Origin of the sequence: Dermatophilus congolensis (assembly GCF_900447215.1) — a bacterium.
Lineage (GTDB): Bacteria > Actinomycetota > Actinomycetes > Actinomycetales > Dermatophilaceae > Dermatophilus > Dermatophilus congolensis_A.
Genome location: NZ_UFYA01000001.1, coordinates 114,927 through 172,597 on the forward strand (window position 1 = coordinate 114,927; position 57,671 = coordinate 172,597).

Here is a 57,671-nt window from a genome sequence, read left to right on the forward strand (position 1 = left end):
AGGAATCCTCGTCCGGGGTCTTCGCCGTTGATTCGGAATTCGATGCTGTGTCCGCGGGTGCGTGTGGAGATGTCTTCTTGGGTGTAGGTGAGTTTTTTGCCTTCGGCGATGCGGAACATTTCGCGTACGAGGTCGATGCCGGTGATTTCTTCGGTGACGGGGTGTTCGACTTGGAGTCGGGTGTTGACTTCGAGGAAGGAGATGGTTCCGTCTTGGCCGATGAGGTATTCGCATGTGCCTGCACCGATGTAGCCAGCTTCGTGGAGGATGGCTTTGCTGGCTCGGATGAGTTCTGTGTTTTGTTCTTCGGTGAGAAAGGGTGCTGGGGCTTCTTCGATGAGTTTTTGGTGGCGTCGTTGGAGTGAGCAGTCGCGAGTGGAGACGACAACGATGTTTCCGTGAGTGTCAGCGAGGCATTGGGTTTCGACGTGGCGAGGTTTGTCTAGGTATCGCTCGACGAAGCATTCGCCGCGTCCAAAGGCTGTGGTGGCCTCGCGTACTGCTGATTCGAAGAGTTCTGGGATTTCGTCGATGTTGCGGGCGACTTTGAGTCCGCGGCCGCCGCCTCCGTATGCGGCTTTGATTGCGACGGGCAGGCCGTGTTGTTTGGCGAAGTTAATGATTTCGTTGGCGTCGGCAACGGGGTTTGTGGTGCCGGGGACGAGTGGGGCGTTAGCGCGGGTGGCGATGTGGCGGGCTTTGACTTTGTCGCCGAGTGAGTCGATTGCTGCGGGGGGTGGTCCGATCCAAATGAGGCCTGCGTCGGTGACTGCTTGGGCGAATTCGGCGTTTTCGGAGAGGAATCCGTATCCAGGGTGGATGGCGTCTGCGTTGGTTTTCGCGGCGATGTCGAGCAGTTTTTTGTGGTTTAGGTAGCTGTCTGCGGCGGTGTTGCTACCGAGTGCGTGGGCTTCGTTGGCGATTTTGACGTGGAGGGCGTCGCGGTCTGCTTCTGCGTAGACGGCGATGGAGTGGATACCTGTGTCTTTGCATGCTTGGGCGATTCGGACTGCGATTTCGCCTCGGTTTGCGATGAGAACTTTGGAGATGGGGGCCATGTCGGGACTCTACTGCCGTGCTTGGAGGTTGATTTGAATGTTCGCGTTGGGGGTAGGTGGAGGGGTGAACAAGAGATAGTGCGTGGCGCACTTTTTGGGAGAGGCATAGATGTCGCGATGTGGGTGGCAGGTTGATTTGGTTTCTCGTGCTGGCTCTGTCTAAGCTTGGCGAGCTGCTTCGGGGGCTAAAGATCCGTTCGCTGGTTGTAAAAGCTGGCGAAAAGGTGATTTGACTCCTGAACGGCAGACCTAATAAATTAGGTCGAGGTTCTCCGGAGTTTAAAACTTCACGGAAAATTTAAACGGCTTAAGGTTAATAGCCAAAAGCTTTTTAAAACTTTCAAACTCGAAAGAGTGAAGTTGACAAAACGAAAGAGAATAAAGTAACTTAGAGGAGTTGCCTCTCGAAGTTAAAAAGAAAAACTTCGATTGTGCGTCCGATGCTTGAGAACTCAACAGCGTGCCATGAATAATCGATGCCAATTGTTTGTTGGTTGAAGTCAATTCGGACAATAGTCGCTATAAAGAATGTAGTGACATTAATTGTCAGTGTTGTTTCGGCCAGGATTTTCCTGCGTTCGTGGTAACTAGTTCTCTAGTTACGTGTACGTGGGCGTGATTTCTTTTTGGAGAGTTTGATCCTGGCTCAGGACGAACGCTGGCGGCGTGCTTAACACATGCAAGTCGAACGATGAAGCCCAGCTTGCTGGGTGGATTAGTGGCGAACGGGTGAGTAACACGTGAGTAATCTGCCCCTCACTTTGGGATAAGCCCCGGAAACGGGGTCTAATACTGAATATGACCTTTCCTCGCATGAGGTTTGGTGGAAAGTTTTTTCGGTGGGGGATGTGCTCGCGGCCTATCAGCTTGTTGGTGAGGTAACGGCTCACCAAGGCGACGACGGGTAGCCGGCCTGAGAGGGTGAACGGCCACACTGGGACTGAGACACGGCCCAGACTCCTACGGGAGGCAGCAGTGGGGAATATTGCACAATGGGCGAAAGCCTGATGCAGCGACGCCGCGTGAGGGATGAAGGCCTTCGGGTTGTAAACCTCTTTCAGCAGGGGAGAAGCGAAAGTGACGGTACCTGCAGAAGAAGCACCGGCTAACTACGTGCCAGCAGCCGCGGTAATACGTAGGGTGCGAGCGTTGTCCGGAATTATTGGGCGTAAAGAGCTTGTAGGCGGTTTGTCGCGTCTGCTGTGAAAATCCAGGGCTTAACCCTGGACGTGCAGTGGGTACGGGCAGGCTAGAGTGTGGTAGGGGAGACTGGAATTCCTGGTGTAGCGGTGAAATGCGCAGATATCAGGAGGAACACCGATGGCGAAGGCAGGTCTCTGGGCCATTACTGACGCTGAGAAGCGAAAGCATGGGTAGCGAACAGGATTAGATACCCTGGTAGTCCATGCCGTAAACGTTGGGCGCTGGGTGTGGGGTCCATTCCACGGATTCTGCGCCGTAGCTAACGCATTAAGCGCCCCGCCTGGGGAGTACGGCCGCAAGGCTAAAACTCAAAGGAATTGACGGGGGCCCGCACAAGCGGCGGAGCATGCGGATTAATTCGATGCAACGCGAAGAACCTTACCAAGGCTTGACATACACCGGAAAAGTGCAGAGACGTACTCCCCTTTTTGGTCGGTGTACAGGTGGTGCATGGTTGTCGTCAGCTCGTGTCGTGAGATGTTGGGTTAAGTCCCGCAACGAGCGCAACCCTCGTCGCATGTTGCCAGCACGTAATGGTGGGGACTCATGTGAGACTGCCGGGGTCAACTCGGAGGAAGGTGGGGATGACGTCAAATCATCATGCCCCTTATGTCTTGGGCTTCACGCATGCTACAATGGCCGGTACAGAGTGCTGCGATACCGTGAGGTGGAGCGAATCACTTAAAGCCGGTCTCAGTTCGGATTGGGGTCTGCAACTCGACCCCATGAAGTCGGAGTCGCTAGTAATCGCAGATCAGCAACGCTGCGGTGAATACGTTCCCGGGCCTTGTACACACCGCCCGTCAAGTCACGAAAGTTGGTAACACCCGAAGCCGGTGGCCTAACCCTTGTGGGGGGAGCCGTCGAAGGTGGGACTGGCGATTGGGACTAAGTCGTAACAAGGTAGCCGTACCGGAAGGTGCGGCTGGATCACCTCCTTTCTAAGGAGCCCCTCTTAATAGAGGCACCCTTTATGTTCGTCGAGTGTACGAACTGGGGTGTTGCTCATGGGTGGAACATCGATTATGTGGCTTACCTGTTTTTGGTTTTGGAGTACTGCTTCTGTTTCTTTATTGAGACGTATGAGCGTGGAAACAAAGACAGTTTCGGTTAGGTCACGTTTGGCGCGTTGTTGGGTTTTGAGGTATCGGCCGTATAGCTGGTAACTCTACGAATGTGCCTCTCTCGAAAACGGGTAGGTTTTCTACTTGGATTCGGGTGTGGGCTGGTGTTTTGAGAACTGCACAGTGGACGCGAGCATCTGATTCTTTGTGTGTCAAGTTTTTAAGGGCGCACGGTGGATGCCTTGGTACCAGGAACCGATGAAGGACGTAGTAATCTGCGATAAGCCTCGGGTAGTCGATAAACAGGCTGTGATCCGAGGATTTCCGAATGGGGAAACCCGGCTGGAGTCATGTCCAGTCACCTACACCTGAACACATAGGGTGTGTGGAGGGAACGCGGGGAAGTGAAACATCTCAGTACCTGCAGGAAGAGAAAACAATAGTGATTCCGTGAGTAGTGGCGAGCGAAAGCGGATGAGGCTAAACCGATTGCATGTGATAGCTGTCAGGCGTTGTGTGATCGGGGTTGTGGGATCGTGCGTGCACCACTGACATGGTGCGGCGGAGTGATAAATACGTGTCATAGTCGAAACGTCTTGAATGGCGTGGCGTAGAGGGTGCGACCCCCGTAGACGAAATGGCGTGTACTCCGTGTGCGTTTCCCGAGTAGCACGGGGCCCGTGAAATCCTGTGTGAATCTGTCGGGACCACCCGATAAGCCTAAATATTACCTGGTGACCGATAGCGGACTAGTACCGTGAGGGAAAGGTGAAAAGTACCCCGGGAGGGGAGTGAAATAGTACCTGAAACCGTGTGCCTACAATCCGTTGGAGCCTCTTTGTGGGGTGACAGCGTGCCTTTTGAAGAATGAGCCTGCGAGTTAGTGCTTCGTGGCGAGGTTAACCCGTGTGGGGTAGCCGTAGCGAAAGCGAGTCTGAATAGGGCGTTTGAGTCGCGGGGTCTAGACCCGAAGCGGAGTGATCTACCCATGGCCAGGTTGAAGCGACGGTAAGACGTCGTGGAGGACCGAACCCACTTAGGTTGAAAACTGAGGGGATGAGCTGTGGGTAGGGGTGAAAGGCCAATCAAACTCCGTGATAGCTGGTTCTCCCCGAAATGCATTTAGGTGCAGCGTCACGTGTTTCTTGCCGGAGGTAGAGCTACTGGATAGCTGATGGGCCTTACCAGGTTACTGACGTTAGCCAAACTCCGAATGCCGGTAAGTGAAGCGTGGCAGTGAGACTGCGGGGGATAAGCTTCGTAGTCGAGAGGGAAACAGCCCAGATCATCAGCTAAGGTCCCTAAGCGTGTGCTAAGTGGAAAAGGATGTGGAGTTGCAGTGACAACCAGGAGGTTGGCTTAGAAGCAGCCATCCTTGAAAGAGTGCGTAATAGCTCACTGGTCAAGTGATTCCGCGCCGACAATGTAGCGGGGCTCAAGTACACCACCGAAGCTGTGGCAACGAAAGTTGGGTAGGGGAGCGTCGTGTAGCGTGTGAAGCTGCGGAGTGATCCAGTGGTGGATGCTACACGAGTGAGAATGCAGGCATGAGTAGCGAATGACGGGTGAGAAACCCGTCCGCCGAATAACCAAGGGTTCCAGGGTCAAGCTAATCTGCCCTGGGTAAGTCGGGGCCTAAGGCGAGGCCGACAGGCGTAGTCGATGGATAACGGGTTGATATTCCCGTACCGGCGAAACACCGCCAATACTGAGGCCTTTGATGCTAAGCGTGTGATGCTTGCTTATGGCCCTTCGGGGTTGTTTGCGGGTTGAGTGCGTGATCCAATTTGGTAGTAGGTAAGCGATGGAGTGACGCAGGAAGGTAGCCTCCGCGTGGCGATGGTTGTCCACGTTCAAGCATGTGAGGTGCCGGGTAGGTAAATCCGCCCGGTGTGTCCTGAGGTGTGATGATGACCCCTTTTGGGGGAAGTAGGGTGATCCTATGCTGCCTAGAAAAACTTCTAGCGAGGTGTGAGCCGCCCGTACCCTAAACCGACTCAGGTGGTTTGGTAGAGTATACCGAGGCGATCGAGTGAATCATGGTTAAGGAATTCGGCAAAATGCCCCCGTAACTTTGGGAGAAGGGGGGCCGGAGCCCTGAAGACTTTTCTGTCTAGGGGTGATGGCCGCAGAGACCAGGGAGAAGCGACTGTTTACTAAAAACACAGGTCCGTGCGAACATGTAAGTGGATGTATACGGACTGACGCCTGCCCGGTGCTGGAACGTTAAGGGGACCGGTTAGCCTTTCGGGGTGAAGCTGAGAACTTAAGCGCCAGTAAACGGCGGTGGTAACTATAACCATCCTAAGGTAGCGAAATTCCTTGTCGGGTAAGTTCCGACCTGCACGAATGGCGTAACGACTTCTCTACTGTCTCGACCATGAGCTCGGCGAAATTGCAATACGAGTAAAGATGCTCGTTTCGCGCAGAAGGACGGAAAGACCCCGGGACCTTTACTATAGCTTGGTATTGGTGTTCGGTGCGGCTTGTGTAGGATAGGTGGGAGACTGTGAAGCATGCACGCTAGTGTGTGTGGAGTCGTTGTTGAAATACCACTCTGGTCGTATTGGATGTCTAACTTCGAACCATGATCTGGTTCAGGGACAGTGCCTGGTGGGTAGTTTAACTGGGGCGGTTGCCTCCTAAAAGGTAACGGAGGCGCCCAAAGGTTCCCTCAGCCTGGTTGGTAATCAGGTGTTGAGTGTAAGTGCACAAGGGAGCTTGACTGTGAGACGGACGTGTCGAGCAGGGACGAAAGTCGGGACTAGTGATCCGGCCGTGGTTAGTGGATACGCGGTCGCTCAACGGATAAAAGGTACCCCGGGGATAACAGGCTGATCTTGCCCAAGAGTCCATATCGACGGCATGGTTTGGCACCTCGATGTCGGCTCGTCGCATCCTGGGGCTGGAGTTGGTCCCAAGGGTTGGGCTGTTCGCCCATTAAAGCGGTACGCGAGCTGGGTTTAGAACGTCGTGAGACAGTTCGGTCCCTATCCTCTGCGCGCGTGTGAGATTTGAGAAGGGCTGTCCCTAGTACGAGAGGACCGGGATGGACGAACCTCTGGTGTGTCAGTTGTCCTGCCAAGGGCATGGCTGATTGGCTACGTTCGGGAGCGATAACCGCTGAAAGCATCTAAGCGGGAAGCGTGCTTCAAGATGAGATCTCGATGCCTCCTTGCGAGGTGTGAGGCTCCCACTAGACGAGTGGGTTGATAGGCCAGGTGTGGAAGCGCAGTGATGTGTGGAGCTGACTGGTACTAATTGGCCGATGGCTTGATACACACTTTTAAGAGTTTTGTTCGCGTCGACTGTGCGGTTCTTGGGGCATCAGCCCTACGGGATCATGAAGGATGTTTTTCTGATTGGTTCTGTTGGTTTTTCGGTGGTTATAGCGTTGGGGAAACGCCCGGTTACATTCCGAACCCGGTAGCTAAGCCCTTCAGCGCCGATGGTACTGCACTGGGGACGGTGTGGGAGAGTAGGTCACCGCCGGAATATATGTAATGGAAAGGGCCTGGAACATTGTTCCAGGCCCTTTCCTCATACCCAAAAACACCACAAACGCAAAATTCTAAAAATAAAATTGTGAACCCTGTGTGTCGGAAGCTAAAAGCTTTCGACACACAGGGTTCACGTCACTAAAGCCTCAAAAAAGAATGAGGTTACTTCATGCGCAGAGACATCCACGGAACCTGGATTTCACCCAACAAACTCCGCATCAAAGGCAAACTGATACCCACCACATTATGGAAATCACCCTCAATTGACTCCACATACGGGCCACCAATCCCATCGACAGTGAAGGCTCCTGCCACATGTAGTGGCTCACCCGTAGCCACGTAATCCTTAATTTCTTCCTCCGAAAGGACAGCAAAAGAAACTGTCGTGCTTGCAGTAGCCCCTAATGTCGCCCCAGCGCCTCCCTCGTCAATACCACGTACATCAATCAACCAGTGCCCCGTATGCAAAACTCCCGAACGTCCCCCCATGCGACGCCACCGCTCTACCGCGTCAGAAGCATCAACAGGCTTCCCCAATACCTGCCCCTCAAACTCCAAAACCGAATCACACCCCACCAAAAAACTCGCCTCAAACGCGTCGCACTCCACAACAGAACCAGAAGAAATATCTTCCAAGAAGCCACCGTTCACCTGGGCATCTTCCACCACGCGGGCGACAGCCTCTGCCTTCGCCCGCGCTAAAACCAAAGCGACCTGATCAGGCTCTAGCTCCCCAAACCTTTCCCGCGCCTCAGCTAAAGCAACATCTTCATCAACACCAGAAACAATCACCAACGGATCAACACCACAACGACGCAACGTTGACAAACGAGCAGGAGAGGCAGAAGCCAAAACCAAACGATTCATGCCACCGATTCTGCTACGCCACCACTCCTACTGCAGACCACGCCTCTAACTCGAAATAGCACCCCAGCCAGAACGGCCAACCCACCCCGACAGCATCCGACGACGGTTCGCCCACCCGCTACTGCGCTGCCCTAGCTCCTCCGCACCACTGCACTCATTCCTCGAAAGAGCCAACATCACTACCAACAGTGCAGCCAACTCCTCCTGCGAAGGGTTACCTCGTACAACACGAAACCACGGCTCTCCCACATCACCACCACCGGCAGACATAGCCACCTCAAACCTCCTCTCGCCAAAACCGCTCACGACCACGCACACTCAGCCGCATCACAACGGAATATTGCCGTGCTTCTTCGCAGGTAACTTCTCATGCTTACTACGCAAGGTGCGCAACGCACGAACAACCTGTACCCGCGTCTCCGACGGACGAATCACTGCATCCACGTACCCACGCTCCGCAGCAATATACGGATTCGCCAAAGTCTTCTCGTAATACTCAATAAACCTCGCACGCGCGGCATCCACATCCTCACCAGCATCCAAAGCAGCCTGCAACTGCTTCCGATAAAGAATGTTCACCGCTCCCTGCGCACCCATCACCGCAATCTGCGCAGTCGGCCACGCCAAATTAATATCCGCACCTAAATGCTTTGACCCCATCACATCGTAAGCGCCACCGTAAGCCTTACGAGTAATAACAGTAACCAGCGGAACCGTCGCCTCCGCATACGCATAAATCAACTTCGCGCCACGCCGAATAATCCCATTCCATTCCTGATCGGTTCCCGGCAAAAAACCAGGGACATCCACTAGAGTTAACACTGGAATATGGAAAGAGTCACACGTTCGCACGAAACGTGCAGCCTTCTCTGAAGCATTAATATCCAATGTCCCGGCAAACTGCATTGGCTGATTCGCCACAACGCCGACGCTGCGACCCTCAATACGACCAAAACCAACCAAGATATTCGGCGCAAACAAAGCTTGCACCTCAACAAACTCACCATCATCAACAATCCCAGAAATCACCTCACGCATGTCATAAGGCATGTTCGGAGAATCTGGAATAATCGAATCCAAAAACGCATCAGCCTCAGTTGCCTCTGGTTCAGTCTCGAACTCATACACCGTAGGCTCTTCTAAATTATTTTGCGGCAAAAAACTCAACAACTCGCGCACATACTCAATTGCATCATCTTCATCATGAGCCATATAGTGCGCCACCCCCGAGCGTGAATTCTGCGCAGCTGCGCCACCCAGCTCTTCCATTGCCACATCCTCGCCCGTCACCGTCTTAATGACATTCGGGCCAGTAATAAACATATGGCTAGTTTTATTAACCATGACAATAAAATCAGTCAACGCCGGTGAATACACCGCGCCACCCGCACACGGACCCATTACCAAACTGATCTGCGGAATAACGCCACTGGCATGCACATTACGGCGGAAAATCTCCCCGTACATGCCCAGTGCAGCCACACCCTCCTGAATCCGAGCTCCACCCGAATCATTAATACCCACCACCGGACAGCCAATCTTCATCGCCAAATCCATCACCTTGACGATCTTCTCTCCAAAAACCTCACCCAAAGAACCACCAAAAACAGTGAAATCCTGAGCAAAAACACACACCGGTCGATGATCAACCGTCCCATAACCCGTCACCACCCCATCCCCATAAGGGCGATTCTTCTCCTGGCCAAAATCACGAGAACGATGACGCGCAAAACCATCTAACTCAACAAAAGAACCCTCATCCAACAACTGCTCAATACGCTCACGCGCAGTCTGCTTCCCCTTCGCATGCTGCTTCTCCACCGCACGCTCAGACCCTGCATGCACCGTCTCCACAACCCGACGCTCAAAATCAGCGAGCTTTCCCGCCGTCGTCCTCACATCAGACTGCTCACTCTGCGCATCATTCATGGCCGCATCGCTCATGCGACGCAGCCTAACCCCCTACCCACCAGTAAAAGATTCGCCAACACAACCCCCCCCAACCCACCCCCAGACATGCCCCCTAACCTGACACCGTGAACACCGGCGACCACCCCCACCTCAACGCACAACACATCACCACCGGCACCCTCGCCCCCGCAGGCCCCTGGAACCGCGTCGACATCCACGAAACCACCGGATCAACCAACGACGACGCCCTCGCCGACCCCACCCCCTACCGACTCATCATCGCCGCCCACCAAAACGCAGGTCGCGGTCGACGCTCACGAACCTGGATCACACCACCAGGAACCAGCATCGCTATGAGCATGACACTGCCCCTACCCCGCACAACCCCGCACAGCCCCGCACATCATGACCCCGGCTGGCTCCCCCTCCTCATCGGTCTGGCCACACGCGACGCCCTCACCGAACTCATCACCAACCACACCCCCCAAACCACCCCAAACCCACCTCACCCCATCATCCACGCCATGCTCAAATGGCCCAACGACATCCTCATCCGCACCACCAGCGAAAACGATGCCAAAGTCGGTGGAATCCTCTGCCAACTCGCCCCCAACACCAACACTGCCATCGCCGGAATCGGCATCAACGTCGCCGTACCTACAACCCTCCTGCCCACCACCACCGACACCGCACCCCCAGCCACCTCCCTCCACCACGCCCTCACCACTATCGGCGGAACAACCCCCACCCGAGAAGAAGTCGCCATCAACATCGCCAACCACGTAGCCCACAGACATCACCAATGGATCACCAGCCCCCACATCAATCCACTCCACAACGACTACACCGCAGCCTGCGCCACCATCAACACCCCCATCACCGCCCACCTACCCAACAACACCACCCTCACCGGAACAGCTACCGCCATCACCCCACACGGTGAACTTCTCATCGCCACATCCCACGGCCCCACCACCGTCCGAGCGGGTGACGTAGTTCACATTCGACCCACAAACCGTCAGAATTAACCCATGCAATACGGCGATCGGGAGGAAAAAAACATCCCCACCGACCCGAAAACACCCTCGGCCACCACCACCGAGGTCACGCCCCCACGCCCGTACGTCGTACTCCACGAAACCCTGCGACGCATTGAAGACCGCTACAACAAACCCACCCCACTACGCACTAGCGATGCAGCCACCCGCCGCGCCGATATCATCGGACAACTCCTGGGAACCGAATCCCCCCTACGCCGCCGCGAAGTAGCCCGCACCGCCCGCCTTCCCTTCATCACAGCCCGCCGCGTCTGGCACGCACTCGGATTCCCCGAACTCGGGGCCCGCAGTATGCCATTCACCCAAGCCGACCTCAACGCAATCCCCGACATCGCCGAACTACGCCGCCTCACCGGCATGAACGACGACCTCGTACTAGACATCGCCCGAGCCATCGCGCGCAGTACCGACCGCCTCGCCACCTGGCAAACCAGCCTCATGATGGAACTCGTCGCCTCCCGGCGCCACCACGACGAACAAGCACGCTGGACAGAACAACTCACACCCCAAGAACGCGAAACAGTAATCAACCGCATCCTCGAAGCCTCAAGCAGCATCGAACCCATCCTCATCTACGCCTGGCGACGCCACCTCGCCGCAGCCCTCGCCCAACTCGTCGACGACGACGAAGCCACCACCAAAGACGGACTACCCGCCAACGCCCGCACCATCGGCTTCGCCGACCTCGTCGGATTCACCTCCACTGTTGCAAACATGAATGAACGCGAAATCTCTACCCTCGTAGGAGAATTCGAAACACTCGCCTCCGATATCGTCACCATCCACGGCGGAAAAATCGTCAAAACCATCGGCGACGAAATCCTCTTCGCCTGCGACCGGCCCGCCGCAGCCGGTGCCATCGGCCTCGACCTCATCGACGCCCTCCACGACATGCCAGGCATGCCCCAACTCCGCGTCGGCATATCCACCGGCGCCGTCGTCTCCCAGTTCGGCGACGTCTTCGGCACCACCGTCAACCGAGCCAGTCGCCTCACCGCCGCTGCCGAACCCGGGACCGTCGTTATCGACACAGCAACCCAAACCCGACTCACCACCGTCTCCGGATTCGAACTCATGCAACTCGAACCCACCCCCCTGCGCGGACTCGGACTCACTCAAATGTGGGCCCTGCGCCGCAGTACCACCCCCAAACGACGCGGCCCCACAGACGCCCGCACCGTCACCGAATAACCACCCCACCCGCGACACGCGCAACCCCGCCCACAGGACGCCCCCTGAACAGCACAAACACGACCGTCTCAGTCGGATGATCCAGAAGAGCCCAACAGCACGTCTAGCATGACCGCATGACCAGTGTTCTACTCGCTGAAGACGACTCGGCCATCAGCGAGCCCTTGGCGCGAGCCCTCCGCAGAGAAGGATACGAAGTCACCATCTGCGCCGACGGACAAGAAGCCTACGAAGAAGGCCGAACCGACCCAGACCTGGTAATCCTCGACATCGGCCTACCCAGCATGGATGGACTCGAAGTCTGCTGGCGCCTACGCGCCGAAGGACGCACCGCCCCCATCCTCATGCTCACCGCACGAGCAGAAGAAGTCGACGCAGTCGTCGGACTCGACGCCGGCGCAGACGACTACGTCACCAAACCCTTCCGCCTCGCCGAATTCCTCGCCCGCGTTCGCGCCGTCCTACGCCGCACCACCACTAAAACCACCACCGACGGCGACGACGACGGCGTCAGCATCGATGCCCAAGCCCGACGCGCCTTCCTCGGCAACAAAGAACTCCAACTCACCGTCAAAGAATTTGACCTCCTACGCGTACTCGTCCGCGAACAAGGCAAAGTCGTCTCCCGCGAACAACTCATGCGCGAAGTCTGGGACACCCAATGGTTCGGCTCCACTAAAACCCTCGACATGCACGTATCCGTACTCCGCAAAAAACTCGGTGACGACGTCACCCGCCCCCGCTACATCACCACCGTCCGAGGAGTCGGGTTCCGCTTCGAACGACCCGCAAACGCCGCCTGACCCCCCATGACACCCGGCCTCCTCCCGGACAACACCACCAAAACTCACCGATCCGTCTCCGTACGCGAATCCCTCCTACGCTCCACCAGCCTCGCAGTAGTGCTCTCACTACTCATCGTCACCGTCCCCGCAATCACCTTCACCATCATCACCACCCAATTCCTCAACGACACCCAAGACACCCCCGGATACCCCACCCCACACACCATCACCATCACCATCACCACCCTCGCACTCTTCCTCATCGCCACTGCAGCCGCAGCCGTCTACGCTGTTGTCCGCTGGCAAGCAGGAAAAGTATCCGACCCCCTCGTCGAACTGGCCAACGACGCCAAACGCCTCGGCGAAGGCAACCCGCGCATTCACCAAACCGCCTCCGGCATCACCGAAATAGACCTCGTTACCAGCGAACTCGACAGATCCGCCCGACGCCTCATCACCTCACTCGCCGCCGAACGCGACTTTTCCGCCGACGCCTCCCACCAACTACGCACACCCCTGACCGCACTCCTCATGCGCCTCGAAGAAATCGCCGCCACCGACGACCTTGACGTCGCGCACGAAGAAGCAGGCATCGCCATCCAACAAGTCGAAAGACTCACCGACACCGTCGAAGCACTCCTACGCAAAAACCGCCGCTCCGTCGAAACCCCACGCATGGTCCGCGTCGACCGCACCCTCGCCGAACTCCAACGCCTCTGGCAACCCAAATTCGAACGCGAAAGCCGCGCCATCCACGTCACCGGAATCCGTGGCGTCTCCGTATGGGCAACCTCAGTCAACCTCACCCAAATCCTCGGCGTCATCATCGAAAACTCCCTCGCCCACGGATCCGGCACCACCGTCGTCGACGTCCGACTCTCCGGCCCCTCCGTCATCATCACCATCACCGACGAAGGCCCCGGTGTTGACCCCGACCTCGCCCCCTACGTCTTCGACAAAGAAGTCTCCACAAGCGGATCCGGACTCGGCCTATCCATAGCCCGATCCCTCGCCGAAGGATACGGCGGCAGACTCGAACTCCTCCGCACCAAACCCGCCACCTTCGCCCTCTTCCTCCAAGCAGTCGCCACCGACTAACCCAGCACAACCCAAAGCACACACGCCCGCACCCCCACCCCACGCGCCACTGCAACTAGGCTCAGCCTCGTGAACGAGCCAACAACCAGGGACCTCAAACCGGACCACGCCCCCGGAGGATTCCCCATCGTCGGAATCATCGGCGGCGGACAACTCGCACGCATGTGCCAACCCCCGGCTATCAACCTCGGAATCACACTCAGCGACCTCGCCGAAAACACCACCAGCGCTGCCGCCCAAGTCATCCCCTCCGCACCCGTCGGATCCGCTGATGACCTCGACACAGTCCTAGAATTCGCACGCCACTGCGACGTCATCACCTTCGACCACGAACACATCCCCCCACACGTACTCCACGCCCTCGAAAACGAAAACATCCCCCTCCACCCCCGCCCAACCGCCCTGCGCTACGCCCAAGACAAACTCGCCATGCGCGAACTCATGACCCACCTCAACATCCCCTCCCCACAATGGGCCCAAGTCCGTACCCCCGACGAACTCGCGCACTTCGCCGACCGCGTCGGCTGGCCCATCATCCTCAAAACCCCTCGCGGTGGATACGACGGCAAAGGCGTACTCCTCGTCAACGAAGGCGAACACACCACCGGCGAAGCCGCCACCTGGTTCAACGCCGTCACCGACACCACCCCCACCAACGACCCCACCAACGAACTCGCCCGCGCCACCACCTTCCCCGACGGCCTCCTCGCCGAACAAGCCATCACCTTCACCCGCGAACTAGCCATCATGGTCGCCCGCAGCCCCACGGGCCAAGCCTCAACCTGGCAAGTAGTCGAAACCGTCCAAACCGACGGCATCTGCACCGAAGTCATCGCCCCAGCACCCGACCTACCCCCCGCCGCAGCCACCCACATCACCGCCGCAGCCCTACGCATCGCCGAAGCCATCGACCTCACCGGAGTCATGGCCGTAGAACTCTTCGAAACCACCGACGAAGACAGTAACCCCCAATTCCTCGTCAACGAACTGGCCCTACGGCCCCACAACTCTGGCCACTGGACCATCGACGGCTCCACCACAAGTCAATTCGAACAACACCTCCGCGCCATCCTCGACCTCCCCCTAGGCGACACCAGCCCACGCAACACCTGGACCGTCATGGGCAACGTTCTGGGCGGACAAATCCCCGAATTCGAAAACCTCTACTCCACCTACAAACACCTCATGGCCCACGACCCAGCCCTCAAAATCCACCTCTACAACAAAGCAGTAAAACCCGGCCGAAAAATTGGCCACGTCAACGTCTGCGGCGACAACCTCCCCAACCTGCGCGAACGCGCCAACCACGCCACCGGATACCTCCGCGGCACCATCCGCCAGTAACACCCCCCACCCACCCAGGAGCAACACAATGAACGACACCACCCTCAACGAAACCACCCCCCTCGTCGGCCTCGTCATGGGCAGCGACAGCGACTGGCCCACCATGGAAGCCGCAGCCCACGCCCTCGAAGAATTCGGCATCCCCTACGAAGCCGATGTCGTCTCCGCACACCGCATGCCCACCGAAATGATCGAATACGGCCGCAGCGCCGCCGGCCGCGGCCTACGCGTCATCATCGCTGGCGCTGGCGGCGCCGCCCACCTACCCGGCATGCTCGCCGCCGTCACAGAACTACCCGTCATCGGTGTACCAGTACCTCTCAAGCACCTCGACGGCATGGACTCCCTCCTATCCATCGTCCAAATGCCCGCAGGCGTCCCCGTAGCCACCGTCTCCATCGGCGGCGCACGAAACGCCGGACTCCTAGCCACCCGCATCATCAGCACCGCCGACACAGAACACGGCGCCCACCTACGCGAAAAAATGCGCACCTTCCAAAGCGAACTACGCGACCACGCCCACGCAAAAGGAGAAACCCTCCGCAACCGCCTCACTCACTAAAAACACGTAAAACGCCCGGCCGGAGGAACAGTCGAACCACGCACGCCCTGATGAGCGGCACCCCGCTCCGCACGTGATCGACTGCCCATCCGACCGGGCGTCACCGTTCTCCAAACACAAAACTCACAGAGAACGAACACACAATCAGGGCTCAAACCAAGAGCCCCGACAACCTCAATAATGCTGTCTGCCCACCCCATAAAAACGTACTCAAACCGCGTCTTAGCCCAATCGTTACCCAGCCGAATCCACCACGCGACCAACAAGACACACTAGAGACCTCACGCATCACCAGCAGCGAACACCAGGGCAAATAAAAACCACACAAAAAGAAAAAACACACCCAAAAGTGGCCCCCCAAAACAGCGCCTCACCAACGGCAAGATAAACACATGCGTATCATCTGCGCCCCCGACTCATTCAAAGAATCCATCACCGCCACAAACGCAGCCCAAGCACTACGCCGCGGAATACTCTCCGCAGCACCCTCCACCGAAGTGACATGCCTCCCCATGGCCGACGGCGGCGAAGGCACCATGCGTACACTCGTAAACGCCCTAGACGGAGACATCCGCTCCACACCCTGCACCGACGCCCTCGGACGCCCCACCAACGCCACCTTCGGCCTCATACACACCGAATCAACAACCACCGCCATCATAGAAATGGCAGCTGCCGCAGGCATAGAACACATACCCCCATACGAACGCAACATCCGCGCAGCAACCACATACGGCGTAGGACAACTCATCACCGCAGCACTCGACGCCAGCGCGCACACACTCCTGATAGGCATCGGCGGCAGCGCAACCAACGACGCAGGCACAGGAATGATGAGCGCACTCGGCGCACGATTCCTCGACGCCGAAGGCAACCAACTACCCCCAGGCGGATCAGCCCTACGCAACTGCGCACACATCGACACCACACAACTCGACAGGCGGCTCGCAAAAACAAAAATCATGGTCGCCTGCGACGTGAACAACCCCCTCCTCGGCAAACACGGAGCAAGCGCCGTATTCGGCCCCCAAAAAGGCGCAACCCCAGAGGACATCATCGAACTAGAACACGCACTAACCCGCTGGGCAGACATCGTCGAAACCACACTCAACAAGCCAATACGAAACACCCCAGGAGCAGGAGCCGCAGGCGGAGTCGGTGCAGCCTTCCTCGCATTCACCTCCGCCGAACTACGCCCCGGCGCCCAACTAGTGATGGACACCATCAACATCGACCACCACCTGCACGGCGCCGACTACGTATTCACGGGAGAAGGATCCGTAGACACACAATCCATGGCCGGCAAAGCACCCATGCAAGTAGCCCAACGAGCAGCCCAAGCAGGAGTACCCACAGTAGTTTTCGCAGGACGAATAGAAGAAAAAATAGCCAGAACCCCACCCGCAGGCGTGATCGCAACAGTGCCAATCGTGCGGGAAGCAACAGACCTACCCACTGCCTTAGCAGCCGGAGAACAAAATTTAGAAGCAGCCGCAGCCATGGTCACGCGCCTACTACACGCCGACCTCACGCGAAAAGCGATACACCGCAACTAATCTGCCGAAAAATCAGCTCGCCGCTGCTCTCAAACACCACAAAAAACACCAACAAAAAGAAACACCCAGGTGCCTCACATCACCTTGACGTGAACCGCGAACGTACCCCATGCTCATGAAATCGATTCAAACTGGAATCGATTCCACACACGAGTGCACAAGGTGGTGCAGCGGTGACAGTGACGCTCCGCGACGTCGCACAACGAGCAGGCGTCGCCCCATCAACCGCATCACGCGCACTCGACCCACAACGCCCAGCCTCCGCCGAAGTACGCAAACGCGTACACGCCGCAGCAAAAGAACTCGGCTACCGAGGCAACGGATTCGCCCGAAGCCTACGCACCAACAAATCCGGAATCATCGGACTGCTCATCCCCGACGTCCGCAACCCCTTCTTCACCGCCCTCGCCTACGAAGCCGAACAAGCCGCCGCAGCAGCAGGCCTAGCCGTCATGATCGGCAACGCCGACGAAGACACCACAGCCCAAGAGCGCTACCTCACCGCACTCGACCGCGCACACGTCGACGGACTCCTCCTCGTTCCCCAAGGACAAGCAACCCCAGCACTACACGAAGCCGTAACACTCCGCCCCACAGTCTGCCTCGACCGTGACGCCAAACTCGGCGCACCCCTGATCACCTCCGACTCCACCGGCGGAATGGCAAACCTCATCGACCACATCGTCAGCCTCGGACACCAACACATCGCCATCATCTCCGGCCCACTACAAACATCCACCGGCATCGAACGCCTCACCGCAGCCAAAAACCGCCTCAACCACCACGGCCTGACAATCCACAACAAAGACATCATCGAAGGCAACTTCCAATTCGCCAGCGGCGTCCACGCAGCCGAACAACTCCTCACCCGCCCCAACCGACCCGACGTCATCATCGCAGCAGACGTACTCATGGCAACAGGACTCATCACCGTCACAAACCGCCACGGACTACGCGCAGGAACCGACATCGGCATCGCAGCATTCGACGACGACCCTTGGTTCGAACTACTCGAAGTACCCATCACCGCCATCGCCCAAGACATCCCCACACTCGCCCAAAAAGCCGTCACCACACTCATCAACGCCATGAACAACCACCACACCACAACCACCCCCATCCCCACCCACCTGGTCAAACGCTCCTCCCTCGGAGAAAGACCCTCCACACCCACCCACCTCCCCAAACGAGGAGAACAACCCCAGGAGAACCACCATGGATGACGTCATCCTCCGGCTGAAGGGCGTCTCCAAGTCCTTCGGCGGCATCACCGCAGTCAACGACGTAACACTGGACATACACCGCAGCGAAGTACACGTACTCCTCGGCGAAAACGGCGCAGGCAAATCAACACTGATCAAAATGATCGCCGGAGTCCACCAACCCGACAAAGGCAGCATCGAAGTCAACGGCAAAACCGTACACATCACCAACACCAACGACGCCGAAGCCCTCGGAATCGCCACCATCCACCAAGAACTCAACCTCGTCCCCAACCTCAGCGTCGCCGAAAACATCACACTCGGACGCACCCCCTCCCGCTTCGGACTCATCAACCGCAAACAGATGCGCCACTACGCACGTAAAGCCATAGAACGCATCGGCCTAGATATCGACGTAGACCGCCCCGTCCACACCCTCGGCGTTGCCCGTCAACAAATGGTCGAAATCGCCAAAGCACTCGCCATCGACGCACGCATCCTCATCCTCGACGAACCAACCGCCGCCCTCACCCGCGCAGAAACAGACACACTCTTCACCGTCATGCGCGAACTACGCGAACAAGGCGTAGCAATGGTGTTCATCAGCCACCACCTCGACGAAATCACCGAAATCGGAGACCGCATCACAGTGCTACGCGACGGAACAGCCGTCGAAACAGTCGCCTCCACAGCAGAAGAACCAGAACTCATCCGACTCATGGTCGGCCGCGACATCGAAGACCTCTACCCCCGCCGCCCCAGCCAACCAGGAAAAACACTCCTCGAAGTCAACAAAATCACCCGAGAAGGCGCATTCGAGGACATCTCCATCACACTGCGCGCAGGCGAAGTAGTCGGCCTTGCCGGCCTCATGGGCGCCGGACGCACCGAAGTGCTCCGCGCCATCGCAGGCGCCGACACATACCACCACGGAAACATCAATGTCGCCGGAAAACCCCTACGCAAACACGACGTCGCCGCCGCAGTCACAGCCAAAATCGGACTTGTCCCCGAAGACCGCAAACACGAAGGACTCGTCCTCAACGCCCCCGTCAGCGAAAACCTCGGCTACGCCACTCTCGAAACAACCAGCAAATCCGGACTCGCCGACATCACCGGACAACGCAAACGCGGCCAAGAAGTCGCAAAAAAACTTCGCATCCGCATGGCAAACATCGACCAACCCGTCCGCGGACTCTCCGGAGGCAACCAACAAAAAGTCGTATTCGGCCGCTGGTTCATGGCCGAATCAACCGTGCTCCTCCTCGACGAACCCACCCGCGGCGTCGACGTCGGAGCAAAAGTCGAAATCTACGAACTCATCAACAGCATCACCCAGGCAGGAGGAGCAGTCCTCCTCGCCTCCAGCGACCTCCCCGAGGTCATCAGTATGAGCGACCGTGTCCTCGTCATGGCACACGGACGCATAGTCGGAGAACTTCCCGCCGCGGAAGCCACCCAAGATGCGGTCATGCACTTGGCCGTAAAGGAGGTCCAGTCGTCCCGTGCCCGCTGAAACCGCAACACCAACCCCGGCGCCAAGCCGCGGAAAAACACTCAGCACCTGGCTATCCAACAACGGCGCCATCGTCGGACTCGCGTTGGTATGCCTCATCATGTTCATCGCCACCCCTGCATTCCTCACCATCCCCAACCTACTCAACGTCGGCGTACAAGCCGCAGTCACAGCCGTCATCGCATTCGGGATGACCTACGTCATCGTCACCGCCGGAATCGACCTATCCGTTGGATCAATCGCCGCCCTATCAGCCATCGGGGCAGGCTGGATGGTCACCACCGGCGCAATGCCCGGCCCCCTAGCGCTCATCCTCGCCCCACTTATGGGACTCATCGCAGGCAGCGTCACCGGAACCGCAGTCGCCTACGGCAAACTCCCCGCCTTCATCGCCACCCTCGCCATGCTGTCCATCGCCCGAGGACTCGCCCTCGTCATCTCCGAAGGCCGCCCCATCCTCATGCCCGACGCAGTCAACTGGCTCGGCAGCAACCTCGGCCCCATCCCCGGTCCCATCCTCGTGCTACTGCTGGCCTGGGCAGTAACTGCATTCATCCTCAACCGCACCGTCTTCGGGCGATCCCTTTACGCGATCGGCGGTAACGAAGAAGCAGCACGCCTGACCGGACTACCCGTCAAACGAACCCTCGCATCGGTCTACGCACTCTCTGGCCTCTATTCCGGCGTCGCTGGGCTCCTTCTGGCAGGACGACTAGCCTCGGCGCAACCCCAAGCCGCCACCGGATACGAACTCGACGCTATCGCCGCAGTCGTCATCGGCGGAGCAAGCCTCACCGGTGGATCAGGAAAAGCCACCGGAACCCTCATCGGAGCACTCGTCCTAGCCGTCATCCGCAACGGACTCAACCTTCTATCTGTCACCGCATTCTGGCAACAGGTCGTCATCGGCCTGGTCATCGCGGCGGCCGTCGGTATCGACGTACTCCGCAACCGCAAATAACACCCTAAAGGCACGCCCGGCCTGCCCCTCTCGGGCTCAACGAAGAGTTCACCAGGAGAAACCATGTCACGCAGCATCTTCCGTACCATCATCGCCACCAGCGCTATCGGTCTCCTCGCCCTGGGAGCCACCGCCTGCAACCGCGCACCAGCAGGAAACAGCTCAGCAGCTGGCACAGGAAAAACAATCACCCTGGCCGTATCTACCCTCAACAACCCATTCTTCGTAGACCTCCGTGACGGAGCTCAAAAAGCCGCCGAAGCCGCAGGAGCCACCCTCAACGTCGTCGACGCACAAAACGACCCCGCAGCCCAAGCCAACCAAATCGCTGACGCAGTCACACGCCAGTCCTCAGCCATCATCATCAACCCCGTCGACTCTGATGCCGCCGGCGCAGCAGTAAAGCCTGCCATCAATGCAAAAATCCCCGTCATTGCTGTAGACCGCGCCGTCAATGGCGCAGACATCGCCACCCTTGTCAGCAGTGACAACATCACTGGCGGAAAAGACGCCGCAACTGCACTAGCTAAAGCAATGGAAGAAAAAGGAAAACTCATCCACCTCCAAGGAGTTCCCGGCACATCCGCCAGCCGAGACCGAGGACAAGGGTTTACCGAAGGAATTAAAGCTGCCTCCGGCATCAGCATCGCCGCTGATCAACCCGCTAACTTCGACCGTACCCAAGGACTCAACGTCGCCACCAACCTGCTTCAAGCACACGAGGACACCAACGGCATCTTCGCCGAAAACGACGAAATGGCCCTCGGCGCAATCCAAGCACTCGGAGCCAAAGCAGGAAAAGACGTTCACGTATTCGGATTTGACGGAACCGCAGACGCTCTCAAAGCAGTCAAAGAAGGCAAGATGGCCGGAACCGTGGCTCAACAGCCCACAGAACTGGGCAAAGTAGCTGTTGAAAACGCACTCAAAGTTATCGGCGGACAAAAAGTAGAGAAAAACATTCCCGTCCCGGTCAAGATCGTGACCAAAGACAACGTCAGCGAGTTCCTCAAATGACCAATAACCACGAGAACACATCGCACTCACGAGTAGTCGTATTCGGATCCCTCAACGCCGATCTCTACGCCCGAGTGGAACGCCACCCCACACCCGGCGAAACAGTTCTAGGTACCGGTGGCTTCAGTCGCCCCGGAGGAAAAGGCGCCAACCAAGCCGTCGCAGCCGCGCTCGCTGGTGCTTCGGTCACGATGGTGGGAGCTATCGGCGAGGATGCCAATGCTGAGGTAGCACTGTCCCTTTTGAATAAAGCTGGAGTGGACTGCACCGGCGTGCGAGTGGTCCCGGGGCCGACTGGCACTGCCATCATTGCCGTTTCGGCTCAAGGAGAGAACCTCATCATTGTTATCCCCGGCGCTAACGGGAAAGTTACTCCTGATTATGTACCTGCTATTCGGGATACTGACGTCCTCGTACTCCAAGGTGAGATTCCCGTGGAATCGATTGATGCAGCTGCTGCCGCCGCTGTGGCTGCCGGGGCCCGTCCGGTGATCAACCTTGCTCCTATTGTCGATGTTGCTCCGGCGACCCTCCTGGCTGCGAACCCACTCGTTGTCAATGAACACGAAGCACTTGCTGCAGCGGACATCGTGGACCCACAGCGGGCCGGGGCTGTGCTTGCCGATGACGTGCACGAGATGGCTGAAAATGTGGCAGATCGGCTACTGCAAGCAGGCGTTGAATCAGTCGTGATTACCCTCGGCGGGCAAGGTGCTCTCGTTGCCTCCGCTGAGGGGAAAGAACATGTACCAGGCGAGATGGTCGAGGTGGTTGACACTACGGGGGCAGGAGACTGTTTCGTCGGTGTTGTTGCTGCAGGTTTGGCGACTGGATTGTCACTGGCTGAAGCAGCTACCGCCGCGAACTCTGCGGCAGCTCGTGCTGTCGGAGCCGAGGGAACACAACACTCCTACCCAGGATGGGAGGAGCTTGCGTGAAAAAGTCAGGGATTTTGCATGCTGAGTTGTCACGACAGATAGCTCTCTTAGGGCACACAGATCTGATCGCAGTCGCAGATAGTGGTTTGCCATTGCCGCGGTCGATTCCGGTGATCGACCTAGCTATGGCGCCTGGGATGGTCCCGTTCACCGCGGCGCTTGATGTGTTGTTGAGCGAGCTTGTAGTCCAACGTCACACGGTGGCGCATGAGGCTTTTGACGAAGTGGCGGGGCAGTGGATTTCCCAGCGTGCAGGACAGCTCGGTGAGCAGGTAGCGCTCCTGCATGAGGAATTAAAAGCGATGCTGCCTCGCATGGCGTTTGCGGTACGAACTGGTGAACAAAGCCCGTATGCCAACGTCATCTTGGAGTGCGGCGTGCCGTTCTGACACGTGCGATCAGTATGAAAGTGGCGGGCATTGGGTTTCCGGTGTCCGCCACATGCATGTTGTGTAATAAGAGCGACTAGACCTGCACGGGCGGTTGGAAGAAAACGTCCGACTGGTCCAGTTTTTATTTATTTACTGAGTAGCGGTTGGGGCAGGTGACGCAGATACGGCTGATGTTGTTTCTTTTTCTGATTTTGCTGCTGCTGTTTTTGTATCTTTGGGGCTTCTGGCGCCGACAATGAAACTAATGAAACACATTGCGAGAATTGGTGAAACTGAAACCAGGTTAGTTCCGATTGCAATATGCGCGACTGCGACAATAATCCCTGCGATAAGAGAAGCGTAACCGAGTTTCCGGCGAGTGATGTTCTTCATCGGTTTCCTTTAATAATTGAGTTAGTCGAAGCAGTTCGCAGCTGCACCAACTGCCCCTGCGGAGATACCGCCGATGAGCGCTCCTGATACCGTCCCCAAGCCAGGTACCGCAGAGCCGAGGGTGGCTGCAGCGACAGCGCCACCGAGAGCCGACGTTGAAGTTCCGACACTGCACTTAAGCCACATTGGTCGTTCCGACTCTTCTTCATCATGGCTTTGAGTGTCGTTTTTTGGGGGAGTGGGTACCGGTGAGGCAGTCGCAGAGGTGCTCGGTGTTCCAGTGGAAGTGGGGCGAGGGGAGCCTGTTGCGCTTTGGGTGGGACTAGGGCTTTGCCTGTCTGTTCTTCCAGAGTTGCCAGGGTCTTTGTCTCTTTTAGAAGGCGTATCCGGTGATGTGGTTTGTTTATCAACATTGATAGTTGTTGATGTGACGGTGGAAGGCTTATCTGGAATTCTTTCGTAGCCGTAAGTCGTTTGGCAGGCAAGCCCAGTGAAAGTGATGCTTGCAACAGCGCTAATCGCTAGGGCTCGCACGAGGGGACTCCGATCACGTAGTTGACTCGCATGGTGAGCGAGACTTGAAAGTGTGGGTGATAAGAGTACACGCGCTTTCGGTCTGCAGTAAAAAGTCATTCTAAAAGGGTGCGACAAATTACCGGCCCATCGTTTGGGCCGGTAATTTGTCGTGCGATGTTTAGTTTTTGCTTGGTGTGCTGAGTTCAGCTGCGAGGGCATGGAAAGGCCCTGACGCGTTACCGAACCGATGAAGTGTGATCGACAAAGACTGCTCCTTAACCCAGTTGCGTAGCTCTACCCGTCCGGAAGCAGTGATCGGGTCAGCGAGCAAAGCCACGCAAGGACGTGAAGCAAGCCGTTCTGTTACAAGATCGGTAAGGGAACCGATGACGCGTACCCGCGCCCCGATACCGCTATCCAGGCTGGTGTTTGCTAGCGCGTCAGCGAAACTGGTGTCATCGAGCCAGCGAATAGGTGCGGTGGGGAGTGTCTGCTCGATGTGACTCAACAATGCTCTGACGGTGCTGTCTACCTGAGGGTGCGCGGCAATGAGTACCCGCGCGCCAGTGGTTCGCGCAGCCAATGCTGCGCGGGCTATTTCGCGAGTGGGTGCGTCTTGGCTAATGCGTAGTGCGATGTCAGCTGGACGGTAACGGAAAAGGTTGGCTTCAGTTGTGAGGCCGGTTTGGTCACGGGGGGTGCTGAATTCTTCTTCCCACGCACGGATATCGCTTGCAGCAGCGGCTGCGAGCCAGGCGGTGTCGTCTTCGTCAAGCTGGGCAGCGGCGGCCATGCGCATGACCACAGGGTCAGTGGTGGTGGGAGTGCTGATGGCGTCGGCGTCATGCCAGGTGCCCATGAGCATGACGTAGTTGGGGCCACCTGCTTTGGAACCGAGACCGACTGAAGATTTCTTCCAGCCGCCGAACGATTGGCGTTGCACGATAGCGCCGGTGATGCCTCGGTTGACGTAGGCGTTACCGACCTGGACTTGTTCGAGCCAGGTGCGGACCTCGTCGGCGTCGAGGCTGTGGATGCCTCCGGTGAGGCCATATTCGACATCGTTTTGGAGTGCGATGGCGTGGTTGAGGTTTTCGGCGTGCATGAGCCCAAGGACAGGGCCGAAAACTTCGGTGTGGTGGAAGAAAGAGCCGGGTTTGACGCCGTCTTTGATGCCTGGGGTCCAGAGGCGGCCGGTGTCGTCGAGTTGGCGTGGCTTCAGGAGCCAGGTTTCGCCCGGTTCGAGGGTGGTCAGTGCGCGGTGGAGCTTATCACTGGGGTTTTCGGTCAGTGGCCCTACGGTGGCGCTGAGGTTATGGGGCAGGTCGACGATGAGTGAGCTTGCTGCGTCAACGAGTTGGCGGCGGAAGCGTTCGGAGTTGTAGACGCTGCCGACACAGATAGCTAAAGACGCTGCGGAGCATTTTTGGCCAGCGTGTCCGAATGCGGAGTGGACTAGGTCAGCTGTGGCTAGGTCGCGGTCAGCTGATGGGGTGATGATGATGGCGTTTTTTCCTGATGTTTCGGCGTTGATGGTTAGGCCGGGGCGCCATGAGGAAAACATGGCGGCGGTCTCGTAGGCGCCGGTGAGGATGATGCGGTCGATGCCTGGGTGGGTGACCAGTGCGCGGCCGACGTCGCTTTCATCGGGGGCGATGACGTGGAGCAGGTCGCGGGGGATACCTGCGTCCCAAAGTGCTTTGACGATTGCGGCGGAGCAGTGTGGGGTGGGAGCTGAGGGTTTGTGGATGACACCTGCTCCTGCGGCCAGAGCGGCGATTGTGGAGCCAGCAGGGATGGCTAGGGGGAAGTTCCAGGGTGGGGTGATGAGGACAGCGCGGTCGGGTGTGAAGGTGGCGTCGGTGATGGTGTCCAGTTCGAGGGCGCTGTGGGCGTAGTAGCGAGCGAAGTCGATGGCTTCGGAGATTTCGGGGTCGCTTTGGCCGATGATTTTTCCTGTTTCGGCGGCGGCGAGGGAGATGAGGTGGCCGCGGCGGTGAGCAAGGATGTCGGCGGCGCGGTAGAGGATGTGGGCGCGTTCGAGTGCGGGGCGGGTGGCCCATTCGTGGGCGGCTTTGCGGGTGGTGTCGACGAGGTTGTCGACGTCGTTGAGGTGCAGGGGTGGGGGAGTGGTTTGCTGGTTGAGCCATTCGGGGGTGGCTCGTTGGATGGTTTCGCGTGCCCAGGTTTGGTTGTCGGGTAGGGCGGGGTTGGTGTCGGGTTCGTTGGTGAAGGGTGGGAGCGGCTCTGTGGTGGGGCGTGGTTCGGGGAGCTGTTCGGTGGTGCGGTTTTGTTGGTCGTTGGGGGGCGGTGGGGTGTGTCCGCGGGTGTTGAGGATGTGTTGCAGGGTGGTGAGGGATTCGCGGAAGCGTTTTTCTTCGCGGTGGAAGGTGGGGTTGTCTGGGGCGATGTCGAAGATGCCGGACATGAAGTTTTCGGTGGCGGCGTTTTCTTCGAGGCGGCGTACGAGGTAGGAGATGGCGGCGTCAAATTCTTCGGGGCGGACGGCTGGTACGTATAGCAGAGGGCGTCCTAGCTCGTTGCCGATGGTTTCGACTTGACTGGAGGCCATGCCTTGAAGCATTTCGAATTCCATGCGGTCGGTGACGCCGCGTTGGGAGCCCAGGAGATGAGCGAAGGCGATGTCGAAGAGGTTGTGGCCAGCGACGCCGATGCGTAGGCCGCGCATGTTGTCGGGGTTGAGGAGCCAGTGCAGGACGAGTTTGTAGTTGGCGTCGGTGTCGGTTTTGGTGGGGCAGGTGGTTAGGGGCCAGCCAGCTATTTCGGCGTGGACGCGTTCCATGGAGAGGTTGGCGCCTTTGACGAGGCGGACTTTGATGCCTGCTCCGCCGTCGGTGACGCGTTTGTTGGCGAATTCGGCGAGTTCTTGCATGGCGCCGAGGGCGTCGGGCAGGTAGGCCTGCAGGACGATGCCGGCTTCGAGGTTTTTGGTTTCGGGGGTGGATAGCAGGCGGCGGAAGATTTCGATGGTCAGGCGTAGGTCGCGGTATTCCTCCATGTCGAGGTTGATGAATTTAGTGCCGGCGGGGGCGCGGGAGGCTTCGATGTAGAGGGGGGTGAGACGTTCGGTGACGTATTGGACGGTTTGGTCGAAGCCCCACATAGAGATTTGGGAGGCGATGGAGGAGACCTTGATCGAGACGTAGTCGACGTCGTCGCGGCTAAGCAGTCGTCGAGTTTCATCGAGGTGGATGGTGGCTTGTTCTTCGCCGAGGACTGCTTCGCCGAGGAGGTTGATGTTGAGGCGGTTGCCTTGTTTGGTGAGGCTGCTGATGGCGCGGTCGAGGTGGCGCTCGCGGGCGTCGACGATCATGTGGCCGACCATTTGGCGGATGCGGGTGCGTGCGGCGGGTACGACGATGTTGGGGAGTGTGGGTGCTAGGAGTGAGCCGGCGTTGATTTGGGCGCGGTCGAGGTGGGAGAGGGTTTGGGGGGTGATGTTGCCGAGTTCGGCGAGGGCGTGGGCGGCTGCGCGGCGGTCGTCGGTGCGGATGACGCGGTCGACGAATCCGACGGTGAATTCGAGGCCGTTGGGGTCAGAGAGCACTGCGGCGAGGCGGGCTGCGCCGGGTTCGGTGGTGGTGTGTTGGGCGCTGGTGGTGAGCCATTGGCGGACCTTGGTGGTTGCTTGGTCTGCGATGTGTGTGAGGTCGTGACTCATGGGTGCCTCCCGTGCTGTGTGGCCCCCGTTGGCCACGCTTGGGTGCAGTCTGACAACTTTTTGTGGGTGGTGGGCGTTGGTGGGGATTTAGGCGCGCCGTCTTGTAGCTATGGGAGTGTTGTTGGGGCAGTAGGGTGCTGGTGGGGTGGGTTAGGGCTGGTGGTGTGTTTGGGCGGCGAGGCGTATGTGGGTGTTGGGTTCGCCGTAGCCGTTGTATCCGTTGTTGCGTTGGAGGAGTTCGATGATGAAGTTGTTTCCGGGGGTGGTGATGTAGGTGTGTAGGAGGGTGCCGCCGTTGTTGTCTTGGTCGTAGTAGAGGTTGTGGTGGCGTAGGTGGTTGATGGTGGTGGTGTCGAGGTTGTGGCGGGCTTGAAGGTCGTCGTAGTAGTTGGCGGGGATGGGGAGGAAGTGGGCGCCGTTGTTGCGTGCGGTGGTGATGGTGGTGGTGATGTCGGCGCAGTTGAAGGCGATTTGGTCGATGGTGGAGTGGGTGTGGCCGTTGGCGAGGATGATGCGCAGGTTGCCGTGGGTGGGGTGGTAGGGGCGGCTGAGGCGGCGGCCGGTGGGGCGGATGAATTCGCTGGTGGGGCCGGCTTGGAGGTTGAACACGGATTGGTAGAAGGATTGTTCGGCGGGGTGCAGGGTGGGTGGGGTGGTGGTGCCGATGTGGTCGATTCCGGTGAGTGTTGCCTGGTGGGATGGTGGTGTGGGGGTGGGGTAGCCATTGCGCCAGTCGTCGTCGGCGTTTTCGGGGCCGGTGAGGAATACGTGTAGGTCGCCGGGGGTGTCGATGCCGGGGAGGGCGGAGTCGTAGCGGCCGCGGTGGTGGGTGACGGGGGGCCATAGGAGTGCGGTGGCGCGGGTGGCGACGTCGTGGACGTGGTCGACTTCGAGGGCGATGGCGGAGATGTAGGGGCGGGTTGCTGGTGGTGTGGGGGTGGGCAGGGTGGTGAGGCAGATGTGGGCGTTGCCGTTGCTCCACCACTGGACGGGGCGGGTGGTGTGGGTGCTGGCGTGGTGGAAGCCGAGGGCTTTGAGGAGTGCGGTGATGCTGGTGGTGGGGTTGGGGTCGTTGTTGTCGGTGGTGCTGATGGCGATTTCGATGAAGGCGGGGTTGACGCGGTTGGGGGGTGGGGGTGGGTTGAAGAGGTCGATGGTGGGGGCAGGGTGGTTGGTGTTGGTGTTGGTGTTGGTGTTGGTGTTGGTGTGGTGGGTGTTTCGGTGGCGGAGTTGTTCTTCGAGGATGAGTAGGGAGCGCATGCCGTCGAGGGCGTTGATGCGGGGGTTGGCGTCGCGGACGATGTCGGAGAAGATTTCGAGGGAGAGGGGGCCGCGGTAGCCCAGGTCGATGACGGTGCCGACGAGTTCGACGAGGTTGAGGTCGCCTTGGCCGGGGTAGCAGCGGTGGTGGCGGGACCAGGTGAGGACGTTCATGTCTAGGTGGGGTGCGTCGGCGATTTGCATGTAGCCGATGCGGTTGGCGGGGATGTTGGTTAGGGCGGTGGGGGTATCGCCGCGGGAGAGGATGTGGAAGGTGTCGATGGCCAGGGTGATGGCGGGGTGGTCGGTGTCGGTGACGGTTTTCCAGGCGTGACCGATGCGGTTGATGTGGGTGCCCCAGGCGAGGGCTTCGTAGGCGATGGTGATGCCGTGGTCGGCGGCGAGGTTGCCGATGTGGTGGAGTTGGTGGGCGCGTAGGTCGGGGTTGTCGATGGCGGTGGGGAGCGCGTTGGAGCAGGCCAGGGCTAGGTGTACGCCGAGGCGTTGCATGGTGGTGAATTTGTGGCGGAGGCGGTGCAGGACGGCGGGGAAGTGATCGGGGTGCCATCCTTCGATGTCGCGTAGGGGTTGGAATATTTCGATGGTTAGGCCTAAGTCGCTGCAGCGTTGAGCGATTTTGGTGGGGGTTAGGGGGCTGGCGATGAGGTCGTTGTCGAAGATTTCGATGCCGTCGTAGCCGGCTGCGGCGATGGCGGAGAGCTTTTGGGTGAGGGTGCCGGCGATGGAGATGGTGGCGATGGCTTTACGCACTGGGTGACCTCGGTGGGGTGGGGATGGTGGTGTTTTTAGTGTGTCAGGGGGTTTGTGAGCAGGGGAGGTGGGTTGTGTCTGAAAGGTGTGTGGGGGGTGTGGGGTTGTGTTTTTGTGGACGTGTGTTCAGGGCGTGTGTTTAGTTTTTTGTGTTCGTTTGGGTGGGTTTTTTGAGTGAGTATGGACGGGTGACTTGGGTGTTCGTTCATTTCATTATTTGGTCGTTCCTTGTCGACAAGTTTGAGTGTGTTGATGTGGTGGTTTTTAAGTAAATTTTGAGTTTCCTTCGGGTGGTTTACAGGTGGTTCTTGGATGAGGTTTTTGTTCCTGTGTGCTGGGTGTTCAGTCGGAGTGGAGAGCCTATAGGTGCTGGTGGTGGTGGGGTTGAGGGGTTTCGGTGAGTTTTTTTCCTCAGGTTTCTCAATGCTTTGCCAATCGCGCGCACAGTTTCTATTTACTTATTTCTGGTTTCTTTTCGTGTGAATGGGGTGGGGTGGTTGCGGGGATTGCGAGTAACGGTTTTGTGGCTACATTCGATGTTGTGGCCGGAATGACGGAGTTGCGTTTCCCCCATAGCGTCCCGTCGGCCCTTTGTGAAAGTCCCCTTCATATTTGGTGGGGCCTATTCACCACTAAACCGAGTTCTTTCACAGCATCGCCTTCAGGAGGCTCAAGTGAACTCTGCAGCCAAGCTGCGTACCCGTGGAATCGCCGCGTTCGGCGCCACCGTCCTCGTCGCCACCGCTTTCGGCCCCGCCGCCATGGCCTGGGACGCCACGCCGACTGCCCCTAACGCCGCCAAAGCCGCCAGTTTTGGTCTCGTCGACGCGGACCGCTCCGTTGCCAATACGCAGGGAGCCACGGCGCTATCTGCAGGCATGAACAACCAGACGGTCGGAGACATGCGATTTGTCGTTCCGGCCACCTGGAAAAAGGGTGACAAGCTGGTCTTCACGCTGAAGCAGCCTGCCGGCGCCGACACTGACATTGCGAAGCGGATTAGCTTCTCGTCGCAACCTGCGATCGATGTCGAGTCCAAGGCCTATGCTGAAACCACTCACATCAGCGCCACCAGCCCCGGAACCAGCGCTGCCCCTGACTCTACGGTGGGCTCAGTAGAGTCCGGCACGGCCGCCGCTTACCAGGTGCCTTCTGGTGGTGTGGCGCCTGTCGCTCCCCAGTTCACAGTGGCTATGGGGAGTAGCTCTAATAACTCGGCCTACCAGGACGAGATTATCCTCACGATGAACAACACCAACGACGTGTCTGCTGCGAACGCGAAGTTCATCGGGACTATCACAGGCGCAAAGGTCAACGTTGGAGCTAAAGCTCCCTCGGCCGCTGTGACTGTCGAAGCATCGGCGAAGGACAGTGCAGATGTCTCCAAGGCCATTTTCTGGGATGCCACTACTACTGCTGCTGTAGATAAATCCACGACAGCTCCTGCCGTTATCAGCAATGGGTCGCTGACGGTGTCCAACTCCTCTGTTGTTGCTGATGGGTCCGCACAGATGGTGGGACCGATCTCTCTCAGCCGCACAGACGCAGCTTTGACAGGGACTCCCAAGGTCACCCTGACGGGCGACGCGATTGTGGATAACCCCACTGCTGTCAAAGTGAAGCAGTACGGCAAAGATGGCTCTTTGATCACCCCGTCTGGAGGTGACCTTGGTATTTCTGAGTCTGGTGCAGACGTCAAGAGCATGACGGTGAGTGGAGCGCTCGATGCGGCTACGTACCGAATCGAGTTTGTGGGCGCTGCTCTTAAGGTTCCAACGACAGTCAAGTCCATCAAGTTTGATCTTGACCCGGCGAATAACGGCGGAGTGACTCTTCCAACGCTCGCAGCCGCGACCTACAACCAGACAGATATTCAGGACCCCGCCGGGTTGCTTTCTGTCACTATTCGCCCAAGCCAGCCAGCAGTTGACGCGCGGGTTGCAGGGTTCGACCGTTACTCCACGGCGAGCAAGCTCGCCGAAACGGTAGGCGACAAGCTCACTGGCATGGTTGAGAACGAAAACGTAGTTCTTGCCTCCGGAGAGAACTACGCCGACGCACTATCTGCAGGGTACTTGGCTCGCACCAAGAACGCCGCCGTCATTCTGACTAACTCGAAGACACTTCCAGGTGCGACCGTCGACTTCATGCGGACGCACGGTGTGAAGAACGTGTACATCGTTGGCGGAACGAACGCAGTCAGCTCTGCGATTGAGAAGCAGATTAGTGACACAAAGGCTACCGATGTTGTTGACAAGGACGGCGCAGCCGAAGCCGAGAAAGCAACCCTGGAAACGCTTACCCAAACCATCAACGTTGTTCGCATCTCCGGGGAAAACCGTTTCGTCACCAACCGGAACGTGAACCGCTACGCCTACGAGACCAGCAATGGCAACCTCGGCAGCATGGCTCCGACTTACGGGCAGCCAATGAAGCGGACTGCCATTTTCGTTGACGGGCTGACTCCCTGGGACGCTCTAGCTGCAGGACCTCTTGTTGCCGGACGAGGCGGAGCAATGCCGATCATCCTGACGCACGGCAACAAGCTGGAAGGGCAGGCCGCTGGCCAGATTGGCGACTTTAACCTTCAGAACGCGATTATTGTCGGCGGTACCAGCGTCATCCCCACGAGTGTCGAAAGCGACATGGCGGCTCACAGCGTCACCAACGTCCGCTTGGCAGGTGCTGACCGCTGGGCTACAGGTAAAGCCGTGAACGACTTCCTGCTGAAGGCCGTCGACGTCACAGCCACTTCAGGCGTTCCTGGACTTGGATTCACAAACACAACCTCCCCGTTCCTGGTCAACGGCGGCACAATTGCAGGAAAGCCCGACGCCACCAAGTGGGCAGATGCCCTGGCTATCGGACCAGCTGCTGCAGCCGAAAGGCGTGTGCTCGCTCTAACCGATTCGGCAACTCTGCCCACAGCAACCTCAGACTTCCTGAAAGCACACCCCACAATGGGCGCCGTGACGGCTGTTGGTGGCACCGACGTCGTCTCTCAGAAAGTTATCGAGGCAGCCAACGCGCTTCTCGGTAAGTGAGGTTGGAAAGGTGACTGATCTGAACGGAGTAAACCTCCTCGCGGGTAAGACTTACTCAATCTGTTCCTGATCCGTCATCTCACCACTCGAAGTGAAGTCGAATCGCCGCTCCCTGTTAAGAAAGAGCAAGGAGCGGCGATTGATTCTCAAGTAAAAAGTTTTGGAGGGGCTCCCCGGACGGGAGGTGCTGTGCGTCCGGGGAGCCCCTCCTTTCGTGCATCCATTACGCCCACACGACCCACAACACCGCGAACTTCACCCCACAAACCCCACCCCAAAAAACCACAAACAACACCAAAACACCCCCAACACAACAAAATCCCTACCCCAACCAGCCCACCCAAAAACACCCGACACAACCCCATACCCACCGACACGCCAAACTAAACACATGGTCGAGGACGTCTACCCCATCAACACCAAGCAAACGATCCGCCGCGACGTGCTGGTACCACTCATGCTTTCCGTCATCGAAAACGCCGGAGGAACCCTCCACTCCTCCGACGTCATCGCCGAAATGGAAAAACGCTTCACCCCCACACCACACGAAGCAGCAACAAACAAATACGGCAACACCCACTGGATCGTCACCGCACGCTTCGACTCATACTGGGCAGCACAAATCGGCTGGCTCACCAAAGACGACAACCGCTGGACCATCACCACCGCAGGACGCCGCGTCCTCTACAACTACCCCACCCAACAAATCGTCGACGAACTCGACCGCCTCTGGCGCGAACGCCACCCCTACAACGAAACAACCCAACCCAGCCCCGAAGTCGCCCTCCTCACCCGCGCCCTCAACGCCCTCACCCCCGGCCACTGGACCACCTACAACGACCTCGCCCACACCACCGGCCTAACCCCCCACGCCGTCCACACCCACATGCAAACCCTCGGCCACGCCGCCAGCCACCGCGTCCTCCAACCCAACGGCACCATCGACCCCGACCTCGAATGGCACGACGGCCACAACCAATACACCAAAGACATCCTCACCAACGAAGGCCTCACCTTCGACAACGCCGGCCACGCCGACCACGCCGCCCGCATCACCAGCCACGACTACGCCACCATCCTCGGCCTCAACACCCACACCCGCCACGCCTGGCACATCCACAACACCACCACCGGCCACGACCCAACCCCCTGGATCACCCACGGCTACATCGCCCTACCCACCCCCCACACCCCCCACCTCCACCCCCACATGACCCGCGCCCACCTCAGCGACCACATCAACCAAACCCACCCCGAACAAACCTACGAAGCCCGCGACAACCTCATCACCCAACTCAACATCTTCCTCAACCTCATCCACCCCAACGACATCATCATCACCACCACCGAAACCGGCTACTACCTCGGCCACATCACCGGCGACCCCGCACCCCACCCCAACCCCAACCACCACACCGAACTCCGCCGCGCCGTCACCTGGCACAACCCCACCACACCCGGCGACTACACCAACCTCACCCCCAACCTCACCAACGCCATGAACACACAAAACCCCCTCACCGACCTCACCCCCAACATCCAAGAACTCGAAAACCTCCTCACCCAACAACCCACCCCGACCCCACCAGCCCTACCCGAACCCAAACTCACCGCCCTCAAACAAGCCACCCCCAAACTCGCCAGAACCAACCACGTCTCCCAACGCTGGCTCCAAGAAACCATCGACCTGCTCTGGGACCGCCGCCAAATCATCTTCTACGGCCCACCCGGAACCGGAAAAACCTACCTAGCCCGCAAAATCGCCTACCACCTCACCCACCCCGACAACGTCAGCCTCGTCCAATTCCACCCCGCCTACAGCTACGAAGACTTCTTCGAGGGATACCGCCCCGCACCCCCCACCGACGACGGCCGCGTCGGCTTCCAACTCACCCCCGGGCCCTTCCGACGCCTCGTCAACAACGCCAAAAACAACCCCGCCACCCCCCACATCCTCATCATCGACGAAATCAACCGAGCCAACCTCGCCAAAGTATTCGGCGAACTCTACTTCCTCCTCGAATACCGCGACGAAACCATCGACCTGCTCTACTCCACCGGCGACAAAGCCGGATTCACCCTCCCCGACAACGTCTTCATCATCGGCACCATGAACACCGCCGACCGATCCATCGCCCTCGTCGACGCCGCCATGCGCCGCCGCTTCGCCTTCCTCCACCTACACCCCCAAGAAGAACCCACCAACACCATCCTGCGCGGCTGGCTCAAACACAACGGCCACGACGAAACCCTCGCCGACCTCCACGACGAACTCAACACCCGCATCGACGACCCCGACTTCGCCATCGGCCCCAGCTACTTCATGCGCCCCGAAGTACGCCGCCCCGGCGGACTCGAACGCACCTGGCGAACCGCCATCCTCCCCCTCCTCGTCGAATACCACTACGGCGAAGACATCGACATCAACGCCCGCTACGGCCTCGACACCTTCACCCACAAACCCGACACCGACAACTAACAACCACCATGCCCACCACCACACAAACCCCCCTCCACCTCCAACTCACCGAAAACCAACCCACCCCCAACATCCACCTCACCCCCACCCAAGTCCACAACCTCCAAACCAGCGAACTCGTCACCCTCACACCCGAACACCCCACCAACACGTGGACCCTCACACCCCGCAACCACGTCGGAGTCGCCCGCATCGGCAAACACCACCCCATCGAACTACGCATCACACCCACCATCCCCATCCCACGCCTACTCTTCCTCCTCGGCTACGCCGAAGACCTCACCGGATGGCAAGACGGCAACGTCAACGTCGCCCCCAACACCGACCTACACATAGCCATGGCCACCGCCTTCGAACGCGCCGCCACCCGCGCCACCGAACAAGGCCTCATCCAGGGCTACACCACCATCGAAGAAGCCACCCCAGTTCTACGCGGCCGCCTACGCACAGACGAACAACTCCAACGTCGCTTCGGCCTACCCATGCCCCTAGAAATCCGCTACGACGACTACAACGTCGACACCCCCGAAAACCGCATCCTGCGCGCCACCACCGACCGCCTCCTACGCCTACCCAACCTTCCCGCCCCCACCCGCACCGCCCTACACCGCCTCACCCTCCTCATGGCCGACGTCCCCCACCGACTCACCAGCAACAACCCCCCACACTGGCGCCCCAGCCGCCTCAACACCCGCTACATCCCCGCACTACGACTCGGCGAACTCATCCTCAAAAACGCCTCCATCGACGCCCACCACGGCCCAACCCCCACCGACGGATTCCTCCTCAACCTCCCTGATCTCTTCACTCGATTCATCACCAAAGCACTCACCAAAGCCACCCCCACACACCACGGCACCCTCGAACAACAAAACAGCCAATGGCTCGACCAAGAACACACCATCAAAATCAACCCAGACCTCCTCTGGCACACCACCCCCACCACCCCCAACGCAGCCATCAACGCCACCTACCCCACCCCAGAAACCACCAACCCCCACACCGACATCCACCAAATGCTCACCTACTGCACCCGACTCAACCTCAACCACGGCCACCTGATCTACCCCCACACCACCAACACCACCAGTCACCACCACATCACCGGAACCAACATCACCATCCACCAACACGGCCTCGACCTCACCGCAGACCCCACCACACTCCTACAGCACATCAACGACCTCGCACACGCACTCACCACCCCCCACCACCCCTAAAACACCCCCCACACCCACCCATGTCGACACCACCACACCCCCAACCGACCCAACCGTGTAACGTAGACCACACAAGCTCGCCCTGTTCTGCCGCGAGCTGCACCATTTCGATGCCAGCCAGATGTCGTTGCGCTGCGACCCGGCCCCACTCACACCCCATCGCGTGTGAAAAACCGCCGCACACAAACCCCAGGTAAACATCCAGGGAAACAAGGTCGCGCGGGCAGAACCGACCGCATCGACCCTTTTCCTTTGGAGTAGTGACAAAACAGTGTCCATCGACACCTTCACCGACCTTGGCGTGCCCGCCGAACTCACAAAAATCCTCGCAGCCCAAGGCATCACCACACCCTCACCCATTCAAGCTGCCTCTCTACCGGACTCCCTCGACGGCGCAGACATCCTCGGACGAGGACGCACCGGCTCAGGTAAAACCCTTGCTTTCCTCCTGCCCCTCGTCGTAGGCCTGGACGAAAACAACTACGAAGCACGCCCCAAAAAACCTCGCGCCCTCGTACTTGCACCCACCCGCGAACTCGCCACCCAAATCAACACCGCACTGGCGCCCCTCGCTAAGGAATACGGCCTCACTCACGCCACTGTCTTCGGTGGTGTAGGACAAAAACCCCAGGTCGACGCCCTCCGTAAAGGCACAGACATCCTCATCGCCTGCCCCGGACGCCTCGAAGACCTCATGAACCAAGGCCACGCCGACCTCTCCGACGTCGAAATCACCATCCTCGACGAAGCCGACCACATGGCCGACCTCGGCTTCCTTCCCGGCGTCACCCGCATCCTCAAAGCCACCCCCGACGACGGCCAACGAATGCTCTTCTCCGCCACCTTGGATTCAGGCATCAAAAAACTCGTCGACAAATTCCTCCACAACCCCATCACGCACGAGGCTGACTCAGCCCAATCACCGGTCACCACGATGACCCACCACGTCCTTCACGTTACCGATGAACACCACCTCGACGTTCTGGTTAACCTCCTGGCTCGCACCGACAAAGCCGTCGTATTCACCCGCACCAAACATCGCGCCAAACGCATGGCCAAAAAACTCAACGCCGCCGGAGTGCCCAGCGTCGAACTCCACGGCAACCTCGCCCAAAACGCACGCACCCGCAACATGGCCGCCTTCAGCTCCGGAGACGCACGCGTCCTCGTCGCCACCGACATCGCTGCCCGCGGCATCCACGTCGACCACGTTGACCTAGTCATCCACGCCGACCCACCCGTAGAACACAAGGCATACCTGCACCGCTCCGGACGCACCGCCCGTGCTGGCGCAGCAGGAACAGTCATCACGATGATGACCGACGAACAAACTCGCGACGTACGCGACCTCCTACGGAAAGCAGGAATCAAGGCGCCCACCACTCGCGTCACCCCAGAACACACTCTCATTGCCGAGCTCGTCCCCGGTGAACCCAACCTTCCCGGCGCATGGACTTCACCGGTTCCCACCCCCAAACAACGCCCAGCAGGCCAAGGAACTGGCCGCCGCGGACGCAGCCGCGGACGAGGCCGTGACAGCGCAGGCCCCAGCTCTACCCGCAACAGCGAAAACACACCCCGCCACGGAACCGAACACTCTCGCCCCGCACGGAGCAACACCACTACTAACGCCAGTAGCCATACACCCAATGGCACTCCTGCTGCAGGACGAAGCCGCAGCCGTAAACGCCCCGCAAAACGCCGTGGAACACAGCACAGCAAACCAAACAACTAAACCACCCAACACACATGAGGGCAGCGAACTCAGTGATGATTCGCATGACCTCATGCCACACAGAGGAACAGTCCTAAACCATCCTTCTGGGTGAGGTAAAGACTCTCCACATCATTGGTAGTGATGCTTGGCCCTGCCGTCCAGGACACATATACAGAAACAAACGCAGTCACCGTGCCTGAGCACCCGCCACGACCCAACAACACCGATACGGGACCGTGAAGTGACGCGATGGAGTAAATACACCTGGCCCTGCAGGAGGACTGATGGACATCGTCACGCCACCTAGAGCGGTGACGAACGTTGCCTTAAGCGCACTGACAGCCATGCTGCTAACCGCTGCCACAGGAATCACGTTTGCCACCGTTCCAGACAAAACAAGAGCAGTGCCGCATATAGCTTCCACACCCGCATCTGCGCAGCTAACTTCCCCGCCACTCACTGCCTGTAAGTGACATGTAATTGTGGGGGCAGCCAACTTGGTTGCCCCCACAATTACATGTCCTCAGCTGCCGTAGTTGATGGCGCCGTTGATCAGAGAGCATGAGGCGGTAGGCCGGTTAAACGGGTCGCCCCATCCGACGCACTTTGCTTGTCCGCGTGCCCACTGCTCTGCAGGCATGTGGTCGTAGTCGCTTCCGCCGAAATCGTTGTTGATCACACCGGAATCAACTTTCCGCAGCTCAGTGACAAACCAGGCCCGCTGGGCTGAAGAGAGGTAAGCGTAGCTGTAGGCGTGGCTCAGTTCGTGTGCGATGGTTTGCTTTACCGACGTAATCGACTGGTTGCGGTTAATCTCTACAACTCCGTTTGCCAGCTCCCCGGTATCGGAATACGTGTAACTCGTGGTTAAACCCAAGATGTTTGGGTTCCCATCGATGGAGTCCACACATTTAATCGAGTACTTCGAAGACATGGGCACTGGGCGGAATGACGTGATCAAGCTTTCACACGTGTCAGCTGCCGGGGCTGGATTTGGTGTTGGAGCCGGAGGCAAAACGGTGTCGCTTCCCCCAGGGTAAGCAGGGAGCGGGCCATTGGTGACGTTCGGAGCCTTAGTTAACACCGCAGCTAGAGCGGTATTCGACAGCGCCGAAGCAGGAGACAGTGCGCCTACATATCGCACACCCAAAACTTTGAGCGCTCCAGCCACCGTCGAGGCTTGCTTCGTGTACTTAGCGCCTGCCGGAGGGACAAATAAGGTGGGGCCGTCGCTGAGAGACCCACCAAGGACCGCTTCTTGCAAACGAGAAGTGGAAACCAGGTAGGCAACTTTCGACCCACTGGGGAAAGCATGACGAGCGATAGCTGCGCTTGTGGTGTAACGGTCAACACCAGCTAAACGCCCAGTGCTGCGACCAGCAGCCGCTAAGGTCAAAGCGCGGGGTGTGACGACATTGCTGCCACCGAGGGCGTACACCTTGCGAGGATTCAGCTGAGCAATCACATTTTTGATGGCGGTAGGAACTTGTCCAGTGTGGGGCACGGGGAGGACCGGCCCTTTTGTTAGAGCACCAGCCGCAGCAGCGTCAGGCGAAGACTGAACCTGCTTTCGGGCAACCTGCCCAAGCCCAGCAAGGTAAACCTCTTCAGCGCCGCCTGGGAAAGCCCGACGGGCGATGGCAGCAGCGGTTTCATAGCTGTTGGCGCCAGAGAGCCGACTGACGTTACGTCCTTGAGCCGCAGACTGCAGAGTCTCAGCCGAGACAGCGCTTTCACCGCCCAAAGCGATCACCTGAGAAGGAGCCAGACGGTCAATTTCTTGGCGGACGTTGTTAGGTGCAGCGCCAGTGGAAGGAACCATAAGGATGGGGCCATCGGAGAAAGAACCAGCCGAGAGGGCATCGGTTACCCGATCGCCCCGCGTGATATAGACCGTGTCAGCTTTACCTGGTTGCCAGGCTCGCTGCGAGATAGCTACGGCTGAGTCGTAGACGCTCTCGGCACCTAACCGAGGAACCGTGCTGGTGGCAGCGGCGTGGACGCTCGCACCTGTGCCTTGGCGGAGCTGGTTCGTTAACGACTGGAGATCCTTACGAGCGCTCGTGGTTATGTTGGTGCCATCTGCTGCGGTGCCGCTGACAACCGGGGCGCCAGCCACTTCCACGGTGAGGCCTTGGATGGGTGAGCCGTTCTTGGTGTTGACTCCGTACACGTGAGTTGTTTTTGCCAAGCGGCCCTGATGGGTGGCAGCTGTGGAGGCAGTGGTCTGAGCTGAAGCTGCTGCGCCAAGAGGAGAGCCCAGAACACCGGTGAGGGTCAGGGCGGCGGCGATGGCGATACTGGGACGCGTGAGCGTGCCGGGAAACGAACGCATAGTGGGAGCCTTCCTAGCTCGACTCGCAGTTCTTTCTTGGGTCGTTCGGTAGCGGAAGTTCTGCGATAGGCCCATCCCTGGACCGTGAATGTTCGGTAACACAGGAGTTATGGACGCTTGTTCTGCATCCGAGGTTTTATTCGGCTGTTGCGGGGGGCATGTTGAGTACTCGAATGAAAAAAGTGACGAGAATGTTTGCTTAATTACTCGGGAAAAGGTGGGGGTAGGTTCGGGTTTCGTTGGGGTGGTGCGCAGTAGCGTGGAACACTGTGACCAGCGTCGCTGCGAGAGCGTCCGTGTGCTGAGGAGGATTCACCGTGCCCGACATGACCTATTCCGGTTGGTTCACTGCTCGTGCACATAGAGAGCCGCAGCGGGCAGCGTTGACGTTCGAGGGACGCACCTGGAGCTACGGTGAACTCTGCGATGAGGTGGATCGGTTAGCGCAGGGGTTGCGTGAACGGGGAGTTCGTCAGGCAGATCGGATCGCCTATGTGGGGGAAAACCACGCAGCGTTGTTGATGACGTTGATTGCTGCTGGTCGCATCGGCGCGATTATGCTTCCGGTGAATTTCCGGTTGGCCGAAGAGGAGCTCGCGTTTATCCTCGCTGACTCGGGTGCTGTCGCGGTGGTGGCTGATCCGCCTCGTGCGCAGATGCTGGACAGTGTGTTTGCGGCAGGTCACGAGGGTATGGCGGTGCGTGTGCGGCTTGTTGTGGACCAGCCTTGCACCGGGTGGGAGGAGTTCACTGAAGTTGTGGAGGGCAGCGCGCCCATTGTTGCTCCTGCGCTGGTGCGTAACGATGACCCGGCGCTGCTCATGTACACCTCGGGGACTACGGGGCGCCCGAAGGGAGCTGTCCTGACGCACGCGAATCTGTGGTGGAACGATGAGTCGCTGTTTGGGATTTTCCATGTCACGGCGCAAGACACCACGTTGGCGGTGGCTCCGCTGTTTCATATCGCTGGTTTGAATGTCACGGTAGGGATGACCTGGAAGCGCGGTGGCCGTGTTGTTGTGATGCGGCGGTTCACGCCGTCGGCTTTTTTGTCCACGATCGAGACGGAGCAAGTAAACACACTTCTGGCTGTGCCGGCTATGTTCTTGGCCACGATGCGTGCGCCGGAGTTCGCTGAGGCTGATCTTTCGTCGTTGCGGGTGTGTTTGTGTGGCGGGGCTCCTGTACCGCCCCAGGTAGTGACGACAATGGGGGAGCGTGGCGTCACTGTTGTCCCTGCTTATGGGCTGACTGAATGTGCGCCGTGTGTCATGGTGTTGGCGCCAGATGCGGCTGCGACTCACCCATCCAGCGTTGGCAAGGTCCCCATGTATATGGACGTCAAGCTCATGCGTGAAGGAGTGGAGCAGACCGGCCCTGAGGCTGAAGGTGAGATTTGGGTACGGGGTGGGAATATTACCGTCGGTTACTGGAACAATCCCGTTGCAACCGCTGCGGCTATCGACGAGGCGGGCTGGTTCCGCACTGGTGATGTGGGCCGACGTGATGCAGCTGGGTTCCACTATGTGGTGGATCGGATCAAGGATGTTGTTATTACCGGCGGGGAAAATGTGTATCCGGCTGAGCTGGAGCATCATCTTCTCGATCATCCTGCTGTTGTAGAGGTCGCAGTGATCGGTACGGCTGACGATGTGTGGGGTGAGGCTGTGACGGCGGTCGTTGTCCCGGCAGATGATGAAGAACGTGTTGGTGCGGATGACTTCCGTTCTGTTCTTGAAGGAAAAGTGGCTCGTTTCAAATGGCCTCGACGTATCGAGTTTGTGAACGAACTTCCTCGGAATGCTCAAGGAAAAGTTTTGAAAACGGTATTGCGAGATCGTTTTTCAGAAAAATGACATGTTTTTCGTCGTGTCTTCGCCTTCAGAGCGAGGATTGTGTGAGGCCTCGCTAACCTTGAAGTGGCGATAGCGCATTCTCAAACAAGGGGCATTGGGGTTTGCTCAAGGGGGAGAGATGCGCGTGTTAGTGGATGCTTCTGGGCGAGGAATGCGATGGTTGCTGAAAAAACACCGCGGGCTACCTGCGGTGTTCGTCATGTGTGCGTGGCTCTTTTGGTGTGGGTGGCGGTGACAGGATGTGCGCGTTCAGAGGTTCCGCCGGAGTCGGATGAGCCAGATAGTGCAGCGACGATGGTGGCCGGGGATTTGATGCCTGCGTTAGGTCCTGAAGACGCCAATCGTGTCTCTGATGCCGTAATACACACCTGTGAGGTGAGTCCGGCTGGGCGCGCAGTGGTAGAGGCCACTGTGCGTAATTCCGGTTCAGCGACAGCGACGTTCATCGCTTCGGTGGAGGTGATGCACCAAGGTAAGCGGGTGGATTCGTTGGCGTTGATTGCTAGTGGTGTGGAGCCGGGACGTCAAGTGCGTAAACGTGGCCAAGGGGTGCGCACTGATTTGGTTAAACCTGTGCAATGTCGGGTGACTGGGGTGGATTCGGTCACTGGCTGAGTGGGCTGTTGTGTTACTCGCTGAGAAGGTCGAGCAGCACGTGGATCATTTCTGGTGAGCTGCCCAGTTGTTCGCTGATAGTGGGTGTGTCTTTGTCATCGAGGTAGGTGGCCTCCCACCAGATGGCATCGACGTCCCGTTCGGTGATGCAGGGGGTGATGAGCAGGGGACGCCCCATGGCGGAGACATGCAGCGCCCAACAGGTGTGGGTGGGGTAGCGGATAACTGTGGTTTCTGGGTGGCTGGGGGCTAGCTCTTTAGCGATAAGAGCTACCAGGGCGTGCTGAGCTGTGCAGGGGTTGTCCAAGAGGGCGAGTTCGATATCTGAGGCGATGAATCGCAGGCCGTTAGCGTGGATGCCGCGCACGGTGGTGATGGCTGCTTCTTGCTCGCTGAGGGGGATTTCGATGGCGGTGCGGGGTAGAGCTACGGCGTTCATGAACCCTCCTGGTTGGTTCCTCAGCGATTCCGTTCGCTGGGGTGAAGCAGAGGACTACCTATCGGCAAGGTCACGATGAGATAAAGGTGTGCGGCGCTCGTCGTGGCAGGAGTGGTTACGGGTGGGGTTACCAGGAGCAGCGGTCGTCAAAGCTGGCGATATCGATGGTGTTGATTCCACCGAGTTGGATTGCTGAGTGCAGCGGCATCGCTCGGAGCAGGTCGGCAGTGCTGTTGGGCATGCAGGTACTGGTGGTGAGGGCAATGGGGGCGGCTGCTTTAGCGGCTGCGGGAATGCCTGCGATGGCGTCAGGCCAGTGGGTGCCAGTGGTGAAGAAAACGGTGCTGGTTTTGCTCAGTGTGGGGGAGATGCTGATCAGTGCGGTGTTGGTGCTGTAGATGTTGTTGTCGGTGCTGCTGGTGTGCGTGATTCTGGCTGTGGGCGCATTGGTGTGGATGGTTTTGTGAATGGCAGGAGTGAGGCGTTTGGTGTTGCCGACTAGATGGATGGAGCCCGTGTACTTGATGCTCTGGGCTGGCAGGCCAGCAGGGGAGGCCAGGAGTAAAGGGGCGTGTTCGCCGGCGGCAGCTGCTCCGGCGGTGATGGCATCGGGCCAGTCATCGTCGTGGCCGCTGGCGACGTAGACCTTGTTGGGGTGGGGGATGGTTGCGGCCAGGGCCGCAGCGGTGGTGTATCGGTTGGTGCCGGCGATGCGGGTGATGTGGGGGATGTCGCGTAGTTGCTGGGTGAGGCGTTCTGGGAGGGCTTTGGTGCCGCCGACGAGGTAGATAGTGGTGGGTTGTAGTCGGTGGATTTCGGTGAGAACAGTTTCAGGGATGCTGTTGGGGGTGGTCAGGAGCAGTGGAGCCTCGGCGTGGGCGGCTGCTGGGCCAGCAGCCAAGGCGTCGGCGCGGTTGAGGCCGTTAGCGAGGTAAATGGTGCTGCTGCCGTTGGGCCAATATTTTTGGGAGATCGCTGTGGCGGTGCTGTATCGGTCAGTTCCAGCGATGCGGGTGAGGGTGGGTGGGGTTGTCCAGTTGATATGGGTGATTTTTGAGATGGGTGCAGGGTCGGCGGCGGCAGTGAAGGCGGTTGTGAGGGATACAGAAGTGGTCAGGGCTGCGGTGATCAGGAGTGTGTGGGGGCGCATCGGCATGAGAGGGGTCCTTTCCTGCGGTCTTGATTCCTCCATCGGCATGAATAGGCCCGATACGCAGACGTATTGACATGAAGTTGAGGGTGTTTCCTGATCTGTCAGGTTGCTGGCTGTTCAGGCGTTGGTGCCTTGGCGGCGCAGATGGATCGCGCAGATAGTTGCTGTGGCGAGCATGAGCCACCACGGCATCCATGGGATGGGGTTGCTGATGAGCACACCTGCCAGGGTGAAAGCCACCAGGTGAGTGATGAGCAGGTGCTGGAGGCCAGCGCGGTCCAGGCCACGTGGACGCTGTGCCGTTGGTGTGGCGTTGCGACGGGGAAAAGCCCGGAAGATCAAGAAAGCAAGCAGAACAGCCAAGGGGATCAGCGCGAGAAGTCCGTATTCGGCCAGGAGCTGCACGAACCCGTTGTGTGTGGGGGTTAAAGGGCGGGGGTTGTCTGGATCTTGGAGCCGCCACAGCGTGGTGAGGGAGCCTCCACCGACACCGGTCCATGGATGCTGACTCCACTGGTTGAGTGCGAACCGGATGAGTTCGAGCCGGAGGTTGTCAGAACGAATAGTGGAAGGATCGCCAGGGTTTAAAACAGCTAAAACCACATTCCGGAATGGAAGCAGGGCCGCAGCGACAGTAACGACTATTACTAGGGAGAACATGGCGCTGACGATGCGTACTGCTGGCGGCCGAGGGCCAGCGTGGCGTCGTTGGTGATGCAGCCGAGACCACCACATGCGAGCGCTGCTGGAGCGGGTGAGTGTAAGCACCAAAGCAGAAGTCAAGACAATGACCACAGCGATCAAAGATGAACGGCTACCGGTCATCCAGGTGAGCCAGGTGCAGGTTGCCGCGGTTGCTACGAGCGCCAGTCGAGACAGAATCCCTATTTGTTCTGTTGCCCACCCAAGGGTGATCCCAATGGTCAGGACAAGGATAGTGGCGTAATTGTTCGTATTAATAAACATGGCTACTGGTGCATGCGGATCACCTGTCCACGTGTAGTGGTGCACGCCAGTCACAGCTTCGCTGACACCCATCGGTAGCGAAGCAACAGCGATAGCTAGCCACATCCACCTGGTTGCGCCCGGGGATTGGAGAAACAGCCCCACAAGAGCGCACAGCACACAGCTGGCAGCGATAGCGCTGGCGCGAGCATTGTCTGTGTCGGCTACACCTGGCAAAGACGCACGAAGAATATGAGAGGCGTTCCAGCAACCCACAAACGCCGCAAGCATATACACCGGCAAGTGTCGCCACCCGCGCAGCAGTAACACGCCTGCTCCGGCAGCAGCGAATCCCCAGTACATCGGCCACGGGTCGATAATTCTGTGACCCACAATCGGCATCGCTAACACCACGCCGTACGCGACACCACCGCAGGCAGCTAACACCCACAACACCTGAGCCAGGCGGAACCACGCCGACCGAGGCGTAGCATGCACGCTCTGCGATGACTGCCAGTTCCGTTGACCAGAGGAACCGGCCATATCGACTACCGCCATTTCCCCTCCTCGCTGGTGCGCCGCCGGGCGAGGACGGACCAATGCCTCCTCATCGACCCGATTCTGTCCGATATGAGACGGATATCCATTGAGGACAAGTGGTTTCGCTCGCAGACGTGTCGGTGTTGGCAAGGCAGACTGGATATGCACGACGACCGAACCTGGCCGCCGCGCACCTAAAAGCAGCGCGAAAGGGTAACAACCATGCGGTTCGGAATGTTCATCCCGCAAGGGTGGCGGATGGATCTGGTGGGGATTCCGGCGGCACAACACTGGGGAGTCATGGCAGGGCTAGCCCGTGCTGCCGATGCCAACAACATGTGGGAATCCATTTGGCTACACGACCACTTCCGCACAGTTCCCGAAGCCACCCACGAACCTACCCATGAAGCATGGACTCTCACTGCTGCGCTGGCTGCAGTGACCGGCCGGGTTCGGCTGGGGCAGATGAGCACCACGATGGGGTATCGCAACCCGGTGCTCCTGGCCAAAATGGCCGCCACGGTCGACATCATTTCGGAGGGGCGCTTGGATGTTGGGTTGAGTGCAGGGTGGTATGAGGAAGAGTGGCTGGCCTACGGGTATGGGTTTCCTAGTGCGGGCGAACGTATTGGCATGCTTGCTGAAGGGGTAGAGATTCTGCGGCAAGCCTGGACTACCGGCACAGTCACCTTTAAAGGACGCCATTACAACGCTGAAAATGCCATCGTTGCGCCACGGCCGCTGCAAGGCACGCTCGTGACGGGCTCACCTGCCAATGGCATTCCGATGTGTATTGCTGGCGGGGGAGAAAAGAAAACCTTGCGGCTCGCTGCCCAACACGCCGACTACACCAACTTCGAGGGCACCGCCGAAAAGTTCGCCCACAAAACCAACATCCTTACCCGCCACTGCACTGATGTTGACCGGGACCCGGCCACTATCACCCGCACCGCCACGTACACCGTCATCGTCGGGACGGACCTCACTGATCTCAACGAAAGACTCCGCGCTATCGGTAACCGCATGGTTGAGGGCGGTATCACCCAAACGCAGGCACACGCGCAGGTAGAACAGTTGCGAGCCCAGCCGTTGGTGGGCACTCCAGACAAAATTTGTGACTATCTTGACGAAATGCGCGCCATCGGCTTGGACTACGCCATCGCATACTTCCCCGAGGCTGCGTACGACTCCACTGGTCTAGAGCTTTTTGAGCACTACGTCATCCCTGAATTCCGTCCACGTAAGAGAATGCGTCTGCTCTGACCCACCCCACATCCCACAAACGAAAAGCACTACGCTGGCGCGGAACCCACTTGACCACAGCGGCCCAGCAGCAAAGGCGAGGCGCCTATGACTTGGCACAAACGACTCGTCCTGGGAGTGATCGCAGTTATCGCGTTGGCTCTCGTTACCGGCACTCTTTTATTCAAAGAACACCACACTCTTACTTTCGCGGAAAGCAACAACCTCCACACCCTCACCGCGTTTGAAACTTCAGGTGTTGCTGCTGACCTCATGGCCAGCGCTACACCTGAAGACGACCTATCGCTCTTTGCGCCCTTACCCAGCGAACGTGACATCACTACTGCCCAGGCCGTTGCTATTACAGAGGCAGCGCGGTTGCCGATCTCAACCTATGCTGGCCGGCTACCCCACCCAGAGGAAACAGGGGTGGCCCTAGTAGGCAGTGGCGTCTCCACCGTTGTCGACGGCGCAGGTCGAGAGACAATCACCTATCAGGGCATCACCTACCCTGTCGTCGGAAGATTGGGACGTACCCCAGAATCCCAGCAGCGCAACTCCGCTCTTGTTTTCGACCGCGGGCTTTTCACATCTTCTCCGCAACCGCTCGTCCTCGATGGGGCATATGCTGCCACTGCGTTCGCGCGCACCTATCCCAACCGGCAGCGCCACGCTGCACCCTTAGCTGTGCAGAACACTTCCGGTACGTATTCGGTTCCAATACTGGCCGTAGTGGGTATTACCGGGTTGGTCACTCTTGCCGCCTGGGGGATTATTGCTTCTCGCATGTTCATCCATCACGGCAGAAAACTCAGCCGCGGTGGCCGCTCCTCTAGCTCTGTGCTCACCCGTTTTTTCACAGAGATCGCTACGATCCTCGGCACAGCGGCTCTCCTCCTGGCTGCCACGCTCATGACCGTGCTCGGCTCTGACGGAATCCCTACGGATCTGGCTCCGATGTGGGCTTTGGCTAGTTTGGTGGCCGCGGGGTTGGGGATGGCTGATTGCTCTCGCCGTATCTGTCAAAGCAACCCGGGTAAGCACGTACGGTTAGCCTGGCCACAGCAGCTGCCTGGTCAAGGCCGTACAGCGCATTGATGATCAGACGATCAAGCACCGGCGTATCGGTAAAAAGAGGGGCCTGGCGGGCAGATAGCGCGCCAGGCCCCTCTTTTTCTTGGTGTTACACGTGGAAGGTCTGAACCAATCGACGTAGTTCATCGGCTTGGGAAGAGAGCTGATGAGACTCATCGGCAATAGTGGAGGCGATGTCGTTGGATTCTTGTGCCGAACGGGAGACAGATTCCACGCTTCCAGCAATACCTGCCGCTGATTGCGCCGCATCGGAAACGTTGCGGCCCATTTCGTTTGTGGTGGCGGTTTGTTCTTCTACTGCCGAAGCGATCGTGGCCTGGGTATCGTTGATTTCGGCGATGATCGAAGAAATCTCTGAGATAGCGGTTACGGCGGCTTCGGTGTCTACCTGAATCGCCTCTACCCGGCGGCCGATGTCTTCGGTGGCTTTGGAGGTTTCTTGTGCCAGATCTTTCACCTCGTTAGCCACCACAGCGAAGCCTTTACCAGCCTCACCAGCACGTGCAGCCTCGATCGTGGCGTTCAATGCCAACAGGTTCGTCTGCTCAGCGATACTGGTAATCGACTTGATCACTTCACCGATCTCGTGGCTTGATTCGCCCAGTTTGCCGACAGTTTCGTTAGTGCGGTCAGCGACCCGTACCGCGGAGGCAGCAACTTCTGCGGCGGCGTTGGCATTTTTCGCGATTTCGCGGATACTCACCGTCATCTCTTCTGTACCTGCAGCTACGGTCTGAATGTTGTCCGAGACCAGGTTGGTGTCTGAGGTGACGTTTGTCAGCTGGGTAGCCGCACCGGAGGAAGAAGTACGGAGCGTATCTGCTGTTGCGGTCATACGGCCGCTGGAGTCAGCCAGGTTCGATGCCACTTCCGTGGCACGTTGAATGAGATCACGTAGGTGCGTTTGTGCTTCGTTCAACGCTGAAGCTATACGGCCAATCTCATCAGTAGAGGTTGCTTGTACGCGCTGTGTCAGGTCGCCTCTGGCCATTGCTTCTAGCGCGGATTTGACCTCTTCCACGGGACGTTTCACCGAACGGATGATCATCCATGCCACGAACATTGATAGTGCTAGACCAAGTAAGAGAACGATCAAGCTTTCTACGAGCGCAGCGCGTTGAGTAGAGGATGCCTCATCCGAGTACTGAGCTGCGGTGGCTTCGAGTTCTTTGGCTGCTTTGTCTAAGGCGTCATCGGAGGCCTGGAGGAGGTTACGGCTTTGCCCAGGTATTTCGGTTGACTCGTAGGTTTTCGGGTCGTTCTTTAACGCTGCTGGGTAGACCACCGAGTCACGATGGGTGAGCCATGCGTCGTACCGTTTCGTGAACTCATTCCAGGTGGGCATTGCTTCCGTAACAGCAGGATTGCTCGACAGATCCGAAATGATTTTCTTCACGTCGGCATCATTCGTTGTGTACTTCTTCTGCAGGGTTTGGGTTTCTTCCGCGGAGCGGGCGGCCGAAATGCTCGACAACAGACCACGAATAAACAGTTGCTTGCGGCGAAGCAGGTTGAACGGGTCACGGATTTCTTGCAAGGTCCGCACACTCTCAGTACGTTCCACTGTTTGTTGACCTGAGTACACATTCACGCCCGTGATAACGATCGCGACCAATGACATCACTGCCACGATGGTCATGAACTTGCGGGATAGAGGCAGGTTCGCGAGCCATGGGGGAGTGCGTCCCTCCCGGGCTCGATCCATGGTGGTGGCAGGAAGCGACATGACGGGCAGAGTCCTCTCGAAAAGTGAGCACCAACATGCGAGTGATGCAGGTCTTCTCCATATCGGTGCACACGAAGACTTTCTGAGAGGTCAGATCACCCAAGAGAGCATCAACAGAAGGACACTCACACCGCAGCTGCCTTCGCCGATGAGTTCGATGAACCTGCCCCCAGATCTTTCATGCCCGGAAGATCGACCGGCTGCGAAAGATGGAGACGGCGCATGCGCGAGCACACAAAGGCAAAATCCCGGTGGACGGGCATTAAAGCGCAGATCGGTGCCATCGGAGCAGTGGGCATCATTGGGATAATTCTTCTTGGCATCAGTGCCCTCATCGCTGTGGGGCAACAGCGTTCCCTTTCAGATGAAATCGAAGCTCTCCGGGATGTCAACCGCAAAGTCGAAGCCATTCGTTACGCCAACGCAGACGTCAGTGGCTGGCAGGCTTTCTATGTCTGGGACACGCGTCGCAAAGATCCAGCCGAGGCGGTTGCTGGCGGAAAAGAAACTAACCGTGGCTCCTACCTCGCTGCGACTGAAGACCTTAAAAAACAACTCGCTGACTTCCCCGTTGACCAACTCACGACACAAGAACGCGCTAACTGGGATGCCATGACTGCCGCCTGGAAACAGTTCTTCGACGCGGACGGGCGTGCTGTGGCTTTGTATCGAACAAAAACACCAGCGAACCTGGACAAAGCCGACGAAATCATCGACGACGCAGAAACGCCCGGTACTGCTGCACACGCCTACGACATCATCGATAGCAACGGCAAGGCTCTTTTCACGTCAGTGCGGGCTCGCTCAGCAGAGAAGCAGAAGAATGTAGCCGAGGTCGCCACGACAATGACGTGGGTTTTCGTGGTCGTATTCGTGCTATCGATCGCTCTTTTGACTTTCACCGTGTACCGGGTCGGACGGCGCATATTCGGAAACATCAGTGCTGTGCTTGAAAGTGTGAGTGCTCTCAGTCGCGGTGACCTCACGGTCGCGTCTGTGCCGACCTCTGAAGACGAACTCGGACGTATGGCGTTGGCCATCGAGAATGCTCGTCTGTCTATGCGGGAAGTGATCTCTGAAGTGTCGGTTGCCTCTGCCGCTGTTTCCGGCTCTTCAAGCCGGCTAGCTCAAGTTGCTGAAGAGTTTGGGGAAACCTCGACCGCTGTTGCTGAAGGGATGGAGCGAGTTTCTCGAGGAACTGCTGGAGTCAGCGATCAGGTCCAGGCCGTCGCCGCCGGTGCTGAAGAAATGACGGCTTCCATTCGAGAGATCGCCAAGAACGCTGAAGCAGCGGCCGGAGTTGCAGGGCGCGCTGTGGCCGCTACCGAGATGACCAACCGCACCATCGCCAAACTCGGTGAAAGTTCCATCCAGATCGACTCAGTGATCAAATCTATTGGCACTATCGCTAACCAAACCAACCAGCTCGCGCTGAACGCCACGATTGAATCTGCGCGCGCCGGAGAAGCAGGCAGAGGGTTCGCTGTGGTGGCTGGTGAGGTGAAAGATCTCGCGCGGGAAACCTCCACCGCGACGCAGGACATCAGCCGCCGCATCACCGAGATCCAAGAAGACACCGCGGCGGCTGTGGCTGCTATCGAGCAGATCAGCATGATCATCCGTCAGATCGATGACACGCAATCCACTATCGCTTCGGCAGTGGAAGAACAGACCGCGACCACCAATGAGATGGGAGTCAACATTCACCGCACCGCTAGCGACACCACCGGCATTTCTCGTGAGCTGGCTGCGCTGGTGGATCGTGCCGGTCAATCATCGACAGTGGCGCTCACCGCAGCTGATTCGGCCCGTGAACTCGCTGATGAGGCAACCACTCTCAACACGTTGGTTTCTCGTTTCCGGTTGTAGTCAGCAGGGCTCACCAGCTGTTTCAGTGACGTGTTCTGTGTGCCGCTGACCCGTTAAGAATTCGAGTTGCGGTGCGTTTCTTCCTTCGGAGAAAAACGCACCGTCTCGTTTTCGCCTTCCAAGCGCTCGCCGGTGACTGCCGACTTCACAAGGTTGGCAAGTTGCACAATCATTCCGCTTCCGGAGGAATCCCAGTATTCAGCTGTCTCGGCATCGACACGCAACAACACATTTTCTGGATTTTCTGGCCCGCCTTTGAGCCACGCATCTGTGAAGGTGCCCCACAGTTCTTTCAACTTTTCTGGATCATTCAAGACGCGTGCGGTGCCAGAGACAGAAACCCAGGACCCAGAGCCCGCGAATGCCAGATTCACTCGCGGGTTCGTGGACAAGTGGCGCACTTTCGCTGAATTTTTCTCAGTGATGAACCAGAAGGTTCCGTTCACTTCGGCTTCCTGGGTTGCCATGGGGATGGAGACAAGTCCGCCGCTTTTATCGACCATTGTCATCATCGCCACGCGTGTGTTTCTGATCAGCTCGGCAACTTTGGCTTGCCGCTGCGCGATACCAGTTTCTTCTTCCACCAGGGGCCTCCGCAATCACAACAGGTTTAAAACTGCTTGTGTGTTTGATATGACCCGAAAATATCTGGATTAAGCGAAGACATCAGAAACATATCGCTCGTGTTCTTGTTCCATTGAAGTTAGCCATTCCTGTGCCTCATCGATGGAGATGTTTTTCGCCTCCGCGCAAATACGCGTGCACACGTCACGAACCGCTGGCGCCATACGTTCACCGTCTCCACACACAAACAGGCTCGCACCGTCGTTGACCAGGTCGATGATGTCGGCGCGATCGGCCCACATGCGATCTTGTACGTATCGCATAGGTCCTTCAGGGCCTTCTTCAGGAGCGCGTGAGAAAGCTGGCCGGATATCAACAATTCCTTCTTGCTCCCAGGCCGCGAATTCCTCGGCATACAGCAGGTCGGTGTTGGGGCTGTGGCAGCCAAAAAAGAGCAGCGTCGGGGCGGGGGTGACTCCTTTTTCTTGAGCTTGCAAGGCGCGTTGTTGCACGAACCCGCGGAACGGTGCGATCCCTGTTCCAGCGCATGCCATGATCACAGGAGTTGTCACGTCCTGGGGAAGATTATTTGCCATGCTGCTGCTACGCACACTTACCGGGATTCTGGCGCCAGGGCGGGTGCCAGCCAAGTATGACGAGGCCACCCCGTGGTGCTGTCCACGCCCTGAACGCGCAGGTTCGGACAAGTGCGCGACAGTCAACGTGACGTGGTCACTGCTCCACAAAGGCGAAGAACTGATTGAGTACTGCCGGGTGCTCAATGGAGTGAGCATGCTCAAGAAACTCGATAGAGAAAGAGAAACTGAACGAAACTCTTCCAATAAATCCAGCACGGATCGACGTTTCTCCAGGATTTCGGGTTCGTAGTTTTCTTCTTCAGCGAGGAAGAGAAGTTTTTTCTTTTCCGGTGGGCAAGAGCAGACATCAGCTAACTGAGAGATGTGGCGTCTGCTGGCAGGGCGGGACAGTTCGACGTATTCGGCGAATAATTCACCTGCCGAAATAGGTTCATCCAGGGGCAGCTTGGTAGAGATTTCTTCGCTTGATTCGATGAGTAAGCGGGTGTCATAGGCGAGGTCAAACCGGTTTAGGACGCGGTCTACAACTGAGGCAGGGTTCAACGGCAAAACAACTAGGTAGTCGCCGGTGTGGTAGGTCGCTCCCGGGGGTAGCGCGATTTCTAGGTGGCGTTTGCTGCGGCCCCCGGGCTGAGAAGTGTCGACAAGTTCTCGGTTGGCCACGACTGTGCCAAAACCCAGTTCCGAAGAAGCGAAGATAGGGCTGCGTCCCTCGCCCAGAACCTCGACATGCAGTCCCGCGTTGACGGTGTCCGGGGTGGGGGTGGCGACTCCGAGTGCGTGAGCGACAGCGGGCCACATCGACTCCTGCCACGTTTCGAAGTCACCGAAGAAGTCACCTTTGACGTTAGCTTCACCGCGTTCTAGTAGCCGTTGCGCGCCAGCTGTTTGCAGGCCCTCGTCGATGATGGTGGGGATGCGTTGATAGGTGCGAGCCCAGTCGGTGTTACCGCAACCGAACACAGCGAAACGTACTCCACGCAAAGAATTCGGGGCTTGCTCGCCTAACCAACGCACAAAACGGCGCGCATTGTCTGGCGGCTGACCTTCGTAAGAGGCGGTGACGATGAGGGTTGCGCCGTCGCGGCAGAGATTGTCGATTCCCTCATCGAGAGGGTGAACGGTTGGGGAGTAGCCCAGGGTTTTTGCTTTTCCAGCGATTTGATTCGCGAAGGCTTCACAGGTCCCTGCGTTGGAACCGAAGAGGATCTGCACCGGGGTGCCGTGCGCCTCAGCGATCGTTTCCGGTGCGGTTTCGGTGACATTTTCCACCGCGCTAGTGACACGTGCTGAACCGACACCTTCACGGCGCCGTAGCCGCACAAATAGGCCATCAGGTTTGAGAGTGAGGGTTTCTTTAATTTTGAGGGTGTAGGTGGGGTCAGACCAGTCGATATCGAATCGCTGCAGGAGAAGGGCAAGGACGAGCTGTGCCTCTTGGAGAGCAAAAGCGCGGCCAAGACAAGAGCGTTGGCCGTTACCGAAGGGTTTCCATGCGTTGGCGGGAATGTCTTTGGCGCGTTCGTACGAGAACCGGTCTGGGTCGAATCGTTCTGGGTCTTCCCACACGGTGGGGTCACGGTGAAGTGATGGAGTGAGCACCATGGCGGTCTCGTCGGGATGTATTTCGAACTGGTCTGCCAGCAGAGTCGTTTCGTACGGGTGGAGGGCAAAAGCGGGTGCGGTGGGCCATAGGCGCAGCGTTTCGCGCAGGATTTGGTCTAGATATCCCAGCTGGCTGAGGTCTTCATATGTGGGGAATCTTCCTTGCAGCACGGTATCGACGAGTTCGCGTGCAGTGGCCATCACCTGCGGGTTACGCAGTAGCTCGTAGACAGTGAAGCTCAGTAGCCCAGAGGTGGTTTCGTGCCCAGCAATCAGGAACGTCACCATTTGGTAGCGGACGTTTTCATCAGAGAGCCCTTCACCTGTCTGTGGGTCGCGGGCTTTGAGCATGGTGTCCAGAATGTCGCTGTTGCCGTTGGGTAGGGGAGTGGCCTGACGTTGCGTGATGAGCTTGCCAGCGATTTCTTTCATGACGCGGATGTTTTCTGCGTACCGGCGCTGGTGAACCACCATGAGTCGGTTTTGCAGAGGAATGCGACGATTTTGTTGTCCGGATTCGTTGAGCGCTTCCACCATTGCGTTCACGAAAGGATGCAAGGAATCAGAGTAGAAAGAGTTGAACCGGTAGCTAAAAGAGCACAAGGCGATTGTGTCTAGGGTCAGCCTGATGAAATCGTTAACGACGTCGATGTCGGCGTCCGGGCCGAGCCTTTCCCACTTCAGCATGAGTTGTTCGGCGATGTCGCTCATGCCATCGAACATTCCCCGCAGTGCTAAAGGTGAGAAAGCAGGCATGAGGATTCGGTGAGCTCTGCCCCAGTTTTCTTCCCCGGTATAAGCAGTAAAAAGGCCGTCCCCAGCAAAGGATCGAATGTTTTCCAATGAGCCATGTACGCGTTTATCGAAACGGGACTCATCGCAAAGTTCATCAGTGAGTTTAAAAGAAGAAACAAAATACACTGCCGGCTTTCCAGGGAACTGGTGACGGAATATTTCTCCATACTTTTTAGCCAGCTCCATGCTCGCTTGAATCGGGCGTTCGGGATCGAGGGCGTGGAGAGTGCCAGTGACGGGGCGGACTTCAGGTCCAGGAACGGAAGTGATGGTCATGGAGCTTCCTCTCGCATGTCGGAGTCGCTCGAGGCGAACGGCTGTAAAAGCCTCGGCATCTACAGGGATGCTGAGCGACTCGCGGGAGCATATCGGCGTGCAAGGCAAGCGGCTTTATTGCTTTTTGCTGTAGTACGCGATATGCGTGTCAACCTTGATGGTTTGCTGCAGGAGTCGGATGAAGCGCAAGGCTTGGGGGCTTCGATGCCAACTATGTGATCGCAAGGTGAGTTCGCTGCTCCGCTTGCGTTCTAGTGTTGTCAATACGTTCGTATCGTAGTGGCGGGCGAGTCTACCGCCGCGGTATGGCACGCCCAGAAGCGGTGCGGGGTAGGAGCGTAAGGCCCGTGGTCACGAGGAGTTTTTCGGGTGAATCAGTGGCGCCGCTCGCCACCCTGAGCCTATGGTGAAGGAAAATTGTGACTTCTTCTTCTTTACAAGAAAAGGTTTTACGTGATGAGTAAATACGTTCCTTGGATGAAAGCTTCAGCGCCGTGGGTTTTATTGGCTGTGGGCTTGTATATGTGGTTCGGAACGGGGGAACCGCTGACGGGAATACTATTTTTCACCGTTGCCATCATGTCGTGGTCAGAAGAAGAAACAGTGGGTAACCCCGCGGGCATATCTGGGGAAAATCCCGACGTAGCTGACATTAAGAAATACCGAGCTGAACACCCTGGCGCCACGATCACAGACGCCATCCGGGCCCTGCAAGCACGTCAATGATGTGTGAGTAACCTGCGCGCAGGCCCGGCAAGAGGTGACCAGGGGATAGTCATCGAACTCAGGGCCTTGTGTGCACTATCTGTTCAGAGAACCAAGAAACCTCCAGGCCGAGACAAAGTCTGACCTGGAGGTTTGTTGTGGGCCCCGTCGGGCTCGAACCGACGACCAGCGGATTAAAAGTCCGATGCTCTGCCAACTGAGCTAGAGGCCCGAAGCGCTTGACGCCTTACGCTGCGCGAACAGTGTAAGACAACGCTTCAGAACGCCACAAAGTGGAAGTTCCGCACCTACCGTACAACTTTTCACTCGCAGAAAGCACATCGGGCATCCGCACTGTGATCAGCGCCCCGCGAACGACCCGCTTCAGGGGTCAAAAAAGTGGCCCCACCCAATCTGTTAATGATAATGATTATCGCAGTCTCTGCCAGGAGGGACCAGGACACCCGGAAGGAACCAAGTGCCACCCACCACTCGACATCACACCCTACCGTGGTGCCTAGTCCTCGCGACCATCCTCATCGCCGCCATCCTCATCTCCACCGCAAACGGCCCCCTAACGGTCCCACCCCTGGACGCCGCCCGCATCGTCATCGGACACCTCATCCCCAACATGCCCTGGATGAGCGACGGAAGCATCACCCCAGCCCAAGACCAAGTCGTCTGGACCTTCCGCCTACCCCGAACCCTGCTAGCCGCCCTCACCGGCGCATCCCTAGCCCTGGCCGGCGTCATCCTCCAAGTCACCGTCCGTAACCCCCTCGCCGAGCCCTACATCCTCGGCATCTCCTCCGGCGCAGGCCTCGGAGCAGTCCTGGCCATCGTCACCGGAAGCACCGCCATCACCGGCCTAGCCCTGAACACCGCCGCCTTCGCCAGCGCCGCCCTAACCATCGCCGTCCTGTACTACCTCGCCCAAAAACGCGGCATCATTGCCCCCGCCCGCCTCATCCTCGCCGGCGTCGCCCTCGGATCACTGCTCTCAGCCCTCACCAACTTCCTCATCACCA

At 58.3% G+C, this 57,671-nt stretch carries 38 protein-coding genes, 1 tRNA gene and 3 rRNA genes (2 of these 42 cut by a window edge); 27 read left to right on the forward strand and 15 right to left on the reverse strand.

Features of this window, described 5'->3' with window-relative positions; genetic code table 11:
* On the reverse strand, window positions 1-1,058 hold the 5' portion of the coding sequence (locus DXZ77_RS00520; protein WP_115029117.1) for an acetyl/propionyl/methylcrotonyl-CoA carboxylase subunit alpha. Its footprint begins 733 nt before the window's first position; the window shows 1,058 of its 1,791 coding nt (coding positions 1-1,058); the start codon lies at window positions 1,056-1,058; the stop codon falls past the left edge of the window.
* Between the two features lie 623 nt (window positions 1,059-1,681).
* On the opposite strand from DXZ77_RS00520, the gene DXZ77_RS00525 reads away from it, so the two are divergent.
* The 3 genes from DXZ77_RS00525 (at window position 1,682) to rrf (ending at window position 6,820) form a co-directional block, all read left to right on the forward strand.
* Window positions 1,682-3,202 (forward strand): 16S ribosomal RNA (locus DXZ77_RS00525).
* Window positions 3,203-3,535: 333 nt separating this feature from the next.
* Window positions 3,536-6,606: ribosomal RNA gene (locus tag DXZ77_RS00530) — 23S ribosomal RNA — on the forward strand.
* A gap of 97 nt (window positions 6,607-6,703) precedes the next feature.
* Window positions 6,704-6,820, forward strand: a 5S ribosomal RNA gene (gene rrf, locus DXZ77_RS00535).
* The 16S, 23S and 5S rRNA genes sit together here, the layout of an rRNA operon.
* 167 nt (window positions 6,821-6,987) lie before the next feature.
* On the opposite strand, the gene DXZ77_RS00540 is transcribed toward rrf, so the two are convergent.
* From DXZ77_RS00540 to DXZ77_RS00550, 3 genes are read right to left on the reverse strand one after another with little or no spacing between them, the layout of a single operon-like run.
* A complete protein-coding gene (locus DXZ77_RS00540; protein WP_115029119.1) occupies window positions 6,988-7,692 on the reverse strand; it encodes a Maf family protein in 705 nt (234 codons plus the stop codon).
* A gap of 45 nt (window positions 7,693-7,737) precedes the next feature.
* Window positions 7,738-7,962 (reverse strand): acyl-CoA carboxylase subunit epsilon, encoded by a 225-nt coding sequence (locus DXZ77_RS00545; RefSeq protein ID WP_258553292.1) that lies wholly within the window; start codon window positions 7,960-7,962, stop codon window positions 7,738-7,740.
* Between the two features lie 57 nt (window positions 7,963-8,019).
* Entirely contained in the window at window positions 8,020-9,636 is a 1,617-nt protein-coding gene (locus DXZ77_RS00550) for an acyl-CoA carboxylase subunit beta (protein WP_115029123.1), read from the reverse strand.
* A gap of 92 nt (window positions 9,637-9,728) precedes the next feature.
* On the opposite strand from DXZ77_RS00550, the gene DXZ77_RS00555 reads away from it, so the two are divergent.
* The 13 genes from DXZ77_RS00555 (at window position 9,729) to rbsD (ending at window position 23,220) form a co-directional block, all read left to right on the forward strand.
* On the forward strand, window positions 9,729-10,631 hold the full coding sequence (locus tag DXZ77_RS00555) for a biotin--[acetyl-CoA-carboxylase] ligase (protein WP_115029125.1): 903 nt from the start codon (window positions 9,729-9,731) through the stop codon (window positions 10,629-10,631).
* A gap of 3 nt (window positions 10,632-10,634) precedes the next feature.
* Window positions 10,635-11,852 (forward strand): adenylate/guanylate cyclase domain-containing protein, encoded by a 1,218-nt coding sequence (locus tag DXZ77_RS00560; RefSeq protein ID WP_115029127.1) that lies wholly within the window; start codon window positions 10,635-10,637, stop codon window positions 11,850-11,852.
* A 116-nt stretch (window positions 11,853-11,968) separates the two neighbouring features.
* Complete coding sequence (locus DXZ77_RS00565) at window positions 11,969-12,655, forward strand: response regulator transcription factor (protein ID WP_115029129.1); 687 nt, start codon at window positions 11,969-11,971, stop codon at window positions 12,653-12,655.
* A 6-nt stretch (window positions 12,656-12,661) separates the two neighbouring features.
* Window positions 12,662-13,735: a sensor histidine kinase gene (locus tag DXZ77_RS00570; RefSeq protein WP_115029131.1), complete on the forward strand. Its 1,074-nt coding sequence runs from the start codon at window positions 12,662-12,664 to the stop codon at window positions 13,733-13,735.
* A gap of 69 nt (window positions 13,736-13,804) precedes the next feature.
* Window positions 13,805-15,079 carry a 5-(carboxyamino)imidazole ribonucleotide synthase gene (locus DXZ77_RS00575; protein ID WP_115029133.1) on the forward strand — a complete coding sequence of 425 codons (1,275 nt, stop codon included), beginning with the start codon at window positions 13,805-13,807 and terminating at the stop codon, window positions 15,077-15,079.
* Window positions 15,080-15,107: 28 nt separating this feature from the next.
* Window positions 15,108-15,641 (forward strand): 5-(carboxyamino)imidazole ribonucleotide mutase, encoded by a 534-nt coding sequence (gene purE / locus DXZ77_RS00580; RefSeq protein ID WP_028327809.1) that lies wholly within the window; start codon window positions 15,108-15,110, stop codon window positions 15,639-15,641.
* Window positions 15,642-16,033: 392 nt separating this feature from the next.
* Entirely contained in the window at window positions 16,034-17,197 is a 1,164-nt protein-coding gene (locus DXZ77_RS00585; protein ID WP_115029135.1) for a glycerate kinase, read from the forward strand.
* Window positions 17,198-17,370: 173 nt separating this feature from the next.
* Window positions 17,371-18,420: a LacI family DNA-binding transcriptional regulator gene (locus DXZ77_RS00590; RefSeq protein ID WP_115029137.1), complete on the forward strand. Its 1,050-nt coding sequence runs from the start codon at window positions 17,371-17,373 to the stop codon at window positions 18,418-18,420.
* Window positions 18,413-19,915 carry a sugar ABC transporter ATP-binding protein gene (locus tag DXZ77_RS00595; RefSeq protein ID WP_115029139.1) on the forward strand — a complete coding sequence of 501 codons (1,503 nt, stop codon included), beginning with the start codon at window positions 18,413-18,415 and terminating at the stop codon, window positions 19,913-19,915. Before DXZ77_RS00590 ends, DXZ77_RS00595 begins: the two co-directional genes overlap by 8 nt.
* A complete protein-coding gene (locus tag DXZ77_RS00600; protein ID WP_115029141.1) occupies window positions 19,905-20,876 on the forward strand; it encodes an ABC transporter permease in 972 nt (323 codons plus the stop codon). The genes DXZ77_RS00595 and DXZ77_RS00600 overlap by 11 nt, the downstream gene beginning before the upstream one ends.
* A 63-nt stretch (window positions 20,877-20,939) precedes the next feature.
* Window positions 20,940-21,893, forward strand: a complete 954-nt coding sequence (locus DXZ77_RS00605) for a substrate-binding domain-containing protein (RefSeq protein ID WP_115029143.1) — start codon at window positions 20,940-20,942, stop codon at window positions 21,891-21,893.
* On the forward strand, window positions 21,890-22,831 hold the full coding sequence (locus DXZ77_RS00610) for a ribokinase (protein WP_115029145.1): 942 nt from the start codon (window positions 21,890-21,892) through the stop codon (window positions 22,829-22,831). The genes DXZ77_RS00605 and DXZ77_RS00610 overlap by 4 nt, the downstream gene beginning before the upstream one ends.
* Complete coding sequence (gene rbsD / locus DXZ77_RS00615) at window positions 22,828-23,220, forward strand: D-ribose pyranase (protein WP_115029146.1); 393 nt, start codon at window positions 22,828-22,830, stop codon at window positions 23,218-23,220. Before DXZ77_RS00610 ends, rbsD begins: the two co-directional genes overlap by 4 nt.
* 132 nt (window positions 23,221-23,352) lie before the next feature.
* Here the strand turns inward: rbsD and DXZ77_RS11605 are convergent, their stop codons facing one another.
* The 3 genes from DXZ77_RS11605 to DXZ77_RS00625 form a co-directional block, all read right to left on the reverse strand.
* Window positions 23,353-23,595, reverse strand: coding sequence for a hypothetical protein (locus DXZ77_RS11605; RefSeq protein WP_147279136.1), 243 nt, complete (start codon window positions 23,593-23,595; stop codon window positions 23,353-23,355).
* A gap of 694 nt (window positions 23,596-24,289) precedes the next feature.
* Entirely contained in the window at window positions 24,290-27,793 is a 3,504-nt protein-coding gene (locus tag DXZ77_RS00620; RefSeq protein ID WP_115029148.1) for a proline dehydrogenase family protein, read from the reverse strand.
* 150 nt (window positions 27,794-27,943) lie between these two features.
* Window positions 27,944-29,824, reverse strand: coding sequence for a sugar phosphate isomerase/epimerase and 4-hydroxyphenylpyruvate domain-containing protein (locus DXZ77_RS00625; RefSeq protein ID WP_115029150.1), 1,881 nt, complete (start codon window positions 29,822-29,824; stop codon window positions 27,944-27,946).
* A 674-nt stretch (window positions 29,825-30,498) separates the two neighbouring features.
* Here DXZ77_RS00625 and DXZ77_RS00630 point away from each other — a divergent pair.
* From DXZ77_RS00630 to DXZ77_RS00645, 4 genes are all read left to right on the forward strand, one after another.
* Complete coding sequence (locus DXZ77_RS00630) at window positions 30,499-32,868, forward strand: cell wall-binding repeat-containing protein (RefSeq protein WP_115029152.1); 2,370 nt, start codon at window positions 30,499-30,501, stop codon at window positions 32,866-32,868.
* Window positions 32,869-33,259: 391 nt separating this feature from the next.
* Window positions 33,260-35,347 (forward strand): AAA family ATPase, encoded by a 2,088-nt coding sequence (locus tag DXZ77_RS12260; RefSeq protein ID WP_258553052.1) that lies wholly within the window; start codon window positions 33,260-33,262, stop codon window positions 35,345-35,347.
* Between the two features lie 8 nt (window positions 35,348-35,355).
* Window positions 35,356-36,567 (forward strand): McrC family protein, encoded by a 1,212-nt coding sequence (locus tag DXZ77_RS00640; RefSeq protein ID WP_115029154.1) that lies wholly within the window; start codon window positions 35,356-35,358, stop codon window positions 36,565-36,567.
* 271 nt (window positions 36,568-36,838) lie between these two features.
* A complete protein-coding gene (locus DXZ77_RS00645) occupies window positions 36,839-38,302 on the forward strand; it encodes a DEAD/DEAH box helicase (RefSeq protein ID WP_115029156.1) in 1,464 nt (487 codons plus the stop codon).
* Between the two features lie 505 nt (window positions 38,303-38,807).
* Here DXZ77_RS00645 and DXZ77_RS00650 read toward each other — a convergent pair.
* A complete protein-coding gene (locus DXZ77_RS00650) occupies window positions 38,808-40,619 on the reverse strand; it encodes a cell wall-binding repeat-containing protein (protein WP_181815978.1) in 1,812 nt (603 codons plus the stop codon).
* Between the two features lie 326 nt (window positions 40,620-40,945).
* Between DXZ77_RS00650 and DXZ77_RS00655 the strand changes: the two genes are divergently transcribed.
* Window positions 40,946-42,475 (forward strand): class I adenylate-forming enzyme family protein, encoded by a 1,530-nt coding sequence (locus DXZ77_RS00655; RefSeq protein WP_147279137.1) that lies wholly within the window; start codon window positions 40,946-40,948, stop codon window positions 42,473-42,475.
* Between the two features lie 156 nt (window positions 42,476-42,631).
* Complete coding sequence (locus DXZ77_RS11610; RefSeq protein ID WP_147279138.1) at window positions 42,632-43,090, forward strand: hypothetical protein; 459 nt, start codon at window positions 42,632-42,634, stop codon at window positions 43,088-43,090.
* A gap of 13 nt (window positions 43,091-43,103) precedes the next feature.
* Here the strand turns inward: DXZ77_RS11610 and DXZ77_RS00665 are convergent, their stop codons facing one another.
* The 3 genes from DXZ77_RS00665 to DXZ77_RS00675 form a co-directional block, all read right to left on the reverse strand.
* On the reverse strand, window positions 43,104-43,529 hold the full coding sequence (locus DXZ77_RS00665) for a hypothetical protein (protein ID WP_115029162.1): 426 nt from the start codon (window positions 43,527-43,529) through the stop codon (window positions 43,104-43,106).
* 127 nt (window positions 43,530-43,656) lie between these two features.
* A complete protein-coding gene (locus DXZ77_RS00670; RefSeq protein ID WP_181815979.1) occupies window positions 43,657-44,685 on the reverse strand; it encodes a cell wall-binding repeat-containing protein in 1,029 nt (342 codons plus the stop codon).
* Between the two features lie 114 nt (window positions 44,686-44,799).
* Window positions 44,800-46,185 (reverse strand): O-antigen ligase family protein, encoded by a 1,386-nt coding sequence (locus tag DXZ77_RS00675; RefSeq protein WP_115029166.1) that lies wholly within the window; start codon window positions 46,183-46,185, stop codon window positions 44,800-44,802.
* 204 nt (window positions 46,186-46,389) lie between these two features.
* Here DXZ77_RS00675 and DXZ77_RS00680 point away from each other — a divergent pair, with 204 nt between their 5' ends.
* Window positions 46,390-47,430 (forward strand): TIGR03560 family F420-dependent LLM class oxidoreductase, encoded by a 1,041-nt coding sequence (locus DXZ77_RS00680; RefSeq protein ID WP_115029168.1) that lies wholly within the window; start codon window positions 46,390-46,392, stop codon window positions 47,428-47,430.
* 87 nt (window positions 47,431-47,517) lie between these two features.
* The gene (locus DXZ77_RS00685) at window positions 47,518-48,507 is read left to right on the forward strand and encodes a hypothetical protein (RefSeq protein WP_115029169.1); all 990 of its coding nucleotides are present in this window, start codon (window positions 47,518-47,520) and stop codon (window positions 48,505-48,507) included.
* Window positions 48,508-48,592: 85 nt separating this feature from the next.
* Here DXZ77_RS00685 and DXZ77_RS00690 read toward each other — a convergent pair whose 3' ends face one another.
* Complete coding sequence (locus DXZ77_RS00690) at window positions 48,593-50,230, reverse strand: HAMP domain-containing methyl-accepting chemotaxis protein (RefSeq protein WP_115029171.1); 1,638 nt, start codon at window positions 50,228-50,230, stop codon at window positions 48,593-48,595.
* Between the two features lie 222 nt (window positions 50,231-50,452).
* On the opposite strand from DXZ77_RS00690, the gene DXZ77_RS00695 reads away from it, so the two are divergent.
* Window positions 50,453-52,099 (forward strand): methyl-accepting chemotaxis protein, encoded by a 1,647-nt coding sequence (locus tag DXZ77_RS00695; RefSeq protein ID WP_181815980.1) that lies wholly within the window; start codon window positions 50,453-50,455, stop codon window positions 52,097-52,099.
* 53 nt (window positions 52,100-52,152) lie between these two features.
* Here DXZ77_RS00695 and DXZ77_RS00700 read toward each other — a convergent pair whose 3' ends face one another.
* Both DXZ77_RS00700 and DXZ77_RS00705 read right to left on the reverse strand, forming a co-directional pair.
* The gene (locus tag DXZ77_RS00700; RefSeq protein ID WP_258553053.1) at window positions 52,153-52,683 is read right to left on the reverse strand and encodes a pyridoxamine 5'-phosphate oxidase family protein; all 531 of its coding nucleotides are present in this window, start codon (window positions 52,681-52,683) and stop codon (window positions 52,153-52,155) included.
* 69 nt (window positions 52,684-52,752) lie between these two features.
* Entirely contained in the window at window positions 52,753-56,046 is a 3,294-nt protein-coding gene (locus DXZ77_RS00705; RefSeq protein WP_371666935.1) for a bifunctional cytochrome P450/NADPH--P450 reductase, read from the reverse strand.
* Window positions 56,047-56,394: 348 nt separating this feature from the next.
* On the opposite strand from DXZ77_RS00705, the gene DXZ77_RS00715 reads away from it, so the two are divergent.
* Window positions 56,395-56,664 carry a hypothetical protein gene (locus tag DXZ77_RS00715; protein ID WP_115029179.1) on the forward strand — a complete coding sequence of 90 codons (270 nt, stop codon included), beginning with the start codon at window positions 56,395-56,397 and terminating at the stop codon, window positions 56,662-56,664.
* Between the two features lie 138 nt (window positions 56,665-56,802).
* Here DXZ77_RS00715 and DXZ77_RS00720 read toward each other — a convergent pair.
* Window positions 56,803-56,875 (reverse strand) — tRNA-Lys (locus DXZ77_RS00720).
* A 246-nt stretch (window positions 56,876-57,121) separates the two neighbouring features.
* Between DXZ77_RS00720 and DXZ77_RS00725 the strand changes: the two genes are divergently transcribed.
* A protein-coding gene (locus DXZ77_RS00725; RefSeq protein ID WP_115029181.1) for a FecCD family ABC transporter permease crosses the window boundary here: on the forward strand, window positions 57,122-57,671 show its 5' portion. It continues 488 nt past the right edge of the window; only the first 550 of its 1,038 coding nucleotides appear in the window; the start codon lies at window positions 57,122-57,124; its stop codon lies off the right edge, out of view.

Excerpts from the sequence above, each read along its gene's own strand:
- DXZ77_RS00540 (WP_115029119.1), bottom strand. The coding sequence starts at position 7,692 with ATGAATCGTTTGGTTTTGGCTTCTGCCTCTCCTGCTCGTTTGTCAACG.
- DXZ77_RS00545 (WP_258553292.1), bottom strand. The coding sequence starts at position 7,962 with ATGTCTGCCGGTGGTGGTGATGTGGGAGAGCCGTGGTTTCGTGTTGTA.
- DXZ77_RS00550 (WP_115029123.1), bottom strand. The coding sequence starts at position 9,636 with ATGAGCGATGCGGCCATGAATGATGCGCAGAGTGAGCAGTCTGATGTG.
- DXZ77_RS00560 (WP_115029127.1), top strand. The coding sequence starts at position 10,635 with ATGCAATACGGCGATCGGGAGGAAAAAAACATCCCCACCGACCCGAAA.
- DXZ77_RS00565 (WP_115029129.1), top strand. The coding sequence starts at position 11,969 with ATGACCAGTGTTCTACTCGCTGAAGACGACTCGGCCATCAGCGAGCCC.
- DXZ77_RS00570 (WP_115029131.1), top strand. The coding sequence starts at position 12,662 with ATGACACCCGGCCTCCTCCCGGACAACACCACCAAAACTCACCGATCC.
- purE (WP_028327809.1), top strand. The coding sequence starts at position 15,108 with ATGAACGACACCACCCTCAACGAAACCACCCCCCTCGTCGGCCTCGTC.
- DXZ77_RS00585 (WP_115029135.1), top strand. The coding sequence starts at position 16,034 with ATGCGTATCATCTGCGCCCCCGACTCATTCAAAGAATCCATCACCGCC.
- DXZ77_RS00595 (WP_115029139.1), top strand. The coding sequence starts at position 18,413 with ATGGATGACGTCATCCTCCGGCTGAAGGGCGTCTCCAAGTCCTTCGGC.
- DXZ77_RS00605 (WP_115029143.1), top strand. The coding sequence starts at position 20,940 with ATGTCACGCAGCATCTTCCGTACCATCATCGCCACCAGCGCTATCGGT.
- DXZ77_RS00610 (WP_115029145.1), top strand. The coding sequence starts at position 21,890 with ATGACCAATAACCACGAGAACACATCGCACTCACGAGTAGTCGTATTC.
- DXZ77_RS11605 (WP_147279136.1), bottom strand. The coding sequence starts at position 23,595 with ATGAAGAACATCACTCGCCGGAAACTCGGTTACGCTTCTCTTATCGCA.
- DXZ77_RS00620 (WP_115029148.1), bottom strand. The coding sequence starts at position 27,793 with ATGAGTCACGACCTCACACACATCGCAGACCAAGCAACCACCAAGGTC.
- DXZ77_RS12260 (WP_258553052.1), top strand. The coding sequence starts at position 33,260 with ATGGTCGAGGACGTCTACCCCATCAACACCAAGCAAACGATCCGCCGC.
- DXZ77_RS00640 (WP_115029154.1), top strand. The coding sequence starts at position 35,356 with ATGCCCACCACCACACAAACCCCCCTCCACCTCCAACTCACCGAAAAC.
- DXZ77_RS00650 (WP_181815978.1), bottom strand. The coding sequence starts at position 40,619 with ATGCGTTCGTTTCCCGGCACGCTCACGCGTCCCAGTATCGCCATCGCC.
- DXZ77_RS00655 (WP_147279137.1), top strand. The coding sequence starts at position 40,946 with ATGACCTATTCCGGTTGGTTCACTGCTCGTGCACATAGAGAGCCGCAG.
- DXZ77_RS11610 (WP_147279138.1), top strand. The coding sequence starts at position 42,632 with ATGGTTGCTGAAAAAACACCGCGGGCTACCTGCGGTGTTCGTCATGTG.
- DXZ77_RS00665 (WP_115029162.1), bottom strand. The coding sequence starts at position 43,529 with ATGAACGCCGTAGCTCTACCCCGCACCGCCATCGAAATCCCCCTCAGC.
- DXZ77_RS00670 (WP_181815979.1), bottom strand. The coding sequence starts at position 44,685 with ATGCCGATGCGCCCCCACACACTCCTGATCACCGCAGCCCTGACCACT.
- DXZ77_RS00675 (WP_115029166.1), bottom strand. The coding sequence starts at position 46,185 with ATGGCGGTAGTCGATATGGCCGGTTCCTCTGGTCAACGGAACTGGCAG.
- DXZ77_RS00680 (WP_115029168.1), top strand. The coding sequence starts at position 46,390 with ATGCGGTTCGGAATGTTCATCCCGCAAGGGTGGCGGATGGATCTGGTG.
- DXZ77_RS00685 (WP_115029169.1), top strand. The coding sequence starts at position 47,518 with ATGACTTGGCACAAACGACTCGTCCTGGGAGTGATCGCAGTTATCGCG.
- DXZ77_RS00690 (WP_115029171.1), bottom strand. The coding sequence starts at position 50,230 with ATGTCGCTTCCTGCCACCACCATGGATCGAGCCCGGGAGGGACGCACT.
- DXZ77_RS00695 (WP_181815980.1), top strand. The coding sequence starts at position 50,453 with ATGCGCGAGCACACAAAGGCAAAATCCCGGTGGACGGGCATTAAAGCG.
- DXZ77_RS00715 (WP_115029179.1), top strand. The coding sequence starts at position 56,395 with ATGAGTAAATACGTTCCTTGGATGAAAGCTTCAGCGCCGTGGGTTTTA.